The 57,671-nt window shown below is 50.0% G+C and carries 52 protein-coding genes (2 of these 52 running past the window's edge); 13 read left to right on the forward strand and 39 right to left on the reverse strand.

The window, feature by feature from the left end; all coding sequences use genetic code 11:
• Positions 1-367 carry the 3' portion of an outer membrane protein assembly factor BamD gene (locus CEK71_RS00585; protein WP_088617562.1) on the forward strand. It extends 470 nt beyond the left edge of the window, so 367 of the gene's 837 nt are visible here — the last part of the coding sequence; its start codon lies off the left edge, out of view; its stop codon occupies positions 365-367.
• Positions 368-559: 192 nt separating this feature from the next.
• Here the strand turns inward: CEK71_RS00585 and CEK71_RS00590 are convergent, their stop codons facing one another.
• On the reverse strand, positions 560-1,543 hold the full coding sequence (locus CEK71_RS00590; RefSeq protein ID WP_088617563.1) for a PstS family phosphate ABC transporter substrate-binding protein: 984 nt from the start codon (positions 1,541-1,543) through the stop codon (positions 560-562).
• Positions 1,544-1,929: 386 nt separating this feature from the next.
• On the opposite strand from CEK71_RS00590, the gene CEK71_RS00595 reads away from it, so the two are divergent.
• Positions 1,930-3,522, forward strand: coding sequence for an OprO/OprP family phosphate-selective porin (locus tag CEK71_RS00595; RefSeq protein WP_198328401.1), 1,593 nt, complete (start codon positions 1,930-1,932; stop codon positions 3,520-3,522).
• Positions 3,523-3,622: 100 nt separating this feature from the next.
• On the opposite strand, the gene phoU is transcribed toward CEK71_RS00595, so the two are convergent.
• The 5 genes from phoU to CEK71_RS00620 form a co-directional block, all read right to left on the reverse strand.
• Positions 3,623-4,336, reverse strand: a complete 714-nt coding sequence (phoU, locus tag CEK71_RS00600; RefSeq protein ID WP_088617565.1) for a phosphate signaling complex protein PhoU — start codon at positions 4,334-4,336, stop codon at positions 3,623-3,625.
• Between the two features lie 14 nt (positions 4,337-4,350).
• Positions 4,351-5,184 (reverse strand): phosphate ABC transporter ATP-binding protein PstB, encoded by an 834-nt coding sequence (pstB, locus tag CEK71_RS00605; protein ID WP_088617566.1) that lies wholly within the window; start codon positions 5,182-5,184, stop codon positions 4,351-4,353.
• Positions 5,185-5,187: 3 nt separating this feature from the next.
• A complete protein-coding gene (gene pstA / locus CEK71_RS00610; protein ID WP_088617567.1) occupies positions 5,188-6,843 on the reverse strand; it encodes a phosphate ABC transporter permease PstA in 1,656 nt (551 codons plus the stop codon).
• Positions 6,840-9,113 (reverse strand): ABC transporter permease subunit, encoded by a 2,274-nt coding sequence (locus tag CEK71_RS00615; RefSeq protein ID WP_198328403.1) that lies wholly within the window; start codon positions 9,111-9,113, stop codon positions 6,840-6,842. The genes pstA and CEK71_RS00615 overlap by 4 nt, the downstream gene beginning before the upstream one ends.
• Positions 9,114-9,318: 205 nt before the next feature.
• Positions 9,319-10,302: a PstS family phosphate ABC transporter substrate-binding protein gene (locus CEK71_RS00620; RefSeq protein WP_088617569.1), complete on the reverse strand. Its 984-nt coding sequence runs from the start codon at positions 10,300-10,302 to the stop codon at positions 9,319-9,321.
• Between the two features lie 354 nt (positions 10,303-10,656).
• Here CEK71_RS00620 and CEK71_RS00625 point away from each other — a divergent pair, with 354 nt between their 5' ends.
• The gene (locus CEK71_RS00625; protein ID WP_088621446.1) at positions 10,657-11,016 is read left to right on the forward strand and encodes an FUN14 domain-containing protein; all 360 of its coding nucleotides are present in this window, start codon (positions 10,657-10,659) and stop codon (positions 11,014-11,016) included.
• A gap of 3 nt (positions 11,017-11,019) precedes the next feature.
• Here the strand turns inward: CEK71_RS00625 and rho are convergent, their stop codons facing one another.
• Together rho and trxA are read right to left on the reverse strand one after the other, a co-directional pair.
• Complete coding sequence (rho, locus tag CEK71_RS00630) at positions 11,020-12,276, reverse strand: transcription termination factor Rho (protein WP_088617570.1); 1,257 nt, start codon at positions 12,274-12,276, stop codon at positions 11,020-11,022.
• A gap of 195 nt (positions 12,277-12,471) precedes the next feature.
• A complete protein-coding gene (gene trxA / locus CEK71_RS00635) occupies positions 12,472-12,798 on the reverse strand; it encodes a thioredoxin TrxA (protein WP_088617571.1) in 327 nt (108 codons plus the stop codon).
• 134 nt (positions 12,799-12,932) lie between these two features.
• Between trxA and CEK71_RS00640 the strand changes: the two genes are divergently transcribed.
• Positions 12,933-14,309: a DEAD/DEAH box helicase gene (locus CEK71_RS00640; protein WP_088617572.1), complete on the forward strand. Its 1,377-nt coding sequence runs from the start codon at positions 12,933-12,935 to the stop codon at positions 14,307-14,309.
• Here the strand turns inward: CEK71_RS00640 and yrfG are convergent.
• Entirely contained in the window at positions 14,272-14,928 is a 657-nt protein-coding gene (gene yrfG / locus CEK71_RS00645) for a GMP/IMP nucleotidase (RefSeq protein WP_088617573.1), read from the reverse strand. The genes CEK71_RS00640 and yrfG overlap by 38 nt on opposite strands.
• A gap of 43 nt (positions 14,929-14,971) precedes the next feature.
• Between yrfG and nudE the strand changes: the two genes are divergently transcribed.
• Together nudE and CEK71_RS22350 are read left to right on the forward strand one after the other, a co-directional pair.
• On the forward strand, positions 14,972-15,526 hold the full coding sequence (nudE, locus tag CEK71_RS00650) for an ADP compounds hydrolase NudE (RefSeq protein ID WP_088621447.1): 555 nt from the start codon (positions 14,972-14,974) through the stop codon (positions 15,524-15,526).
• A 300-nt stretch (positions 15,527-15,826) separates the two neighbouring features.
• Positions 15,827-16,003, forward strand: coding sequence for a hypothetical protein (locus CEK71_RS22350; RefSeq protein ID WP_157678895.1), 177 nt, complete (start codon positions 15,827-15,829; stop codon positions 16,001-16,003).
• A gap of 331 nt (positions 16,004-16,334) precedes the next feature.
• On the opposite strand, the gene CEK71_RS00655 is transcribed toward CEK71_RS22350, so the two are convergent.
• The 9 genes from CEK71_RS00655 to CEK71_RS00700 all read right to left on the reverse strand — a co-directional run bounded on the left by CEK71_RS00655 (position 16,335) and on the right by CEK71_RS00700 (position 27,194).
• A complete protein-coding gene (locus CEK71_RS00655; protein ID WP_088617574.1) occupies positions 16,335-17,108 on the reverse strand; it encodes a zinc ribbon domain-containing protein in 774 nt (257 codons plus the stop codon).
• A 7-nt stretch (positions 17,109-17,115) separates the two neighbouring features.
• Positions 17,116-17,850, reverse strand: a complete 735-nt coding sequence (locus CEK71_RS00660; RefSeq protein WP_088617575.1) for an OmpH family outer membrane protein — start codon at positions 17,848-17,850, stop codon at positions 17,116-17,118.
• Positions 17,851-17,951: 101 nt separating this feature from the next.
• Complete coding sequence (locus tag CEK71_RS00665; protein WP_088617576.1) at positions 17,952-18,341, reverse strand: tautomerase family protein; 390 nt, start codon at positions 18,339-18,341, stop codon at positions 17,952-17,954.
• Positions 18,342-18,537: 196 nt separating this feature from the next.
• Entirely contained in the window at positions 18,538-18,768 is a 231-nt protein-coding gene (locus CEK71_RS00670) for a hypothetical protein (RefSeq protein WP_088617577.1), read from the reverse strand.
• An 81-nt stretch (positions 18,769-18,849) separates the two neighbouring features.
• Entirely contained in the window at positions 18,850-19,176 is a 327-nt protein-coding gene (locus tag CEK71_RS00675; RefSeq protein ID WP_088617578.1) for a P-II family nitrogen regulator, read from the reverse strand.
• 9 nt (positions 19,177-19,185) lie between these two features.
• A complete protein-coding gene (locus CEK71_RS00680; protein ID WP_088617579.1) occupies positions 19,186-22,254 on the reverse strand; it encodes an efflux RND transporter permease subunit in 3,069 nt (1,022 codons plus the stop codon).
• Between the two features lie 21 nt (positions 22,255-22,275).
• Positions 22,276-23,439: an efflux RND transporter periplasmic adaptor subunit gene (locus tag CEK71_RS00685; RefSeq protein ID WP_088621448.1), complete on the reverse strand. Its 1,164-nt coding sequence runs from the start codon at positions 23,437-23,439 to the stop codon at positions 22,276-22,278.
• A gap of 55 nt (positions 23,440-23,494) precedes the next feature.
• Positions 23,495-24,835, reverse strand: coding sequence for a TolC family protein (locus CEK71_RS00690; protein WP_088617580.1), 1,341 nt, complete (start codon positions 24,833-24,835; stop codon positions 23,495-23,497).
• A gap of 1,204 nt (positions 24,836-26,039) precedes the next feature.
• Positions 26,040-27,194: a hypothetical protein gene (locus CEK71_RS00700; protein WP_088617582.1), complete on the reverse strand. Its 1,155-nt coding sequence runs from the start codon at positions 27,192-27,194 to the stop codon at positions 26,040-26,042.
• Between the two features lie 152 nt (positions 27,195-27,346).
• Here CEK71_RS00700 and CEK71_RS00705 point away from each other — a divergent pair, with 152 nt between their 5' ends.
• From CEK71_RS00705 to CEK71_RS00725, 5 genes are all read left to right on the forward strand, one after another.
• Complete coding sequence (locus CEK71_RS00705; protein ID WP_088621449.1) at positions 27,347-27,871, forward strand: glycine cleavage system protein R; 525 nt, start codon at positions 27,347-27,349, stop codon at positions 27,869-27,871.
• A 7-nt stretch (positions 27,872-27,878) separates the two neighbouring features.
• Positions 27,879-28,352, forward strand: a complete 474-nt coding sequence (locus CEK71_RS00710; RefSeq protein ID WP_088617583.1) for a peroxiredoxin — start codon at positions 27,879-27,881, stop codon at positions 28,350-28,352.
• Positions 28,353-28,448: 96 nt separating this feature from the next.
• Positions 28,449-29,867, forward strand: coding sequence for a PhoH family protein (locus CEK71_RS00715; RefSeq protein WP_088621450.1), 1,419 nt, complete (start codon positions 28,449-28,451; stop codon positions 29,865-29,867).
• Between the two features lie 121 nt (positions 29,868-29,988).
• A complete protein-coding gene (locus CEK71_RS00720; RefSeq protein ID WP_088617584.1) occupies positions 29,989-31,284 on the forward strand; it encodes a flavohemoglobin expression-modulating QEGLA motif protein in 1,296 nt (431 codons plus the stop codon).
• Between the two features lie 339 nt (positions 31,285-31,623).
• The gene (locus CEK71_RS00725; RefSeq protein WP_088617585.1) at positions 31,624-33,393 is read left to right on the forward strand and encodes a sensor domain-containing diguanylate cyclase; all 1,770 of its coding nucleotides are present in this window, start codon (positions 31,624-31,626) and stop codon (positions 33,391-33,393) included.
• A gap of 143 nt (positions 33,394-33,536) precedes the next feature.
• Here the strand turns inward: CEK71_RS00725 and CEK71_RS00730 are convergent, their stop codons facing one another.
• The 9 genes from CEK71_RS00730 to rpe form a co-directional block, all read right to left on the reverse strand.
• Positions 33,537-34,199: a class I SAM-dependent methyltransferase gene (locus CEK71_RS00730; RefSeq protein ID WP_088617586.1), complete on the reverse strand. Its 663-nt coding sequence runs from the start codon at positions 34,197-34,199 to the stop codon at positions 33,537-33,539.
• A 175-nt stretch (positions 34,200-34,374) separates the two neighbouring features.
• Complete coding sequence (locus tag CEK71_RS00735; protein WP_088617587.1) at positions 34,375-34,965, reverse strand: anthranilate synthase component II; 591 nt, start codon at positions 34,963-34,965, stop codon at positions 34,375-34,377.
• A complete protein-coding gene (gene trpE, locus CEK71_RS00740) occupies positions 34,962-36,449 on the reverse strand; it encodes an anthranilate synthase component I (RefSeq protein WP_088617588.1) in 1,488 nt (495 codons plus the stop codon). The genes CEK71_RS00735 and trpE overlap by 4 nt, the downstream gene beginning before the upstream one ends.
• Positions 36,450-36,667: 218 nt before the next feature.
• Positions 36,668-37,684, reverse strand: coding sequence for a sulfotransferase family protein (locus CEK71_RS00745; RefSeq protein WP_088617589.1), 1,017 nt, complete (start codon positions 37,682-37,684; stop codon positions 36,668-36,670).
• Positions 37,666-39,018, reverse strand: a complete 1,353-nt coding sequence (locus tag CEK71_RS00750) for a hypothetical protein (protein WP_088617590.1) — start codon at positions 39,016-39,018, stop codon at positions 37,666-37,668. Before CEK71_RS00750 ends, CEK71_RS00745 begins: the two co-directional genes overlap by 19 nt.
• 210 nt (positions 39,019-39,228) lie before the next feature.
• Positions 39,229-40,536, reverse strand: a complete 1,308-nt coding sequence (locus CEK71_RS00755) for a sulfotransferase (protein WP_088617591.1) — start codon at positions 40,534-40,536, stop codon at positions 39,229-39,231.
• Positions 40,537-40,769: 233 nt separating this feature from the next.
• Entirely contained in the window at positions 40,770-41,801 is a 1,032-nt protein-coding gene (locus CEK71_RS00760; protein WP_088617592.1) for a hypothetical protein, read from the reverse strand.
• A 12-nt stretch (positions 41,802-41,813) separates the two neighbouring features.
• Positions 41,814-44,594 (reverse strand): tetratricopeptide repeat protein, encoded by a 2,781-nt coding sequence (locus tag CEK71_RS00765; protein ID WP_088617593.1) that lies wholly within the window; start codon positions 44,592-44,594, stop codon positions 41,814-41,816.
• 383 nt (positions 44,595-44,977) lie between these two features.
• Complete coding sequence (rpe, locus tag CEK71_RS00770) at positions 44,978-45,649, reverse strand: ribulose-phosphate 3-epimerase (RefSeq protein WP_088617594.1); 672 nt, start codon at positions 45,647-45,649, stop codon at positions 44,978-44,980.
• A 296-nt stretch (positions 45,650-45,945) separates the two neighbouring features.
• Between rpe and CEK71_RS00775 the strand changes: the two genes are divergently transcribed.
• Positions 45,946-46,803: a fumarylacetoacetate hydrolase family protein gene (locus CEK71_RS00775; protein ID WP_088617595.1), complete on the forward strand. Its 858-nt coding sequence runs from the start codon at positions 45,946-45,948 to the stop codon at positions 46,801-46,803.
• A 26-nt stretch (positions 46,804-46,829) separates the two neighbouring features.
• On the opposite strand, the gene CEK71_RS00780 is transcribed toward CEK71_RS00775, so the two are convergent.
• The 5 genes from CEK71_RS00780 to CEK71_RS00800 form a co-directional block, all read right to left on the reverse strand.
• Complete coding sequence (locus CEK71_RS00780; protein WP_088617596.1) at positions 46,830-48,431, reverse strand: ATP-binding protein; 1,602 nt, start codon at positions 48,429-48,431, stop codon at positions 46,830-46,832.
• Entirely contained in the window at positions 48,428-49,096 is a 669-nt protein-coding gene (locus tag CEK71_RS00785; protein ID WP_088617597.1) for a response regulator, read from the reverse strand. Before CEK71_RS00785 ends, CEK71_RS00780 begins: the two co-directional genes overlap by 4 nt.
• A 49-nt stretch (positions 49,097-49,145) precedes the next feature.
• Positions 49,146-49,814: an RloB family protein gene (locus tag CEK71_RS00790; RefSeq protein ID WP_088617598.1), complete on the reverse strand. Its 669-nt coding sequence runs from the start codon at positions 49,812-49,814 to the stop codon at positions 49,146-49,148.
• On the reverse strand, positions 49,807-51,102 hold the full coding sequence (locus CEK71_RS00795; protein WP_088617599.1) for an AAA family ATPase: 1,296 nt from the start codon (positions 51,100-51,102) through the stop codon (positions 49,807-49,809). Before CEK71_RS00795 ends, CEK71_RS00790 begins: the two co-directional genes overlap by 8 nt.
• A 77-nt stretch (positions 51,103-51,179) precedes the next feature.
• Complete coding sequence (locus CEK71_RS00800) at positions 51,180-52,820, reverse strand: PQQ-like beta-propeller repeat protein (RefSeq protein WP_232463728.1); 1,641 nt, start codon at positions 52,818-52,820, stop codon at positions 51,180-51,182.
• 212 nt (positions 52,821-53,032) lie between these two features.
• On the opposite strand from CEK71_RS00800, the gene CEK71_RS00805 reads away from it, so the two are divergent.
• Positions 53,033-53,221, forward strand: a complete 189-nt coding sequence (locus tag CEK71_RS00805) for a DUF6726 family protein (RefSeq protein WP_088617601.1) — start codon at positions 53,033-53,035, stop codon at positions 53,219-53,221.
• A gap of 60 nt (positions 53,222-53,281) precedes the next feature.
• On the opposite strand, the gene CEK71_RS00810 is transcribed toward CEK71_RS00805, so the two are convergent.
• From CEK71_RS00810 to CEK71_RS00840, 7 genes are all read right to left on the reverse strand, one after another.
• The gene (locus CEK71_RS00810; protein WP_088617602.1) at positions 53,282-53,794 is read right to left on the reverse strand and encodes a phosphatidylglycerophosphatase A family protein; all 513 of its coding nucleotides are present in this window, start codon (positions 53,792-53,794) and stop codon (positions 53,282-53,284) included.
• Positions 53,778-54,713: a thiamine-phosphate kinase gene (gene thiL, locus CEK71_RS00815; RefSeq protein ID WP_088617603.1), complete on the reverse strand. Its 936-nt coding sequence runs from the start codon at positions 54,711-54,713 to the stop codon at positions 53,778-53,780. The genes CEK71_RS00810 and thiL overlap by 17 nt, the downstream gene beginning before the upstream one ends.
• A 15-nt stretch (positions 54,714-54,728) precedes the next feature.
• Positions 54,729-55,169, reverse strand: a complete 441-nt coding sequence (gene nusB, locus CEK71_RS00820; protein ID WP_088617604.1) for a transcription antitermination factor NusB — start codon at positions 55,167-55,169, stop codon at positions 54,729-54,731.
• On the reverse strand, positions 55,169-55,645 hold the full coding sequence (gene ribH / locus CEK71_RS00825; RefSeq protein ID WP_088617605.1) for a 6,7-dimethyl-8-ribityllumazine synthase: 477 nt from the start codon (positions 55,643-55,645) through the stop codon (positions 55,169-55,171). Before ribH ends, nusB begins: the two co-directional genes overlap by 1 nt.
• 31 nt (positions 55,646-55,676) lie before the next feature.
• Positions 55,677-56,777 (reverse strand): bifunctional 3,4-dihydroxy-2-butanone-4-phosphate synthase/GTP cyclohydrolase II, encoded by a 1,101-nt coding sequence (gene ribBA / locus CEK71_RS00830; RefSeq protein ID WP_088617606.1) that lies wholly within the window; start codon positions 56,775-56,777, stop codon positions 55,677-55,679.
• Positions 56,778-56,871: 94 nt separating this feature from the next.
• The gene (locus CEK71_RS00835; RefSeq protein ID WP_088617607.1) at positions 56,872-57,528 is read right to left on the reverse strand and encodes a riboflavin synthase; all 657 of its coding nucleotides are present in this window, start codon (positions 57,526-57,528) and stop codon (positions 56,872-56,874) included.
• Between the two features lie 102 nt (positions 57,529-57,630).
• Positions 57,631-57,671 carry the end of a DUF4062 domain-containing protein gene (locus CEK71_RS00840; protein WP_088617608.1) on the reverse strand. The gene runs 1,012 nt beyond the window's last position, so the window shows 41 of its 1,053 coding nt (coding positions 1,013-1,053); the start codon falls outside the window, past its right edge — the gene reads right to left on this strand; it ends in the stop codon at positions 57,631-57,633.

Here is a 57,671-nt window from a genome sequence, read left to right on the forward strand (position 1 = left end):
TGAAGAACTGATCCGCCGCTACCCGGGCAGCCGCTATCTGGCCGACGCGCGACTACGGATGATCGCCCTGAAAAATAATATGGCGATGCACGAAGTCCACGTTGCGCGGTATTATATGAAGCGCAAAGCTTATATAGCCGCCGCCAACCGCGCTTCCGGCGTTATTGAGAACTACCAGCGCACCCCTGCCGTCCCTTATGCTTTACTGGTGATGCAGGACGCTTATACCGAACTGGGCCAGAAAGACCAAGCCAATGATGCCAAACGTATTTATGAGCAAAACTACCCAGACGGCCCGCCCGTACCGGAATTTAAAAACATGACCTTCTCACACCGGATCTGGGATTGGATAGGTTTTGACCAATAAGCACCTTTAGGCGATGGCATTATTTTATGCGCATCCTTAAAACGGAGTGCAATGGCTTTTAGCCATTGCACAATAGCCTAACCACCTGCACCAACGCTTAGCCTGCCGTTTGCTTAACGCCGGACGCTATAACACAAAAAAAGGCGGGCAACCTCAAGGTTGCCCGCCTTTTTCCGCAAAAACAGCTATTGGCTATTTTAAAGAGGCGACAATTTTGCTGACAATTTTCGCCGGCAAAGGAATATAACCATCTTTAATGACCACATTCTGGCCTGTTTTGGACAAGACCATTTTAATAAACTCATTCTCTAAAGGCGGCAACGGCTCGTTAGGTTTTTTGTTGACGTACACAAACAAATAACGGGTTAGCGGATAACTGCCGTTAATGGCATTTTCGGGCGTGGCTTCAACAAAAGGCTGGCCGGCTTTTTTCGCCAACGGCACCATTTTGACACCGGAGGTGGTATAGCCCATACCCGAATAACCTATGCCGTTTGCGGATGAAGTGACCGACTGGACGACCGAAGCCGAACCTGGCTGCTCGTTGACGTTGCTTTTGAAATCGCCCTTACACAAAGCATGTTCCTTAAAGTAACCGTAAGTGCCGGATACCGAGTTACGGCCATAGAGCTGGATGGTTTTGCTGGCCCATGCCGCCACGCCGACATCGCCCCAATTTTCGATATCTTTTTCATAACCGCACTTATGGGTGCTGGAAAAAATGGCATCGACTTGCTCAATCGCCAAGCCTTTAATAGGGTTATCTTTATTGACCAAAACCGCCAAAGCGTCTATGGCAACCGGAATCGCGGTCGGTTTATAGCCATATTTATCTTCAAACGCTTCCAACTCGTCTTCTTTCATTTCGCGGCTCATCGGCCCCAAATTGGCGGTACCTTCGGTCAAAGCCGGGGGAGCGGTTGACGAACCCGCCGCTTGGATCTGAATGTTGACATTCGGGTAGGCACGGTTAAATTCCTCCGCCCATAAGGTCATTAAGTTTGCCAAGGTGTCGGAACCGACACTGGACAAATTGCCGGAAATGCCTGTTGCCTTTTGGTAGTCAGGCAAGGCGGCATCCACCGACTGCACCGCCCCCGCTGTGCCAGCGGTTAAAGCAAGATAACTAAGGCCCATCGCACAAATTAGTGACTTGGTTTTAAAAAATAACGTCATCGTCAATTCTCGAAAAAAAATAATTATGTGAATACAGCGCGAAGGATAGAGTTTTTATATGACAGAATTATGACAATAACAAAGACATTTTCAGCATAATATTTTCTATTTGTTTTCAATAGATTAAAGCCTATGGAAAATGAGCCAGACCTCTTTTCTTATAAGTCAATCTTTGCATATAAATCAATATTTTATCATTTTCAAATAAGGCTATCACATATCCTTATTTGCAAATAAAATATAACACTTTGTTTATAAAATAATTTTCATTAAAACAAAACCCCACCCCTTCCTATTGTCATATAACTGTAACATATTCGTCATATATTCGTCATATTAAGGCTCTATGCTTGCGCAAATTTTTGATAACAAACCCACCGCAAACTATGACCTTTTCTAAACTTACCCTCGCTGCCGTTACGGCACTAGGTGTCAGCGCATCATTTCAGGCAATGGCACTTGATCTCTACATGGACAACAAAACCAAACAGCTCTATGCCGAGCCCGGCGCTAACCGCACCAAGCTGGGTTCGTTCACTAAAGTCGAAGAACCCGCCGCCGCTCCGGCAGCAGACCCCAAAGAGTTAGAAGCGTTGCGGCGGGATTTGGAGCAAAAGACGAATGACATTGCCGTATTGAAAGAACACGTTTTTGAACAGAAAAAAGACGCGGCGGAAGTCAAACTAGGCGAAAAAGGCTTGGAATTTGAAAGCAAGGACGGTAATTTTAAAGCCGCCCTGACCGGACGCCTGCAAGTTGACTCGCAAGTGAATGTCGACGGCAACAATCCGGCAGCTAACGCCGCCACCGCCACCACCAACCAACTGGCGGACAGCACCAACATCCGCCGCGCCCGTATCGGTATCGAGGGGACATTTTTTAAAAATTACGACTATAAATTTGAATATGATTTTAGCCGTGGCAATGGCACGGCAGCCGCCGGCATTACCGATGCCTATATCAACTGGAAGTTGTTCGACCCGTTTGCGGTCAAATTTGGCCAGTTTAAAGAGCCGTTCAGCTTAGAAGAGGCCACCAGCAACCGTTATTTGACTTTCATCGAACGTAACATGGCGGTCAATTCTTTTTCGGACAACCCCAACGCCTATAAAGTCGGTTTCGGCGCCAATTACGTCCAAGAACGCTTTGCCTTAATGACAGCGGTACAAACCGAGCCGGTCGGCGGCGGCTGGGCTTACAACACCTCGGTCAACACCAACGGCAACAATAACCGTAACAATGGCAGCGGCGATACCGGCTGGGACATCACCGGACGCTTAGTGGGCCGCCCTTGGCTGCACAGCGAGAGAAAGTTTTTGCATATCGGCGCATCCGGCTCTTACCGCTCGGTCAACAACAACTATCTGGGTAACGGCACATTCAACAATGGCGGCATGACTTTTACCGCCACGCCCGACGGCAACGTCGACCGTACTGCCCTGCTGACCACAGGCAATTTGACCAGCGGCACACCCGGTGCGGCGGGCTTTAGGCAAGTCAGCGGCATCACCCGCTTTGCCGCCGAATCGGCGTTTGTCTACAAATCGTTTTCTGCACAAGCCGAATACTTACAAACCAACATCAACGGCACAGGCTACGGCAGCGGCGAAACCCTAGACGGCTACTATGGCTATGTCAGCTATTTCATGACGGGCGAGTCACGCGCTTACAAGGCGAAAACCGGCGCATGGGACCGTATTAAACCCGCCCATAACTTCGACATGAAAAACGGCTGGGGCGCATGGGAAGTGGCCTTCGGTTACGATAACCTGAACCTGACCGACAACCTCATCAAAGGCGGTTCGGCGCAAACGGCAAAAGCCGCGTTAAACTGGTATCCTAATTCCCACATGCGCATGATGGCTAACTATATCCATGTGCTGGACATGAACACCACCGGCAACACTAACGCCAGAGCCTTGGCGTTTAACGGCACAAACTTGGATATGGTCGAATTACGCGCCCAAGTGGATTGGTAAAAAGTAAACTCCCACCATTCAAAGCACCTAAAACGCACAAGGCCGCCCACCGTAAGGTGGGCGGCCTTGTGCGTTTTAGGGCCGAGACCTTAAAAAGGCCTTAGCCTTTCATTTTCTCTTCCAATTGTTCTTGGCTTAAATGCCTGACCGCTTCACCTTTAATCATAAAAATCAAATGCTCGCAAATATAACAGGCATGGTCGCCGATACGTTCCATAGCGCGGACAGTCCACAGCACATTTAACGTCCGGGTGATATTGCGCGGGTCTTCCATCATGTGGGTAATCAACTGCCTGACGATACTGTCGTATTCACGGTCGACATTTTCATCCTTACCCGTAATGGCGGTGATATCGTCGATCGACATGCGGGCAAACGCATCCAACGCCCCGTGCAGCATTTCCTTGACCAAATCGGACATGTGCTGAAGCTCATAATACTGATAATTTCTGGTGTCGGTATCCGATAATTGGATAGCCATCTTGGCGATACGTTCCGCCAAATCGCCGACAATCTCCAACTCATTGATAATTTTAATGACGGTCAGCAATAAGCGCAAATCAAAAGCGGTGGGCTGGCGTAAGGCCAAAATCTGTGTGCACTCCAAATCCACGTCCATTTCCATCGCATCAACTTGGTTATCCTGTTTGATGACCAGTTCCGCCATTTCCATATCATTGGTCGTAAAAGCCTGGATAGCCAGCTCGATTTGCTGCTCGACCAAGCCGCCCATGGTCAGGACTTTATTACGGATATCCTCAAGCTCCCGATTGAACTGACCCGATATGTGCTGCCCTATTTTACTATTATCCATCTAAATGCTCCTAGTTAACCGTAGCGGCCTGTAATATAGTCTTCGGTTTGTTTCTTTTTCGGATTAGTGAACAACTCGCTGGTCGTGCCCATTTCAATCAACTCGCCCATATACATAAAGGCGGTATAATCAGAAACCCGCGCCGCTTGCTGCATATTATGGGTGACGATAACAATAGTGTATTTTTCTTTCAGCTCATTAATCAGCTCTTCAATCTTCAAGGTTGAGATGGGATCCAACGCCGAAGCCGGCTCGTCCAACAACAGCACTTCCGGCTCAATCGCAATGGCACGCGCAATCACCAGGCGCTGTTGCTGACCGCCAGACATACCCAAGGCGTTGTCATTAAGGCGGTCTTTCATCTCATCCCAAAGCGCCGCGCCGCGCAAGGCGTTTTCGACGGTCTCTTCCAGTATCCTTTTATCGTTAATGCCTTGGATGCGCAGGCCATAAGCGACATTTTCAAAAATAGACTTAGGGAAAGGGTTAGGCTTTTGGAACACCATACCGACCCGACGGCGCAGCGCCGCAACATTAACGCTTTTGTCGTAAATATTTTCATTATCCAGCAAAATTTTGCCTTCAATGGTGACATTGTCGACCAAATCATTCATGCGGTTAATGCAGCGCAACAAGGTAGATTTGCCGCAGCCGCTAGGGCCAATATAAGCGGTGACTTTTTTCTTGGGCATTTCCATATTAATGCCATACAACGCTTGTTTTTGCCCATAAAACAGCTTCAAGTCTTCGACTTTGATACTGACCTCATTGGTGCCCTGATGTTTTGTCCGGTTGTTTAAAACAGAATTGATGTCAATTGCGTGTGTGCGTATTTCTTGTGCTGTCATTTTTTAACCTTCTAAGGCCCGATATTTTTCGCGCAGATGATTTCTTATCAGGATAGCTGATAAATTCAGCCCCAAGATCACCACGACCAGTAATAATGATGTTGCATAAACCAAAGGCCTTGCCGCTTCTACGTTGGGGCTTTGAAAGCCGACATCATAAATATGAAAGCCCAAGTGCATAAACTTTCTGTCCAAATGCAGGAAAGGGAAATTGCCGTCCAATGGCAACGTTGGAGCCATTTTTACCACCCCCACCAGCATCAGCGGCGCCACCTCACCCGCCGCCCGCGCCACCGCTAAGATCAAGCCCGTCATCATGGCCGGGCTGGCCATCGGCAACACCGTCAACCACAAGGTTTCCAGTTTGGTCGCACCCAATGCCAAGCTGCCTTCGCGGATGGCTTTAGGGATGCGTGACAAACCTTCTTCAGTGGAGACGATGACCACCGGCAGGGTCAATAAGGCCAAGGTAATCGAAGCCCATAACAGGCCGGGCGTACCGAATACTGGTGCAGGGGCGGCTTCGGGGAAAAACAATTGGTCGATATTGCCGCCCAAAATGTAAACAAAAAAGCCTAAGCCAAATACCCCGTAGACAATTGACGGCACCCCCGCCAAGTTATTGACGGCAATCCTGATGACACGGGTGATAAAGCCTTGCTTGGCATATTCGCGCAAATATACGGCGGCGATCACACCAAACGGGGTCACTATAACCGACATCATCATCACCATCAGCACCGTACCGAAAATGGCCGGAAAAATGCCGCCTTCGGTATTGGCTTCGCGCGGATCGTCGGTCAAAAATTCCACCAGCTTACTGCCATAATGGCCAATTTTGCCGAACACCCCCATCTGGTTAGGCTGATACAGCCTGACCACTTTTGCCAAGGAGATTTCCAATTCTTTGCCGTTATCGGCCTTGACCATAACGCTATGTTGCCGGACTTTTTGGTATAGGCCTTGTAACTGTGCCTGATAAGCATGGTACTGGGCATCATCGGCGGCTTTTTCGGCCGCCCAGTCGGTTTGGGCTTGGGCATCCCATTGGTTGCGCAACTGCAAACCTTTTTGCTTGAGCCGCAAACGCTCTAAGTCATAGTTGACCGCGCCGATTTCTTTTTTCTCCAGATGGGCGATGTCCTTAAACACCACCAACGTCTCGGCAAGCTTTTGCAACGCCACCGAGATAGCCGCCTCACCTGAAGCGATGACCTTGCCGCTCTCTTTAACCGCCGTCAAATGCCCATAGAAGTTACCCCATTCGCGCCGCTCCACCACGACAATGGCTTCAGGCACTGCTTGGCTTTTAATATGGCGTTCCTGTATCCAACGGAAATCGCTGCCGGTCACATCACGGTTGCCGGTTTTGATCAGATACTGTATCAACACGTCTTCATTATCCGCCATTTTTATGCCATTGGCTTTCGCCATCGCCGCTGGCGTAACGCTGCTGTCGACATGTTCGCCAATAATCGGCTGTACCGTACCGTCATCATCCTGATAACTGAATTGCAGGACTTCGGCAGGCCAAAAGTGGCTAGCCCCCCGCACTGCGACCAGCCCCAGCACGGAGATAATCATAATAAGACAGATACTGACGGCGGCGGCGTTTAGCCATACCCAAGGCGAACCTGTTTTAAACCATTCTTTTATCATAATGAACTGTATTTTTCGCGTAACCGTTGACGGATGACCTCCGCCAACGTATTAAAAATAAAGGTGAAGGCAAACAGCACCAGAGCAGTCAAAAACAACACCCGATAATGCGTACTATCCACTTCCGATTCCGGCATTTCCACCGCAATATTTGCCGCTAATGTCCGCATCCCCTGAAACACGCTAAGATCCATCACAGGCGTATTGCCGGTGGACATTAACACAATCATGGTTTCTCCGACCGCACGCCCGAAACCGATCATGACCGCCGAAAAAATGCCCGGGCTGGCGGTCAGTAACACGACTTTCGATAAGGTTTGCCAAGGGGTCGCCCCTAATGCCAAAGAGCCGACCGTCAAATGTTTAGGCACACTGAATATGGCATCTTCGGCAATCGAAAAGATGGTGGGGATGACCGCAAAACCCATCGCCACACCGACCACCAAGGCATTGCGCTGGTCGTAACCAATACCCAGCTCATTTTTAAACCAATCCCGCAAACTGCCATGAAATAGAGCGATCTCTAGCGGCGTGCTGACCGAAAAGGCAAAAAAACCTGCCAACAAAATGACCGGCACCAACAACATGGCATCGGAACCTTCAGGGATTTTTTCCAAAAAAGGTTTGGGCATAAATTGCCAACAGTAGGCAAACACCATAATAGCCATCGGCACGATCAGAAATAAGGCAAAGAACCCCGACAAATGCTCCTCAATAAAAGGCGCCAGCCACAGCCCTGCCAAAAACCCTAAAATAACCGTCGGTAACGCCCCCATCAGCTCAATGACGGGCTTGACGTACTGGCGCATGGTCGGATTCATAAAATAAGCAGTATAAATCGCCCCCATTAAAGCCAAAGGCATGGCGACTAACATGGCATAAAAAGCCGCTTTCAAGGTACCGAAAACCAGAGGCACTAAGCTGTATTTAGGCTCAAAGTCATTGTTAGAGGCTGACGACTGCCAAATATAATCCGGTTTAGGGTAGCTCTCATACCAAACTTTTTGCCATAACGCCTTTAACGACACTTCCGGGTGCTCGTTCTCAATCGTCCAAAAACGGATTTTGCCGTCCGCCGCTTCCATCAAAGCCGCATTGGCGCGGGGCGACAAGGCCACCGCCGATAATCCGTCCGCGACATGCTCGCTAATCAATTGCTTTTCGGCGGTTGAATGGTAAATGCCCAGTTCACCCGCCGCATCCAAAGTTAAAAAGCCTTTCCGGCGCTGTTCTGATTTTAGCGCAATAACGGCCTTATCAGAAACCTTAAAGGCACGGATTTTCTGCATCATTGAACGGTTAGACTCATCCCTGACCATGCTCCACTGTGCCACCAAACCGCTGGAATCACCCACCAATAACGACAAGTCGCCATTCAGGAAGGTCAGGCTAGTAATGCTTTGCTTAGCGTCGACAATGTTTTGTGCTTGCTTAAGGACAGGCGAACTTTTATCGCCAATATCATAAAAATCTAAACGGCCTTGGCTACTGAGCAAATACAAATGGCTACCGTCCTTGTCAATCAGCATGTCCTGCACACCCGACGTGGGTAAGTTCAGCATGGCATCGGTACGCGTCAGCGTCGCTTCGTCGGCAAATAAGGCCTGTTCCTTTTGAAAGCTGCTCAAATAAATGTGCTGGGCGGTTTTTGCCACCACCGTCGTCGAGCCATCGCTGATTTGGGCAGTAATTTTGTCCAAGGCCAAACCGCTTTCGGCCAAGACCAACGGCTTGTCGCCCATCGGATACTCTATCGATGGGGTAATGACTTTGGCATTATTAGCATAAGTGACTTTATACTGGTGCTTGACAATAACCGCTTGGCCATTAGATAGGCCATAAATGACCGCGCCCTCGTTTACGGGAGTGGCTTGGGCAAAACTGGTGATATGGCTAGCCGCCGGGATGGTGACGGCCGCCTTGAGTAAGGTTTTACCGCTGGCGACATCAAAAAATACGATATTGCCGGTGTCGGTAAATCGGGCGGCGACTTGGTTTTGCTCTTCCATATCCAACAACAAGGTCTTACCCAATGCTGGTTCAGGTACAGGGTATTGGCTGGCCGATTCTGCCGTGGCGGGCAAAAACAGCGGAAATACCACATACAGCAGATAAAAGAAAATCATCACCACCGCCGCAATTACGCCCATGCCGCCGGCCACCACCCCATAACGCGCGATGGTATCTTTTGCTAAACGCCATTTTTGATAAAAAGAATTTGATGATTTGTGCATAACGGAGAGGTGGGTATGGGTATTTATTTCGGACATTTAATGTCGATTATAGAAATACAATGTTACAGTGGTATAACAGCGCTTTATAAAAAAACGGCTGGTGCTTTGGCGATACAAAGCCCAGCCATCTTCGATAACAAGTCGCGGCTATCCTTTCAATAACCCTTGGCAACCCCTTTAAAGGGACTGCCAATGCTATCGGCTTTTAAAGCATCTGCCTATTATAAGCCATAGCGGACAATTATTTTAAGGTTGCCAGCACCTTTTTAATAACTTTTGCGGGTAAAGGGATGTAACCGTCTTTAATGACGATCTCTTGGCCAGTTTTAGACAACACCATTTTGATAAATTCGTTTTCCAGCGGTGCTAAGGGCTGGTTAGGTTTTTTGTTGACATAAACATACAAATAACGCGCTAAGGGATATTTACCTGCCAACGCGTTTTCAGGCGTGGCGGCAACAAAGCCTTTCGCGCCTTTTTTCGCCAACGGCACGGCTTTAATGCCCGATGTGACATAGCCTAAACCCGAATAGCCGATGCCGTTAATTGACGTGGACACCGATTGCACAACCGAAGCGGAACCAGGCTGCTCATTAACGTTACTTTTAAAGTCACCCTTACAGAGCGCGTGTTCTTTAAAATAACCATAAGTGCCGGATACTGAGTTACGTCCATATAACTGGATGCTTTTGTCCTTCCAACTCGCCACGCCAACATCACCCCACGCACTGATATCAGTGGCATAGCCGCATTTACGGGTTGAGGAAAAAATCGCATCCACCTGCTCTACAGACAAACCTTTGATGGGGTTATCTTTATTGACGAACACCGCCAAGGCATCAACCGCCACAGGAACCATTGTAGGTTTGTAACCGTATTTCGCTTCAAACGCGTGCAACTCCTCATCTTTCATTTCACGGCTCATCGGCCCCAGATTAGCCGTGCCTTCTGTCAACGCTGGCGGTGCGGTTGACGAACCCGCTGCTTGGATTTGGATGTTGACATTCGGGTAAAAGCGGTTAAAAGCTTCCGCCCATAAAGTCATTTGGTTCGCCAAGGTATCGGAGCCGACACTGGACAAATTACCGGCAACACCACTGGCTTTTTCGTATTCGGGGACACCAGACTCGACCGTTTGCACAGCTTGGCCGACCGCACTGGCCGCCAACAAAGACACAAAGCTCATTGCCAACAATAGCGGCTTAGTTTTAAAAGATAAATTCATTATCGGCTCTCAACAATAGGTAATGGATGCAATTTAGACACTAATACCTGCCCAGCATATTGATTTTATATGACAACAATATGACTATAGCATGTAGTTTCATGATTGCCTCCCATTTGCCGGATTCTTGCGAAGCCATACCGGTCAGAAAAGCCGAGGCGGGATAAGAGATAGCTTATTATTTTTCAGAAAGTTGTTTTTTGCGGCCTACCCTAGCCTAACAAGTCCGGCCACTATAAAACGCCAGGTGTTTAACTTATCGGCAACTTACTATAAGATGTGGGGTCTAAGGGTCATCCTGCCAAGGATAAGCCCAGTACATTGCCCCAACCCCCTAACCTATCCGCTTTGACCATGACGACCACCAGCACCCTTATCCCCTCCACAGGCCCAGTAACCCCAGATTTTTTCTCTTCGGCGTTTTTAATGAACAATGTCGGCGCACCGTTTGTCATCGGTATGGCAGTCGGCTATTTTGCCAAAAAAATGCTCCGCATGACCTTATTTCTGTCAGGTGCGGCTATTGTGATGTTGTTTGCTGCGGAATACTACGGGGTGGTCAATATCAGCGATACGGATTTGCAACAGGCCGCCAGCTCGGCAACCAATGCCGCCAAATCATCGGGCGATTTTTTAGTGCATCGCTTATCGAGCATCACCAGCAAAGGCGCCAGTGGCGCGGCGGGATTCTTTGCTGGCTTTAAACTGGGCTAAACCTTAACGCTTCATCGAGTCAAAAAACTCGGCATTGGTCATAAAATCCTTCAATTTGCCGATCAAAAACTCCGATGCGGCCGTTTCGTCCATAGGCTGGAGAATTTTGCGCAAAATCCAAGTTTTTTGCAAGGTGTCAGGATCAACCAAATACTCTTCGCGCCGGGTACCTGAACGGTTAATGTTAATCGCCGGATAAATGCGTTTTTCGGCGATTTTACGGTCCAGATGCAACTCCATATTACCCGTACCCTTAAACTCTTCGTAAATGACCTCGTCCATTCTGGAACCGGTATCGACCAGCGCCGTGGCGATAATGGTCAAACTGCCACCTTCCTCGATATTACGCGCCGCCCCGAAAAAGCGTTTCGGTTTTTCTAAAGCATTGGCATCGACACCGCCCGTCAAAATCTTACCCGATGACGGCACGACGGTATTGTACGCGCGGGCCAAACGGGTGATGGAGTCTAACAAAATGACCACATCGTGTTTATGCTCAACCAAACGGCGGGCTTTTTCGATAACCATTTCGGCCACCTGGACGTGGCGCACAGCAGGCTCGTCAAAGGTACTGGAAATGACTTCGCCGCGCACACAACGCTCCATTTCCGTGACCTCTTCAGGACGTTCGTCAATCAGCAGCACAATCAGGTAACATTCGGGATTCTGTTCGGCAATGGCCTGCGCCAAGCTTTGCAGGATCATGGTCTTACCCGCTTTCGGCGGCGACACAATCAGGCCACGCTGACCCTTACCAATCGGGGCGATCAGGTCGATAATACGTCCGGTCAAATCTTCGCTGGTACCGTTACCCTGCTCAAGCACAAAACGCTCTTTGGCAAACAAAGGCGTGAGGTTAGAAAAGTAAATTTTGTTCTTCGTGTTTTCGGGCGGCTCAAAATTGATTTGCTCCACCTTCAGCATGGCAAAATAACGTTCGTTATCTTTAGGGGGACGGATCTTACCGCTGATGGTATCGCCCGTCTTTAAGGAAAACCGCCGGATTTGGCTGGGGGAAACGTAAATGTCATCGGGGCCGGCAAGATAGGAGCAACCTGGAGTCCGTAAAAACCCAAAACCATCTTGTAAAATTTCCAGAACGCCGTCGCCATAAATATCGTCGCCTGCTTTTGCCTGTTTTTTAAGGATGGCAAAAATTAAATCCTGTTTGCGTGACCTGGCGACACTTTCCAGTCCCAAAGACTCGGCGATGTCTATAACTTCACTGATTTGCTTAAGCTTTAACTCGGTAAGATTCATAAAAAAAGATGACCCGAAGGGAAGCTGCCAGGACTATTGCGCCTAACTGCTTGAGTAGAATGGATTGAATGATAATTCAGGGGTGTAACTATCGGATGATGTGATTGAGTGCGCGTGACCACCGCACGGGGTAAGTATAACTGATGCACTCAGACCCGTCCAACCTTTTGTGACAGATCTGAGTCAAGAGACAAACTAGATGTTATTATCGAGAAATTTGGCCAGCTCTGATTTGCTCAAAGCACCCACTTTAGTCGCTTCCACCTCGCCTTCATTAAACAACATAAGCGTTGGGATACCACGCACACCGTAACGTTGTGGAGTCAGCGGATTTTCGTCTATATTGATTTTTACCACTGTCAACTTACCTTTGTACTCTTCGGCAATGGCATCAAGAACCGGAGCAATCATTTTGCAAGGGCCGCACCATTCCGCCCAATAATCGACCAGCACAGGGCCTGCGGCTTTAAGAACCGTATCGTTAAATTCACTATCACTTACATGAAGGACTGAGTCACTCACACTAATTCTCCAACAAATAAAAGGTAAAACTATAGGGGGCTTAGCAACGCGAGTCAATCAATTTTTAGGCAATACCTCTGACAACAGCAACGCGGTATTTTAACCTGAGCAGTTTTTAAGTTATCCTATAGCACATGAAACAGACACATCTTACCGAAACCCGCTTTAATAACCTGGAATTATCCGACAGCATTTTGCGTAGCCTCAACGAGGCCGGCTTTACATTCTGCTCGCCCATCCAAGATAAAGCCCTGCCCTTACTGCTGCGCGATAAGGACATTGCCGGCCAAGCGCAAACCGGTACCGGCAAAACCGCGACCTTTTTACTGGCGCTGTTCCAGCACCTGCTTAATGACGGGCAAGCGGAGCCTGACGATGAAGAGGACGATGACGAATATGGCGACGATGACGGCCACACCCACGCCAAAATCATCGCCCCACGCGCCAGCACGCCCCCAAAAACCAAGCAGAATCCCCGCGCCCTTGTGTTGGCACCGACCCGCGAGTTGGCGATCCAAATCCATAAAGACGCGCTCTTGCTCAGCAAGCATCTGGATTTAAAATTCGCGCTGGTCTACGGCGGCACCGACTACGAAAAGCAGCGCGAAAAGATCAAGTCCAATGTCGACATCATCATCGGCACACCCGGACGCGTCATTGATTTTTACAAACAAAAAATCTTCTCGCTCGACCATATCAAAGCCACCGTCATGGACGAGGCCGACCGGATGTTTGACTTAGGCTTCATCAAAGACATCCGCTATTTGCTCCACCGGATGCCGCCGCCCGACCAACGCCTGAACATGCTGTTTTCCGCCACCCTGTCCTATAAAGTGACCGAATTGGCTTACGAACACATGAACAATCCGGTGCTGATCCGCATCGAAAGCGAAGAAGTCACCTCCAAGGCCATCGCCCAAAGCGCGTTCTGCCCCTCTAACGAGCAAAAGCTGCCGTTGCTGATCGGCATCCTTAACCAATACCAGCCCTTGCGGAGCATTATTTTCGTCAACACCAAACGGTGCGCCGAGCAATTGGACGACACGCTTAACGCCAATGGCTACAAAACCGCCGCCTTAAGCGGTGACGTGCCGCAAGACAAACGCCAACGCCTGCTAAACGACTTCCAAGAAAACCGCATCACCCTACTGATCGCCACCGATGTCGCCGCCCGCGGCCTGCATATCGCCGACGTTTCGCACGTTTTTAATTACGACTTGCCGCAAGATGTCGAAGATTATGTCCATAGGATAGGCCGCACCGCCCGCTTTGGCGCCAGCGGCGAAGCCATCAGCTTTGTCTGCGAGCAGTACGCCTATTCCATGCCCGACATTGAAAGCTATATCGGACAAAAAATCCCCGTCAAGGCCATTACCAAAGACTTGCTGGCAGAGATTATCATCCCCCCGAAAAGGCCGCGCCCGCCCCGCCCGAACGGCGACCGGAGCAAGCGCAGTAGCAAACCGTACCCGCCTAAAGCCCCACCAACAACTCCCGAAAATCCTCAATAGCCGGAAACCCGGCAATAGCGCGTTTAGGCTGGCGGCTATCGGGCTTGGCGACCGCGACCACTTGGCCGATACCAAACTGCCGCGCCGCCGCCAACACGGCCAGATTATCGTCAACCATCAGCGCCGCCTGCTTGGCAAACGGCTGCTGTTGCTGAAACAGCGGCCAAAATTCCGGCTGCTCTTTCGCAAAGCCCAGATCATGGGAGCAGATAATGCCGTCAAAAAAAGGCCGCAAACTGGTTTGCGCCATTTTAATGTCCAACCCGTCACGGTGGGCATTGGTCACCAAAAACACCTGCTTTGCCGAACCGCGCAACACCGTCAAAAACTCCACCACATGCGGCAACACGCTAATCAGCCCTGCCAGTTCCGCTTTCAGCCCGGCAATGTCCAACTGCAAGGCCTGCGTCCAATAATCCAGACAATACCACTCCAAACGCCCTTCCATGCTTTTAAACTGCGGGATCAGCCGCTCCTTAGCTGCCGCTAACGTCAAGCCATGCCGCTCGGCATAACGTTGCGGCACAAATTCCTTCCAAAAGTGGTTATCGAAATTCAAATCCAGTAAAGTACCGTCCATATCCAAAAGAACCGTATCAATTTTATTCCAATCTATCATAAGAGTGCGTTATAGTGAGGTGACTGACTTGAAAATTATCCCGATGGCAGAAAAACCGACTATCCTAACCCAAACCACTGTTGCCAAAAGCCGCTTGTTCAGGATTGAAGCTCTGGAAATACAGTTTAGCAACGGCGAGTTACGCCATTATGAACGCCTGGCACGGGGCGGTTCTAACGGCGCGGTCTTGGTCGTGCCGATGCAAGACCCCGATACTGTGCTGCTGATCCGCGAATATTCGGCGGGCACCCACCGCTACGAGCTGGGTTTGCCGAAAGGCAAAGTCGATGCGGGCGAATCCTTTTTTGAAGCCGCCAACCGTGAACTGAAAGAAGAAATCGGCTTCGGCGCCAAACGCCTGTACCATCTAAGCACCTTTTCCCTAGCCCCGTCTTATTTGGAACATACCACCGAAATCATCCTCGCCCAAGACCTCTACCCCGAAAAACTGCTCGGCGACGAACCGGAAGAACTGGAAGTGGTGGCTTGGCAATTGGCGGATATTAACACGCTTTTGGCGACAGGCGAATGCACCGAAGCCCGCTCCATCGCCGCATTATTTATGGCACGCGAATATTTGGCAAGCCTTGCCCAATAACCCCTACCCTGCAAAATATGGCGGCGACCCCAAAGCGCTGTGCGCAAAAAGCGTCCCTAGGCTTACGCCAATCATCGCCCCTACGCGGCCCGTGCTGTTGATATGAGCCTATACCGTCGGTTTATTGCAACCAATCACCGCCCCGCCCTTTACCAAGCCCCAGCCAACAAGGCTTCAGCCCTTGATTTTACTGAGTTTGCAACTTAAAAAGCCATGGCACGAAACTCGCTTACTGTTTATCAGCTACTGCATCACTAAGTAGCCATCGGGCTTATCCCATCTCTTTATGAGGACTACATCATGATTAAACATATCCATAAATTGGCGCGTTACACCGCATTAATTTTAATTTCAGCCTCCCCCATGCCTTTTGACGATGCTTACGCAGAAACCAGCGAACAGCCAATCGCCGCCGCCGAATTGGCGTTAGACGAAACCCCGGCCAACCACAAACCCAAAAGCCAAGATAGCGAATAAGCCCTTTCCGAAGCCTGCCGCAGTCGGCCAGCTCATGACAGGCTCCGGCAAGCTGTCTGCCGCAGTGGCGGCAATACGCCGATCATAATTCCCTCTGTTTAAAAGGGCGGAAACGGTGTCCGCCCGTACACTTAGGTTCCTGATAGCATTCCCACACAGCGTATACCCGCGCACCTACAAGGAAGTAAAGGGCATAAATGGGACGAGAAACGAGATCCCTACTTTTATTTTGTTGAAATTACAGATATAAGTCCATTAAGTTAATGGCGGTAAGAGGGCGAAGCAAAGTGCCGCAAACTGGGCGGTTATCCATGTTTGCAGTATACCGCCGTCATCGCTCTTCCGTTTCCGTCACGCGGTAGTTGTCCTCCTCCTGTTGCAAGAAAGGCAAAAAGTCCAGGGTCTTATAACGGTGTATGTCATAGCCGGAGTCGCCCCCAGCCCAGCCCCAAGGGGTGGACTTATAGCTTATATTCGGTTCCACCCGCCGTTCCACTTTGGGCGGATCGATGCCATTGCCGAAAACAACCAACAGGATGAAGGTGCTGATAGGCCCTAACAGGCCGCCCAGCACCAGCGGGACGGTCAGCAGCCGCCTTAGGCCAGTCTGTTGGCAAGACGCGACCAGATAACAACAGGCAAAATAAACCAGGGGCAAGCCGATAAAATTGGCGGAAAAGCGGACAAAGCTGATGGCGTTGGCGTTGGCCAGCCCATAAACCACCGGCACCATCACCAGCAACGCCCCGTTGGCCATCAGTAATTGCCGATGCACTACCACTGCCGCTTTGCGTCGGATGAGAAAGGCCAAAGGCGGCAGCAACAGGAAGCTGGCCCAAATAAGGTGCGTGGTGTTGGCATGATCCGGCTCGTCCTGTGCGATACACACATAGCTCAATAAGATCAGCGCGGCCAAGAACGCCCCGCCACGGCCCAGCAAAGACCACGGCCTATCGGCGTTATCCTCCCCCGCCCCGTTGTCGGCCTGCCCGTCTTGCGCCGCCGTGCCGATGGCTGTCTTGTCCTGCACCGCCGCGCAGTGCGGGCAAGTGGTGGCGGTTTCGTCAACTTGGCCGCCACAGTGGCGGCAATAGAGCATCGTCATAGTGTTTTTAGGGTGGGGATGGGTTGCCGCCCGTGGCTGGCTTGTTGGCCACAGGCGGGGCGGGGGTTATCAGCGGCTGTTTGCCAATAAAGTCCAGCAGGTCGGCGGTGACATTCAAGACGATTTTATTGCGGTTGAACAGCACATTACGTTCGCCGCTCTCAATAATTAGCTGATAGCCGTGCGCTTGCGCATAAGTGTCGAGCAGTTGGGTGAGGGTACTTTCGGTGTTTTGCCGCAACGTCTGCTCGCGTTGGCTGTACTCCCGTTCCTGCTCAAAATAGTAGGTATGCTGCTTGCTTTGTAAATCGTTGAGTAGCGGGTCAGTGGTGATTTTTCGCAAACAGGCCCTATAATCGGGGTCATCGTAGTCAATGGGATTGCTTGGCGAATAATCGAGCCGGGTCGGTGGCTTGCTAGGGGGCTGGCCAGATTTGGCCGGCCCCTGTTTATGGACTTTGTCCCACGCCTCATAGCATTGGAGCCTAAGATCCAGTTCCAAGTGCTCAATTTGCTTATTGAGAAACTGCCGCTCGTTACTCATTTCTTTATACTGTTTTTTCCCCAATTCAATGGCGGGATCGGCGCGGGTCAAGGCGGCGGTGACCGCTTGAGTCAATGTGTACTTATCCGCGACCACCCATTTTATCTCGGCGGGCGCGGGGGCAGGGGGTGAGGATTGTAGTGCATCACAGCCTGCAAGCAGGATGAAGAGCAAACTGGCGGCAGTTTTTTGGGGCATAGCGGACTCCTAGGGCAGAGTGGGCTTGGCTATCTAGAGTATAGGCCGTAATTAACAAACACTATCAGGCAGAATAGGCAACGCCGCCGTCGAGCGAGCCATCAGACGTTGATGTCATAGTTAAGCGTGACTTCATCGCCGTGCAGCCCCCGAAAGCCCCAATTACAGGCCGGGCTTTCATACAGGCAAATCTCTATGTCCATAACATCAATGCCCAGTTGCGCGTTGATGCGGTCGAACAACAGGCGGATCAGACGCTTGCGCGTCGCCACGCTGCGTCCGGTTATCAGCGAGATTTCAATGATAGTATAGGCATCCGACCTGCCGCCCGGCATGAGGAAGTCTTCAGGCACTAAGGGAAAAAACCGCTGCGCCCGTTTGTCGGCGGGCATACCCAACGCGTCCATCACACAGGAATGGATTATCTCGGATAAGAGCTGTTTGATGGGATTGAGTTTTTCAGCTAGGCCATAAATTTTTACTTGTGCCATTGGGTTGCCAGTGTGGTTTGTGGGGTAAAATAAGAGAGGGTAAGCGTGGCTAGAAAGCCCCCCGGCTATCTACCTTTGTAAAAGCAGCCAATACCGTTGGGATAAGCACATTGTCGCCGTCAATAAACAATGCAGTTGAATCAAACAACCCGAACCGAATTTGCTTATCGTCATCAGAACAATCCAAATCATAAAATCATTGCGTAGGATCTTGGGCAATGCCAATCAGGCTTTCTGCTTCAATTTCAACAATATCTTCAGCGATAACATCGTCTTCGAGAGTGCAAATAGCCAAGCCATAACCGCGTACCTTAGCTACGCGCCAAATGGCTTTTGATGGGCCGTAAATGACCGCAACGATTGTCTGTAGTAACGGTAATAGAGGGAAGCGTTGGCTATCTGCCGTTACGTCGTATATAAAATACATTAGCGATTATTTTTAGCGTCAAATACTATCATAACAACTGAGGATGAGCTATAAGTGCGAATAAAAATCCAGCCCCCCCCCCTACCCCAAATCAACCCGCCTTTCCCCGCTGCTGATACGCCCACCCTCCAACGCTTCAACAATATACACCTTCCCGTCGCCATGTTGGCCGCTACACGCCACCGTCATGATGGTGGTAAAAATAAGCTCCACCAAACTGTCGGGGGCAAATATCTCCAGACGCTTTTTCGGCATAAACGGACGGTAATCTTGGACATGCTGGGTACGTTCGCGCCCAAACCCCTGGCAATCGATCACCGTCATACCCGGAAAGCCCGGAATGTCCATTAACGCCGTCGTAACGCTATTGAGCTTATTGGGCTGGATAAAGGCGCGGATCTCTTTCATAATTCCTCGTTAAGGTTCATCAGCTTCGGCGAAATAGCGGTACAGGGCAGGCAACAGCGTCAAGGTCAGCACGGTGGCGGTCAACAGGCCGCCGATAATGACCACGGCAAACGGTTTCGCCGTTTCCGAGCCGACACTGGTGGACAGCGCCGCCGGAAACAGCCCTAACATCGCCATCATGGCGGTCATGACCACCGGCCTGAGACGGCTGACCGAGCCGTTGACAATGGCATCGTGCAGCGACTGCCCTTCCCTACGCAGTTTATTCAATTGTGAGACTAAAATCACGCCATTTTGGACGGCGATACCGAATAGGGCGATAAAACCGACCGCCGCCGAAACGCTTAGGTTAATATGGGTCAGCAATAAGATCAGGATACCGCCAATCATGGCAAAAGGCACGTTCATGACAATCAGCAGGGCGTTTTTAATCGACATAAACGCCCAGAACAGCAGCACAAAAATTAAGCCCAAACTAATCGGCACAATAATCGCCAAGCGCTTCATGGCGCGTTGCTGGTTTTCAAACTGCCCGCTCCAGACAATACGGTAGCCGGGCGGCAAGTCCACTTGCGCGGCGACTTTTTGCTGGGCTTCGGCGACAAAACTGCCTTGGTCGCGGTTGATCAGATTACACTTGATGGCAATCCGGCGCATATTGTCTTCGCGGCTGATCCGTGACGCACCTTGATTGACCCTAACCGTCGCCAATTCCGATAACGGGATCAACTGGCCTGTCGGCGTCTTTACGGTCAATGCCTCCAAGCCAGCGACCGAATTACGCGCACTTTCCTCATAACGCAAGGTAATGTCAAAGCGCCGCTCGCCTTCCAAAAACTTCGAAGCCGCCCGCCCGCCCATGCCTATATCCATCACCTGCTCGACATCGGCAATATTGATGCCGTAACGGGACACTTTGGCACGGTCAATATCGACAATGACTTGCGCCAAACCCGCTTGCTGCTCGGCGGCAACATCGGTCGCGCCTTTAATGCCCGCCAAAATATGCGTGACCTGATCAGCCCTGTCCTGAAGCGTCGCCAAATCCGCGCCGAATATCTTAATGGCAATTTCCCCCTTTACCCCAGAAATGGCCTCTTCGACATTATCTTGGATCACTTGGGAAAAATTGGTCAAGATGCCGGGGAAAATCTCCAGTTCTTTATTCATGGCTTGGACTAATTGGTCTTTGCTCTTATACCGCCAAGTGTCTTTAGGCTTAAGATCAATCAGCACTTCCAAATTATTAAAGCCCTTAGGATCAGTACCGTCTTCTGGGCGGCCTAGCTGGGTCAGCACAGTTTTAGCTTCGGAAAATGCCGCCAATTTTGCGCGGATTTCTTCCTCAAAACGTTTGGAAGCCGCCAGCGAAACCGGTGTGGGCAACGTCACTGTCAACCAAACATTGCCCTCGTCCAATTTGGGCATAAATTCAGTACCGATATAGCGTACCGACATAAAACTCAGCACTAAGGCTGCTACCGCCGAGAAAAATACCAGCCGTGAATGCCTAAGCACCCCTTCAAGGATACGCCGATAATGGCGTTCCATCACCGCCACCAACGGATTATGGGTTTCCGCGAGTTTAGGGCCCAGCAAATAGGTCAGCATGGCGGGGACAAAGGTCAAACTAAACAGCATTGACGCGACCAACGCAAAACTGAGTGTATAGGCCATCGGCGAGAAAATTTTCGCCTCCACTTGCTGGAAGGTAAAAATCGGTAAAAAAGCGATGATAATAATAGCCTTGGAAAACAAAATGGGGCGGCCCATTTCGGTCGCCGTATTTAACAAGGTTTGCCGCAAATGGCGGATGTCGGCCTTACGGTGCAAATCCAGCGTCACCTGCACCATCACCGCTTCGACCAAGACCACGGCACTATCGACGATAATCCCGAAGTCGATAGCACCCAGCGAAATCAGGTTGGCGGAAATGCCGCCCAAATCCACCAGAATGAACGCAAACAGCAAGGAGATGGGGATAATCAAGGTGACTAAGAAAGCCGCCAGAAAGCGCCGCAGGAACACCAATAAGATAATCAGAATCAGTGCCGCACCTTCAAGCATATTGTGCATGACCGTATGCACGGTATGGCCGACCAGTTCGGTGCGGTCATAGATGGGCGTGATTTTAACCCCCGGCGGCAAGCCAAAGGTGTTCAGTTCGTTAATCTTCTCCTTCACCCCCGCCAACACATTAACGGCATCACGCCCTTTTATCAGCAACACAGTGCCTTCCACCACATCGTCACGCTGGTTCATGCCGACAATACCCGTCCTAGGTTGCGGGCCGACGCTGATGTCGGCAACATCCTTAATGCGGACTGGCACACCGTCATTGGTGACAATGACAATTTCGCCAATTTCCTCTGCCGACTTTAACAGCCCTGTACCGCGCACCACTAAGGCCTCGTCGCCGTGTTCGATATACCCGCCGCCAGTATTGGTGTTATTGGCGGCAATGGCGGCAAAGACCTGCCCTAATTCGATGCGGTAATTTTTCAAACGTTCAGGTTTGGCGGCAACCTTATATTCCTTAACGCCGCCGCCATAAGAGACCACATCGGCCACCCCTTGCACAGTGCGTATTCGGGGTTCTATCACCCAATCCTGAAGCGCCCGCTGCTCGACTAACGGCAAATGCTTGGCATCAATGACATAGCGGTAGATTTCGCCGACCCCCGTCGATAACGGCCCTAACTGCGGGCTGGTGCTGTCGGGTATGTCGGCGTTTTGTAACTTCTCTAAGACCTGTTGTCTGGAAAAATAATCTTCGGCCTTATCGTCAAAGGTCAACGTCACGACCGACAAGCCAAAAATGGATACCGAACGCATATTCATCAAATGCGGCAGACCGTTCATGACCCGCTCAATCGGCAAGGACACTTGCTTTTCGACCTCCTCCGGGGCTTGTCCGGGATATTGGGTCACTACTTGGACAAAAACGTTTTGCACATCAGGAAATGCCTGTACGGGCAAATTTTCAAAGGCGATAATCCCTGAGATAATAATCGCTATGGTCGTGCCGATCACCATCAAACGCTGCTGTAAGCAAAACGCGATAATATGTTCAATCATGTGGCTCTATCCTTTGGGCTGCTATGGGTTGGCGCTATCGGTTTCCAGCTCTTCTTCCGCACTGAGCATCAGTGCGCCTTCCGTCACCAGCAGTTCATCAGGCTGTAAACCTTGGCTAATGACGGCCTTATCTTTTAAGTGCAGACCCATTTTAATAGCCCGTTGTTGATAATGCTCGGCATCCAAGGCAATAAACACATAATCGGTGTCGCCTTCCGTAAACACCGCCGTCAGCGGAATCACCACGGCAAGGTCGTCCGGGCCACTACCGACTTCAATATTGGTATACATGCCCGGCAACAAACGCCCGTCAGGATTGGGCAAATCGCAACGCACCTGGATGCTGCGCGTATCTTCATCCAGCACTTGCCCGATATATTGCACAGTGGCAGGAAACCGCTCACCCGGATAAGCCGGCACCGACACAGATAACTTTTGGCCTAATTTGATTTTGCTCAGATTGACTTCAAAGACCTCCATTAACACGGTCAGTTTTTTAATATCGGAAATCACAAACAGCGGCTTTTCCAAATCAGGCCGCACTTCAGTACCCGGATTAACGTTTTTTTCGACCACAATGCCGGGTACGGGCGAACGCAAGGCAAAATGGCCGTCGGTTTGCTGCTCGTTGATATGCAGGTTTTTCAAACGCTCTTGGGCGCGGCGGGCTTCACTGCTGGCACGGCTTAACTCATCTTGGCTCTGCTCTAATTCTTTGCGGGACACAGCCTTACCTGCATACAGCTCTTGCTGGCGGTTGAAGGCATGGGTTGCGAGCATCAAATCGGCCTGCGCCTTGGCAAAATCTGCCTCGGCATCGGCTACATCAGGGCTGTTCAATTCTAACAACACCGAACCGGCCTGCACCGTCGTCCCCAAGGCCACCGGCGTACCGATAACCCGACCCGCCACCGAAGAGCTGATTCTGGAGGTCAAACTTTCATTGTAGCTAATCTTACCTACCAGCGGCTCCAATAAGGGATGCTCCGACAAGCTTAAGCGGGCGGTTTTGATATAGGCTTTTTTCGGTGAATCCGACGGCAAATAAACTTGCCCCGCGACTTTAGGCCGCTGCGGTGCGGGCGGCGCCTGATCGGCGGGGCCGGAACACCCCACTAACAGCAACCAGCCTAGCAACACCATTAAAACCGCTATTTTTCTGTGCAAATACATTTGATTCATCATATCCATTACTGATATAAACTACGCTGCGAGTGCGGGGCCAAATAACCCCCTGCGATTATTGCTGTCCTAAGGCCGCCTTCTGTCCGCTGGCCTTGTCGTTAGTCGGCTCAACCCCTATGGCTTTCGCCAAATCATAGTAGGCATTGGCGCGGTTAATCAGCGCCGAATAATAATCACGCATCACATTTTTGTAACTGCGCTGGGCTTCGATAAAATCCAGTACGCTGGTCGCCCCCCGGCTATAGGCCAGCTCGGCGCTATTACGCACCACCACCGCATCATTGAGCAATCCGTCTTGAAAGCGGCGGACTATCTTATCGGTACTGTGCCAAGTGGCTAAGGCACCGACCACATCCTGACGGATGCCCAACTCGGTTTGCTCCACTGCCAAACGGCTTTGGCTGAACTGAACAGCGGCCTTATCGGCTTCGCCTTTATATTGATAAAACAAGGGTAACGGCACACTGACCCCGACAAAACCCGAATTTAAGGCATTGTTACTGGGGTCACGCGCATAACCGGCGGTGACGGTCACATCAGGGTACTTTAACCGCCGCGCCAACTCCATTTCTTTATCGGCTTGTTCGGCCCGTAATTTATCCGCTTGCAAATCAGGGCGTTGCTCCAAGGCCTTGGTGATCAGTTGCTCCCTGCTAAGGCTTTGCCCCAAGTCTTTAACGGTCGGCCACTGCTCTTTCGCCTCGAACGACAAACTTTGCTCAGGCCAGCGCAACAGCATGGCTAACTTGGCCTTAGCCTGCTCAACCGCCGTTTGGGCGTTATCCAAATCCGACTCGGCGCGTACCGATTCCATTTTGACCCGCAAAAAATCCGACTCCGAAATATCTCCGCTGTGCAGGCGCAACTGGTTGGCCTTGGCAATGACTTGGTAATGGTCAACAATTTCTTGCGCTAACCAGCGGTTTTTCTGGGTTTGTAATAATTCGTAATACGCATCCCTGACCATATTAGAAAATATCCGCACGGCATCCTGCAAATCACTGGCGGCGGCTTGCGTGGCAAAACCGCTGCTTTGGATGCGCAAGCCCCGTTTACCCGCGACCTCAATTAATTGGCTGAAAGAGAAATACTCGGCAGGCCCGCAAGAAACGCCGGGATTATGGCTGCACCCTGTGGCACTGGCACCATTATTCAGATTACCGCTAAGCTCAGAAAGCTGAAAACTGAAATTAGGGTTGGGAATAGCCGAAGCAATGACGGCATCGGCTTGGGACTGGTCGATATTATATTGCGCGGCAATCAAATCGAGATTGCGTTGGTAGAAAATGGCCAGCACTTCATCTACCGATAGCTCCTTATTTTGCCCATAGGCATCAAAAGCCATAAGGCCATTCAATAACAGCAACAATGCCGTTCTTTTAAAAAAAGTCTTCATAAATCCTAAACCCTGCCAAAACCCTTAACGCCTTAGGTTTCGGGGTAATACACCATCAAATAGGGAATAACTTGGCGAATGGGTAAACAATGCCTTTTAAAGCCTGACACCCTCAGAAGGTATGCCAGCTTCAAAGGCCTTACCCTGCTAATTTATCACATGCCCATCCCTAAGCTCAGTTATCGCCAACCCCGATGCCATCCCATTCCTGGATGATACCAACCCCAACCATAAGTGGGGTGTTGCCGCCAAAGATAACCAGGTCCCGGTATCGGATAAGCCGGTCTCACTACGGCGGCCGGGCGTATCCCGACACCTACAGGCTGTACGGCACATCCCGCCAAAAAAACACTTAAGCCAATGGCTGTTAATAATAATTTCATAAAAGACCTTCCTTAAAAATAAGCAATAAACGCCTAATCTACTCCGGTAAAAACGCCATCAACTATCGCCACCCCCTATGCCAACCCAATCGGGGATGGTACCACCCCCAACCATAACGCGGATGCTGCCGCCAAAGGTAACCGGGGGCGGGAATCGCGTAGGTAGGCCGTACCACAATCACCGGACGAGGGCTAATCACCACTCGGCTATCCGCCCTCAACTGGCTAAGCGCCCTTTGACAACCAGGAGAAAGCTGGGCAAACGGATAAGTGTGCAAACACCGCAACAAACCGTCCCCAACAACTGCCCGGCCACAATGCGCCAGCCTCGCTTCTTCAGCGCAAGCCATCGCCACAACCTGCCTGTCTGCCACGTTACCTGCACGCGCAGACACGGCATAGACCGACGCAACAACCATTAATGCCATTAATAATTTCATACGCACACCCTCACTATTTTGCGAAAACACCATCTAACAAACGCTATAAGCCGACATTATCAAACCGATCAAATAGAGTTGCCGCCGCCAAACTGTTTTCAGCAAAATAGTGTTGATACCGCTATTTTGTCAGGCGCACACAACCCTTTACCCCAATGGCTACACACTGCCCACAGCAATATATAGACCAAAAAAACAATAACTAGAAATCAATTGCTTAAAATTCAAATCAGCCCTTTACGGTTGATATGAACAAAATACCAACCGTTTTGTTGTTCATATCAACAGCCCCATCCATCTGAAAACCATAGCGTCTTGTTTAACGGAAGTTCGCAGGCATAACCCAAAAGCCCCTATCCCTCTAGCTAAATCCACTTGCCTCTACTCGGCGGGCGGTTCGTCGCGCTTGATCTGAATATCCTCTTTCATAATCTCGACCATTTCATTAAGCTTAAGCACATCATTTTTCATATCCATCAGTAAAAAGTACAACACCAACGCCGATAAAGACGCAACAATACTCAAAATCAGCGTAATCGTATTAATCCGTGCCTGCTCCGTTTTATACTCGCAACGCTCGGTGCCAGAGGTAGCGGCGGGCGGACTTACCACCACAACGGACGGGTCGGAATGTGGTAGCCCATCATCAGAAACTAACGGCTTGGCAGCGTCATCAAGTGCGGACATCATCACCCCCGTTTCGGCGGCAACCTCCAGTCCCGGCGGCGTGTCCGCTTCTTCTATCGGCACTGGCTCAAAAATCGGTTCAACACGCAGCGGCGAATCGGCCATGCCCGCCGCCCACAAATCCGGTGCGGTTGCCATAGGCCGGTCGACTGCCAATCCTAACGGATTGGCAAGCTCATCGTCAATGAGGGGGACAGGCATCGCCACTCCCGTTTCGGCAGCAACCTCCACCATTGTCGGCGTATCGGCCTCTTCTATCGACGCCGTCTCAAAAATTGGTTCAACACGCAGTGGTGAATCGGCCATGCCCGCCGCCCACAAATCCGGCGCGGTTGCCATAGGCCGGTCTTCAACAGGCGACACCAAGGTTTGCCCGCCCGGCTCAGGCTTAGGTTCGGTGACCGAGAAAAAAAACGCTTGCGTTTCGACAACGCCATCGGCATCATGGCTAGCAACTTTTAACGTCACACCGGACAACTCAGGCTCTGCCTCTGCCTCACTTGGCGGTTGCGTAGCTGCCAACGGCACCACCCTATAAGCCGCCGCCTGAGCCCTATCCGCAGCGGCATCAGGCAGAACCTCGATCTGTTCGGCGCTGGTACGGCTGGTCATATCTTCAACCTGAACTATACTGGTAATGGGTTTTTCAACACCGCTGACAACCAAAAGGCGGTCTATGGCATCTTCATCGTCAGGCAAATTATCCAATGGCGTTACCGTAAACACCGGGTCGTCACGGGTCGCGCGTAGCTCTGCCAACACCAGCATTTCATCGGCGGCACTGCCCGGCCCGTTGAGCCTGCTGAAACTACGGTCTTTAGAAATGCTTCTCTTACGGGTCTTTTTCATGGCTTGATCGGGTAGGTAATGTAAAATCGGGGAATGCCGTTATCTTTCTTAATCAGCGACAACGGCAACTTTTAGCGGCACACTCAGCAATGTGCATAAAGTTTCGCTCATTTGATGCTAAACTTCCAAAAAAATATTCAAAAAAACTCATTATGCAACTCGCCATTACTGCCTTAGGTAACAACAAAATCAATTTTATTGCGGAACTATTGCCCGCTATCCGCGATTGCAAATGCAATATCGTGGAAATCCGCGCCTCGCGGCTGGCACAATCCACCGCCACTTACTTGCTGGTACAAGGCAATTGGAATCAAATAGCCAAATTAGAAAGCACCTTAGATGTCATCCAGCGGCGCATTGACATCAAAATCCAGACCCTACGCCCAGAAAGCCGGGACAAAGGCAAAGACTGTATGCCTTATTTACTGGAAACCCTCTCACTCAACCACGACAGCATCGTCGAGTCGGTCAGTTCGTTCCTGATTGACCGCGATATTGACATTGAAGACATCACCGGCAGTTGTTATCCTGCCCCCTATATCCAAAATCCCGTCTTTGCCAGTAAATTTATTATCCTGATCCCCCCGCAACTGCATTTGCTGTCGCTGCGCGAAGAATTCATGGAATTTTGCGACCAGCTTAACATCGATGCCATTCTTGAACCCATAAAACGTTAGGTAGCTTATGACCTCACCCAGTATTGGCACCGTCGTGCCGGATATGGAACTGGCCTCAACAGGCGCGAAAACTGTCAAACTCAGTGACTATCGCGGCCAGTATCTGTTGCTCTACTTTTACCCTAAAGACAACACGCCTGGCTGTACCCTAGAAGGCCAAGCGTTCCGTGACGCTATCGCCGATTATACCGCGCTCAATACCGTCATCATCGGCATATCACGCGATTCGGTCAAAGTCCATGAAGGCTTTAAAAGCAAACAGGCATTCCCGTTCGACCTGCTGTCAGACAGCGACGAACAGCTATGCAGCCTGTTTGAGGTCATCAAACTCAAAAATATGTACGGCAAACAAGTACGCGGTATTGAACGCAGCACCTTTCTGATCGGCCCTGACGGGACGCTGATCCATGCCTGGCGTAAAGTCAAAGCCCAAGGCCACAGCGACGAAGTCTTGGCGCTGTTGCGGACACTAGCGGCGTAACACCCGGCATAACTCCCAACCGCACCTGGCGGCATACCCATGCCCCAGACCCACGGCGGCCTTCGCCTTCCTCCCGCCCAACCCAATGGTACCGACATGAATATTCAGACCATGCCTGATAACAAGCTGTTTGTTTTAGATACCAATGTGCTGATGCACGACCCTGCGGCGATTTTCCGTTTTCAGGAGCATGACATTTTTATCCCGATGGTGGTTCTGGAAGAACTAGACCACGGTAAAAAAGGCCTGACCGATGTCGCGCGTAACGTCCGCCAAGCCAGCCGCTTTCTTGACGGGCTGATCCGCGACACCAGCCAGCAGACTCTTAACGACGGCCTGCCCTTATCGCGTATTGAGCACAGCCCCAATGGCGACAACCTGAACAGCTCAGGCCGCCTGTATTTCCAAACCAGCGCCATGACCGCGCTCTTGCCTGACAGTATGCCCGGCAACCTTGCCGACAACTCCATCCTCAGCGTCGTGCTGGCGCTCACCAGCAAATTCCCGCACATCAAAGTCATCTTAGTATCGAAAGATATTAACATGCGCATCAAAGCCGCTACCCTAGCCTTAACCGCCGAGGACTACCACAACGACCAGACTTTAGAAGATATTGACCTGCTCTACAGCGGCGCGACCGCCTTAGAGGATGATTTTTGGGAAAACCACGGCACACAAATGGACTCCTGGCAGGAAAAAGACCGGACATTTTACCGCCTTGAAGACCCTTTAGTCAGCGAATGGTATCCTAACCAATACTTGTACATGGACAATGACAGTAATTTTGAGGCCATCGTCCGCCGTTGCGACGGCGAAACGGCTATCTTGGAGCTGGCGCGGGATTACCGCTCCAAACACAATAGCGTCTGGGGCATTTATGCGAAAAACCGCGAGCAAAACTTTGCCCTCAACGTCCTGCTCGATCCCGAAATTGATTTTGTCACCCTCTTAGGCACGGCGGGCACTGGCAAAACCCTGATTGCCTTGGCGGCAGGCCTCACCATGACCCTAGAGAAAAAAATCTACAACGAAATCATCATGACCCGTGAAACCGTACCTATTGGCGAAGACATCGGGTTTTTACCGGGCACAGAAGAAGAAAAAATGGCCCCATGGATGGGTGCGTTGATGGATAACTTAGAATTGCTGGGCAGCCGTTCCGGGCAAAACGAATGGGAACAGGGCGCGACCAAAAATATCTTAATGAACCGCGTCAAAATCCGCTCGTTAAATTTCATGCGCGGACGCACCTTTCTGAACCGTTTTCTGATTATTGACGAGGCACAAAACCTCACTTCGAAACAAATGAAAACCCTGATTACCCGCGCCGGCCCCGGCACTAAAATCATTTGTATCGGCAACCTGTCGCAAATCGACACCCCTTACCTGACCGCCACCACCTCAGGCTTGACCTACGTCGTCGACCGCTTCAAGCATTGGCCGTACGGTGCGCATATCACCCTCCGGCGCGGCGAACGCTCCCGCCTCGCCGATTACGCCTCGGAAAATCTGTAACGTTTATCGGCAAAATACCTTACAATCAGAAACATGGCATTACTATTGCTTTTTGTTTACAAATCCGTCTGAAACATTACCTGATGAGTGCCGACCACGCTGCTTACTGAGAGACCATGCTATGAGCAATATAAAAGTCCTAAAACCGTCCACCTATCTGACCGAAGTGAAGGCCTTATCCGACCGTATCGTTAAGGCGCAACAGCCCATCCGCATCCTCGACGCGATCAAATGGGATGACAGCATCAAACAGGCATTTTTACAAAGTGGCTGTAAATCCCTGCCCGCTATTGATGCCGATTATTACAAGCAACGCCCCTTAGGCTTTGACCCTAGCGACAAAAAAGAAGAATTCCATCAAATAGAACGCGATTTAGTGCGCAAACTCGGCCAACTTAACCCGCTGAGCGTCATCATGCGCCGCATGTGCCGCGAATACCAAGATGTCGTCTACATGCTCGAAGCGCGTGGCACCTCGACGTTTTCTAATATCTCCCAAGAACTGTACGGCTCATCGCAAGACGTGTTCCATGTCGGCGACCCGACCATTGCCGACTTGGGCAGCATGATGGAATCGACCTTGGAGCAACTGCTGCAACTGGACTTTTTGAACGAAGACCCGAAAACCATCACCGCCAAAGAAGCCGTCGACATCCTTAACCAACGCATAGAAGAAGTGCTGCCGGGCGAAGGCCTACGCGCCATGCTCAGCGACGGTATCGTTTCGGATGCCGCCGCCGGTACCGATTACGTTAAGCTCCGCGCCGACGCGCTGTTTAATATGCGCGACTTACGGGTACTGGAAGTGCATGAAATCTGGGTACACCTCGGTACGACCCTCAACGGTATGGAACAGCCATACTGCACCTTCCTCGGCAAAGGCCCCCCTTCGGCCACCGTCACCCAAGAAGGCTTGGCGGTGCTGATGGAAATATTAACCTTCAGTTCCACGCCCAACCGCCTGATGCGCCTGATTAACCGCGTCCGCGCCATTACCTTAGCCGAAGAAGGCGCTGATTTTCTGGACATTTTCGCGTTTTTCCGTGCCAAAGGCCTGGATGAGGAAGACAGCTACACCTTAAGCAGCCGTGTGTTCCGAGGCAGCAGTTCTAACGGGATGCCCTTCACCAAAGACCTGACCTACATCAAAGGCTTTGTGCTGACCTATAACTTTATGCGCCTAGCGGTCAATAAAGGCAAACCTGACCGCATCCCTTTGCTGTTCTGCGGCAAGACCACCATTGAAGACATGAAAATACTGGTGGATTTGGTCGAAGAAGGCACGGTCAGCCCACCCCGCTTCCTGCCGCCGCAATTTCGTGACCTCAACGGCCTTTCCGCTTGGATGAGCTTTAGCCGCTTTATGACCTCGCTGAACTTCCGGCAGCTAGAACAGGATTATGCCAACATTTTGTAAGCATACCCAAACCCCATCTGCACTGTAGAGACGTTGCACTGCAACGTCTCTAGCCACCTTGGATTGGCATAAACGTTAAGCCCGGTCAAAACAATACCCCAGCCCTTTTACCTAAATGCGGTAATTTTTCACTTTTCTTTGTAAGCAGGCAATAGCATTTACTGCAAAAACATGTTATTTTGCAAGGCTATTACGTTCGTCTAAACATGACATATAGACATCTCTTGCATCTCCCATATCCCCTGAAATAATCCGCCCCAGCAACCCAAACCTATGGGTTGGACAAAACGGCATCCCGCACACTGACGAAAGGCCACTGGCCAAAATAAGAATGACCTGATGAAGCACATCACCGCCGCCTTTACAGCAGCCGAACAATTTGCCCCTTTTTTTTCCAGCGCAGCCGTACAAACCGCCGCCAAATCCGCCCACAGCGTCCTGATACAACTTTTTGTCGGCCAATGCAATGACGCTTGGATTCTCAACCTCGTCAACACCGCCCAACACGCCTTACCCCAAGCCGTTATCGTCGGATCCACATCAGCGGGCGAAATTTGTGCCGGACGGGTGAGCCTGGAATCGACTGTCGTCTCCGTCAGCATATTCAGCTCGGCCAGTTTGCACCCTATCGCCTGCGCCAGCCACCAAGGCGGCGAATATACGGCAGGACAAGCCATTGCCGAAGCCTTACAACCTATCCCCCACCTGCAAGGCATTCTGCTCTTAGCCACACCAACACGCATCAATTGTGCAAACGTGCTGAAAGGCATAGAAGACCGCCTACCGACCGTACCCGTATTTGGCGGCGGGGCGGCCGAAACCTTAAATTGCCAACAACCGCGCGTCTTTCTGCACACAGCCCTGCTTGCCGAGGGCTGTGTCGCCGTAGGCTTGGCGGGGGCGCAATTGCGCATCGAAACCCACATTACTTTTGGCTGGCAAGCCCTCGGCCCACAAATGGCCTTAACGGCGGTTGATGGCTTTAACATCCAGTGCATCGACGATAAACCGGCACTGGATGTCTACCGCAAGTATCTGGGTATCCATCCCGATGATGAAGACATGTATTTGGTCGAGTTTCCGCTCCTGATGGAGCGGTACGGCACACAAATCGCCAGAAACCCAGTCTCCGCCAACCAAGACGGCAGCGTCACCTTAGTCGCCGACGTTTACCAAGATGAAACCGTGCGCTTAGGTTATCTTAACGTCGATTTGGCCCTAGAGAACACCCATGCGGTGGTAGCCGAATTGGCGGCCTTTGCACCGGAAGCTATCTATCTGTATTCGTGCATTTGCCGCCGCTTTACCCTACAGCAAGATGTCGAACTGGAAACCTATCCGTTTCAGGCACTGGCCCCCGTGGCGGGCTTCTTTACCAGCGGCGAATTCTGCCGACACGGCAACCACTTACAGCAACTCAATTCCAGCCAAATCGTGGTAGCTATGCGCGAAACCGAAGCCGCCGAACCCGCTCATTGGACAGACACGGGAGCCGATACCGCAAAAGACCGCTACCGTTTCCGTCACGCGCGGATTACTAGCCACTTACTGCATTTCATCGCCACCCTAAGCGACGAACTGGAGATGGCGAACAGCAAACTACAGCACTTAGCCGAACATGACCCACTAACCGGGGCATTGAACCGCCGTACTTTAGATAACGCGCTGGACACCGAACTCGCCATCGCCGACCGCTATAACCGCTACTGTTCTTTAGTCATGTTCGATCTGGACCACTTCAAACAGTTTAACGACAATTACGGCCATAGCGCGGGCGACATCGTCCTAAGCAGTATCGCCCAAACCGTCCGCCAGACCATACGCCGCAGCGATATGTTGTTTCGCTTTGGTGGTGAAGAATTTTTGCTGTTGCTACCTGAAACGGCCACCGAAGGGGCATGGGAAATTGCCGAAAAAATCCGTCTGGCGATTGCCCGGCTGACCTTAGCTTACACAGAAATATTGTTGCCCAAGATAACAGCTTCTTTTGGGGTCGCCAGCTACCCGGCACACGGCGAAGAGGCCTTGGCATTAATCAATGCCGCCGATGCCGCCTTATATCAGGCCAAAGCACAAGGCCGGAATAGGGTTTTGGCGTTTGCGGAATGAATTGGGGGAGGTTTCTAAGCTACTCGCTAGAATCGGCTGGGCTTAAGGTTTCCCACCAGGCTAGGCCTTTATGGCCTCTGTGTTTGGCGATAGGGTAAGAATTGCTCATGAAAAAGCCTATTGTAGGACGCTGCACAGCAATACTAGCTTGCCAAGCATTGGGCAAACGTCAGCAAACGCCCCTTATACGGGTCGCCGTTTTCGATAAGGCGGTCGGCGGTTTTACTGGTGAAGCCATAGCCCAAATCCGCCATGGCCCGACAGAAACCGACGCGGTTGCCCCGGTTGGGGTCAACAATAATAATCTCGGCGGCGGGGGCGGCATGGCGGTGGATAAAGGCGGCGAGTTGGCCCGGCTGTTGGCGTTCGTATAACACATCACTACCAATAATCAAATCAAACTGCCCCAGCCCCGGATTCTTCCCCGCCCAGTTGCCGGCGTGGTATTTCAGTACCGACAGTTGGTTCAGGCGGGTATTTTCGTTTAAAAACGTTTGGCTTAAAGGATGCCAATCGCTCACCGTCATATCCCCCGCCCGCCGATGGATGACCAAACTGGCGAGGGCCAGTCCTGCGCCAATCTCAAGAATGCGCTGTCCGGTCAATTCCAAGCTGTGCATGGCTTGGGCGAGAATCCGCGCCGACGGCCATAAATGCCCAAACAGCGGCCAACTGGCCGGGGAAATGCCCGCCAATTCGGCTTCTTGCAAGGGATCGTAATATTGCTGGAGGTCAGCAAGCGAGCGGATTTGATACGCAAAACCGCCGACAGTGACGGTTTCAAATTTGACATGGTAGCCAGGCATAACGAGTGTTCCCTAAAGGGTTGTGCATCAGGAAGGTTCTGATCGAAAGGCACAAGACTTCGTGAGAAATGCTATACAGGCCGACAAGGCGCTTAAGAAAACCCACCCCCCATTAGGGAGCAGGCAAAAGGCTGGCGCAGGCACCGCCCGCGCCAGCAATAGAACAGTAAGCCGTTTACCGCCGCAAAAAATTCGCCAGCAATTCGTGGCCGTATTCGGTGAGGATGGATTCGGGGTGGAACTGCACACCCTCTATGTCCAAGGTCTTATGGCGTACGCCCATAATTTCATCTTGGTTGCCATCGGCATCTTGCGTCCATGCGGTCACTTCCAAACAATCGGGCAAGCTGGCTTGGGCAATCACCAAGGAATGGTAGCGGGTGGCGGTAAAGGGGTTGCTAAGGCCTTGGAACACACCGTTATTATGATGGTAAACCAGCGAGGTCTTACCGTGCATAATGCTTTTGGCATGGACGATGTCGCCACCGAAGGCATAACCGATACTCTGATGCCCCAAACACACCCCTAATATCGGGATTTCGCCCGCCAATTCGGTAATGGTGGCGACCGACACCCCGGCCTCTTTCGGCGAACAAGGGCCGGGGGAAATGACAATTTTATCGGGTGACAAGCGGCGGATGTCCTCCACCGTCACTTGGTCATTACGGACTACCGTCACTTTCGCGCCCAGTTCGCCAAAATACTGCACCAGATTGTAAGTAAACGAGTCGTAATTATCGACCATCACCAGATTAATCGCGCTCATACCCTTGCTCCTGCCAAACCGGCCTCTGCCATTGCCACGGCGCGGAAAATTGCCCGGCCTTTATTCATTGTTTCTTCCCATTCGCTCGTCGGCACCGAATCATAGACGATACCCGCCCCCGCTTGTATGTATAACATGTTATCTTTGATGACGGCGGTGCGGATGGCAATCGCCGTGTCTAAATTGCCCGACCAGGACACATAACCGACCGCGCCGGAATAGATGCCGCGCTTAACCGGCTCCAATTCGTTGATAATCTCCATCGCGCGGATTTTTGGTGCCCCACTGACCGTGCCCGCCGGAAACGTCGCCGCCAAGACATCAAAGGCGGTTTGGCCAGATTTAAGCGTGCCGGTGACATTGGAAACAATGTGCATAACATGCGAATAACGTTCGACAATCATTTTATCGGTCAGTTGCACCGTGCCGATTTCCGCCACCCGTCCGGTGTCGTTACGGCCTAAATCAATCAGCATCAGATGCTCGGCCAGCTCTTTCGGGTCCGCCAACAATTCTTTTTCCAGTGCCAAATCCTGCTCGGCAGTCGCGCCCCGGCGGCGGGTGCCGGCTATCGGGCGCACCGTCACCGTATCGTCTTCCAATCTGACCAGAATTTCCGGCGAAGAGCCGACGATATGGAAACCATCCAGATTCAGGTAGAACATATACGGCGAGGGGTTCAGACACCGCAAAGCCCGGTACAGCGTCAACGGCGAGGCCGTATAAGGGATGGACATGCGTTGCGACAAGACCACCTGCATGATGTCGCCATCGGTGATGTACTCTTTAGCTTTGCGTACCGCGTCTTCGTAACCTTGTTGGGTAAAGCCGGAGACAAAATCCGCTTCATCGACACTTTTCGGCTGGTGGCCAGTATCGGTTTTAATCTGCACCGTGCGCAATTTAATGGCCAGCGCGTCCAAACGGGCGACCGCTTGTGTATAGGCATCGGCCTCGGCAGGGTCGGCATGGGTCAATAAGAGCATTTTACCGGACAGGTTATCAAACACCAGTATCTCTTCCGATACCATCAGGATAATATCAGGACAGCCCAGCACATCAGGCTTGGCCATCCGGCAAGCCTTAGGCTCGATATAGGCGATGGTCTCATAACCAAAATAGCCCACCAAACCGCCGCTAAAACGCGGCAAGCCGTCAACATCCGGCACTTTATAGCGGGCTTTGAATTGTTCTATCCACACCAGCGGGTTACTGTCGGTAACAGCTTCGAGCAACTCGCCATTTTTTTCTAAGCGGATGTCGTAACCGCTAACTTTCAGCACCGTCTGGCAAGGTAAGCCCAGAATCGAATAACGTCCCCACTGCTCACCACCATGCACCGATTCAAACAGATAAGAATAAGCGCCATCAGCTAATTTCAGATACGCACTTAAAGGCGTATCCAAATCGGCGAGGATCTCACGGCAAACCGGAATACGGTTATAGCCTTGTTGGGCATAAAGGGCGAATTGTTCAGGGGTCATGATGGTTGGCACAAGATGTTATGGCAAAACCCAAGCGTGGCAAGGTACGGTTAAATGTTCGATTATAACCGAAAATAGCGGATTTGGGTGGCAGCAATTGGGAGGGAATGCAATACGGGGGCATTTTAGCGGGGTCGCCACCGCAAAAACAGCCTATTTAGCTTAATAAATGGGCAGTATAGGCATTGCTGGCGCCTTGTCGGGAATGGCTTAAAGCATTATTCGGACGGCTCACCGTCACTATTATAGGCATCGAACAAATACTGGATGTCATTGTTTTTATCGATAATAATCGCCTGATAAAGCTTATCGGCTTGGCATAAACATTCACTAATGGCATCTAGCTGTGCCAAGGCTTGCTTGTTATCGCTGCGCAGCCTTAACTTGCCGACAGCACGGTAAGCACGGGGAATCAATTCTGAAAAGCCTGCAAAAACCGCATCGGTCGCTGGCATACGTTGATGGTAATAGGTCGGTTCTATTGCCGCTAAGGCAGCGGCCATAACCTCAGGCGAGCTATTTGGCCAAGCAATCGCGCACTGCTTAGAAATACGCGCCATGGTTTGTCCAGGTTCCTGTAACAAATCACCATAATTGACAAAACAGCGTTTTAAGCCGCGCGTATGGAATTCAGCCGCCAAAATATGCCGCAACCACACCAAAAAGGTTTTTTCCCATAAAAACAAATCCCTTTTTTCCAACGACTTCGCCACTTCAACAGGATGCCTGTAAGGGATGACCACCTTAACCTGCACCTTTAGCGTTTTCAAAACATCCAGCCATAAAGGGATGAATCGGCACATACGCGGGTCTTTAATGGCAAAACACGGCGAATAGCTAAACTGCTTGAGCAAATAAGCACCCAGAATCGCCTTATAGTCGTTACCGATAGGCGAGGCTAACCAACTTTCATCAATCGGTAACAGATCATCCCAAGCCGAACCCAACAAGGCGAACAAATCGTCATGGATTTGTGCCAACTCAAACGACTCCCAATAGCCCGCCTCGTTATCCCAATTAGGTGTCATTAAATGGTCGGCTAAATCGACCCCCAATAAGTTGATGACCCGCGTCAGTACCGAAGTGCCGCTACGGTGCATCCCAAGAATCAAAATAGCCTGTTGGTTACGGCATGGCGCACCCAAATCGCGGGCAGGTGCGCCAGTCGGCTCAGATAAAGCGTCGTCAGCGGCTAGCTTAACGATTTTATCTAAGGCTATTTTTTTTTTACACAAAACGCCTTGTCAAATGCGTCTAAATCGATCAATTGCGCCAAATAAGGTGTCGCTGAGGCATTGGCTTTGGCAATGTCCCGATGGTTGACAACCCATTCCGGTTGCTCAGGATAATCTGCCAGCAATTGCCCAAACAAGACCGTCGCCTGTGCCCAGAAATCTGCCGCTGCGGCATCATTTTGGGCTTTTTTATCGGTAGCCACGCGATGACAAGCAACACTGCCTTCCAATAATTGTTTGGCATGGGCATTCAGCACCCATTCCTGATCGTTACCATACAGCTTCAAATACCGGCCCAGCAATAAGGCCCCTTTTGTCCAATAATCAGCGGCCTTAACATCGTCAACACCTTTGCTGGCGGCGGCGACACGGTCACAAGCCAACGCACCTTCCAGCAATTGTTTTTTATGGGAGTTAACAACCCATTCAGGGGCATCAGCCATCGTTTTCAAATACTGCCACAATAACGCCGAGCCTTTTATCCAGTTATCCGCGGCTGCGGTATCATCTGCGCCTTTATTGGCACTCGCGGCACGGTCACCCGCTACCCCACCTTCTAAAAATTGCTTTTCAAATAACCGCACCACCCACTCAGGTTGCTCAGGATACTGCGCCACCAAGCGCCCCAATAATAGGACACCATTCACCCAATAATCGGCGGCCTTACCATCATCACTATTTTTAGCGGTATCCGCCAAGCGGTCATAAATCATGCCGCCTTCCAGTAACTGCTTGGTATACATAGGAGTAAGCCACTCAGGGGCATTGGGGTAAAGCTTGATATACTCACCCAATAACGCCGAACCTTTTAACCAATTGCCAGCGGTTTTAAGGTCGTCAGTGCCTTTGGTGGCCTGCGCTACACGATCAAAGGCCGCACCACCTTCCAACAAATGCTTCTGATGATAAGTTACCACCCACTCCGGTTGGCTCGGATAGAGAGACAACACTTGGCTAAACAATAAACTACCTTCTAACCAATAACCCGCTGCTATATCATCATCGCTTTTATTGGCAACCGCCAAAGCGTCACAAGCTAAGGCGCTACCAATAAGTTGCTTGGCGTGGAGAGTAGCGGCCCATTCAGGCACTTGCTGGGTTTTCTTCATCCAAATCTCAACCATCTCAGCAATACGCGCACGCTGTTCCAGCACTTGCTCAGGCTGTGTGTCGTCAACAGCTTTGTTTAAAAGGTTCGCTTCTTCAATAAGTTGGGTCGTCGTTAACGAATTCAAATCAACGGTCATAAATTGCTCCAGTTGGCTATTGATGCGGATATTTTTGTTGATCAATTTTGGCTTTTTCTTCGCCTGATTCTTTCTTGCTTTTTTCATGCTGATACCTTGTTATTTTCACAATTTCCAATTAAATTTGACTTGCCATCCACTTAAAAACCCACCTTAAACAAAAAAATTAACCACTATAGCTCATTATTGTTAGCCAGATAGAAAATTACAACTAGCATTGCAGGGGAAATTTTAAACATTGACCGCTTTAGCAACTACAGCGCACAACCTAATACTTCGAACCTTAAGTTAAGCAAACTATTCTACAGGCAACCCAAGAACGCCAAATTTGGCAGAAAACTTATCAATAATCCGCCCCACTAAATCTTTTTCGGCAGAATCGAGCTGTTCATCTTGGGTAACGTGCTGTTCAAAAACGGTATCCCGCTCTAAAATGACCGATGAAATGCTTTTTAATATGTCAGGATTATTCTCAAGACCAACAAAATCTAAAATTCTGCCTATCACCAACTCGTCACCAGAAACCAAGTCTTCGAACCTAATAACTAAAGCACAGTTACCACGAGATTTTATGGATCTGACAAAATTGGCGATCCTAAGCGCGTATAATTCGATTTCATTCTCTAATGAATCTGTCTGATGAATTTTTTTCAGGAACTTAATCCTAGAACTAAGATAATCGCTAAAATTCCTAATCAGAATAATTTCCTTAAAGCCCTCAATCATCAAATGCCCTAGATAAATGCCGATAGGATCCCAAGACTTTTCCACCAAATGGGTCGGTGCAGGCTTATCTTCACTGGTATAGCAAGCTTCAAAATAATTGGCCAAGAGTCTAAACTGACCTTCTTGGTAAACCTTGGGATAAGTATGGCAAATATAGCCTTTCAATCGGCTATCCTCCGCCTTTTTAAATAGGCTAGGTGCTAAGAACGGTGGCCGCTCCAAATATTCCAAGCTGCTGTAAAGGCTACCTTTATTTAGATCGGTGCTAGGACACTGTCCGGTCTGGATAAGGCAGTTCATTAAGAAATGCTCAATAAAGCGCATTTCCCCAGGATTATCTAAAACATTAGACACCGCTGCGGCAGGATGCCGGGTCAATGCCCTGCACAATATCGTACTACCGCTCCGTCCCGTGCTAGTAACCACGACAGGAGTAAAATCCAACTTACCTATCAATTCCTTGCGAGAACTGTTAAAGATCAGTTTACATAAGTCTATCGAATACTCCTCAACACCATCTGAAACGACAGCCATCAATAGCAAAGGCGATTGTTCATTTGTAAGGTAAGCAGGAACTGAAGCCAAAAAACCACAAGTCAGTTCGACAACTTTATCTTCGGTAGCATGAATAGCTTTCCTCACATCAGGGCGTGGAAAAAACTCAGTGACCTCATAAAACCCCCGGTCGCCAATGATAAATACTAGACTTTTGACAGAAAAACCTTCATGCAAGCTAACAACCCAGCCAGCTATTTCAACCATGTGATTTGAAAAAAGTTCGCCATTCCTTGGAGTGTCGATAGAAAATGCAACAGAATCAACATTATAATCTTCAATTTTAATGTTTGTTTGATATTCCAAAAGCCAAAAGTTGCTCATTGATTAATCCGGTAAATAAATAAGCCGATGATTGTGCAGATGCAGCCATTATCGGCGAAGGCTAACAAAACCCGCTATTAGGGCAAACGCATACCAATAAACCAATAAACCAATAAACCAATAAACCAATAAATAAATCAAATCTTACTGAATTAAATTTGCTTAACTGGAATGTAAAATGGCTTTAGCTTTAGCCAACGGCCAGCTTACCAGCATAGCATCTGAGGATAAAGTTATGCATTCACCAAAAACCACTGATAATATCCGCCGTCTTTTTCGGTAGAATAAGGGTCGGTAAAATAATTTTGTAAATCTTTTCTATGGCGATAGAGGATACGAGCCTCGTTGGTCACTTTCTCGCCATTCGCATAGTAGCCGTAATACCACGTTTTGGGCAACCGCTCATCTTTAAACTCGATAACCTTGCGCTTATACCAGGCCCACAACTCATAGACCTCGACATTATCCTTCGCATAGCGCTCCGTCATTATGTCACCAATTGGCCCTAATTTGGTAAAATGATAAAACTTCAGCGTATCATTCTTAACTAAAATAGTACCCTCATCGGTGATTTTAATTTTTCTATGGCCTAAGTTCCAACTGGCGACATTACAGCCATAATCCCGCAGAATATACAGTTCGCTGAAATAACAGGGAGCTAGGTCGCACAATTTTTGGTCAACAAAAATCCCCTTGTCTTTCTCGTCGAAACAAAACGCTTGTAGGCGGTCACTCCACCACGTCGCAAATTGGTTGCCTTGCTTGTTATTTTTAACGGCCACAAAGCCCAAGTTAAAAACGCCATGCAACGATGAACACAACTCGTTATCTTGGATGGCAAACACCTCATGTTTGCTTTCCGGTTCCAACTGGTGCGGAGTCAGGACAATGCTGTAAGTATCGAGCAACCTTTCGATAGAACCAAGGCTATCAAAAACAGCGATGTCAGGGTCTAAATAAATGACTTTTTCGCAGCCTTGGGCCAGCAAATATTCTAAAAACGGCCCCTTTACCGCCGTACACAACTCCACCACATCATGCTTAAACATCCATTGGTTAACGTTTTGTACCGGCAGGTCGGTACTCCAAAACACCTTATCAAACGGCTCGGCACTCCAATCGTGGCTATAGACTTCATCAGGATAATCGGTTAGCAGCAACCAAAACGTATAATCGGGATTATGCCTTTTTAAGCTGGTCGCCAGCACTTTGGCACGATCAAGATAATAATAGTTGCAACTGGTATAGACATGGACATCGCTCACTGGGCACCTCAATCAATTAACGTTTTCAAGAACACACGCTGACATAACGCCAGGCTTTAAGGTATAGGTATAGGCTTTGGAGGCCTCAAGCAACTGGTCGACAGCCCCACCCGAAAACATAGCCACCAATTGCTGGATATTGTCGTATATCTGGCCGCACTCATATTGCTGAATCAACGCCACCACATTGCCGCTATCTTTGTGCGCGACCAACGCCGCCCCTGAAACCAACGCTTCGTGGGCAGTAAAACAAAACGTTTCCGGCCACTTTGAACCCAACACCACCACATCTATCGCATTATCTTTTAATGCCGTAATCATGGCATCCGGGTCGGTGTTAGAGACATGGACACTGAGATGGGTGATATGCTTTACCTCAGGATTATTAACCCCAAATACATAAAATTTATATTTGCCGCTAGCGCCAAACGTTTCGGCTAATTTTTCAAACTCAAACCAGCCTTTATGACCGACTAATTGCCCCAAATAAGCCACCCTAATTTCTGGATGTTTTTTCGCTTTTGGAACCGGCAACAGCGTTTTCTCCAAATACCGATGCGGGGAAACGACCACATTTTTATAAGGCAAAGTCGTCTTATCGACAAAAATTTGCGCGGCGACCGCTGAAGGGGCAATCAATGAGAAAGGGATTGTGCCAAATAAGGTTTCAAACTGCGCCAAATGCTTGACCCTATCGTCATGGTAAACGCATATTTCACAGCCAGCCTTATCAATTTTAGGCGCATTACAATAAGTAATGTCGTTTCTCAATAAAGTATATTGCGGGCAGATCATAAAATAATCATGCAGCCACAGATAGGCTTGGTTAAATTTAAAGGCGCTGTGCAAGGCCAATAACGAATCGACATTACAGCCCAATAAAGAATGGATCAGCATCAGCCACTCTTTGTCACCCGAATAGTTAGCGCTATAGTCAGAAAACACCTCAACCAAGCAGTCGCTGCTGACAAAGCCCACCCAAGTGCCATTCAGGCTCATGCCATAATAGAATGTCCGCGCCGTCTCAGCAAAATCCAGAATCGGCAGGGGTTGCTTTGGGTATAAATGGATATACAAATAGCCCTCGGCATTAAAAAGCTCCAGTTCTTGCTGAATCGCCAATTGAATGCCGCCCACACCCGACATGGCATTGTCATGGCTGACCGACAAAACAATGCTGGTGCTGTCGGTCAAGAACTTATCCAACAAAAGGCTAAGGATAGACTTGCCGACTAAAGGGTTCCGGTCACGGGTCAGCCAATGCTTGGCACGGCTCTCTAATGTTTGCAACGTGCCGAGAGTTTTTCTTTCAGCCGCAGCGTACGGCTTATAAGGCCGCCCCTCGTAACGCCCTGAAACCGTATAATGATAAAACGGATTGACACCGCTATCCTTAACATCATGATTGTTATCCAAATAATATTTGGACTCAAACTCCAAATTCGGATCAAAACCTTTTGCTGCCCCGACAGTAAGATAATGGGCAATCGGATCAACTTGCTCCTTTCTGACTTCGGGATACTTAGTCAGATAATAAGAGATGTCAAAACCGTCCTTGATCTTTTCGTATTGATATTTCAGGCCATCATCCAATTCGATGATCTTGGTGACGACATAATCTGCTATCAACCCAGCCACTGGCTCAACAACCGCCTCATCTTCCTCACCTTCTGCGGTATCGGTAACGGCAGTGCTTTCGTAGCGGTCAGAAATATGCCCGCTCATATCAATAAAACCGTACTTGCTCCATTCCTCCAACAACTCAAGGGTAACGGGGTCGGCCATCACCAACAAATACTGGTCAGTACCGGAAACTTGGCAGGTCAGCAGGTGTTTGATGGTTTTATCATGGAAATCAAATTGTCCGTCCAGACAGACATCACTCCATTTTAAGCTGAATTCGCAGCGCACGGGTACGCCATAGATAGCCGACACATAGGTATCCACCGTATCGGTGACAACCGTGCCCAATTTTTTATTATCCAAGAAAATATCCAAGGCAACGGGTGCGTCTGGTTCCGCGGCCATATCGAAAAACCAGCCACGGATGCCTTCCTCATTCACAGAGCGGATACAGCCGTATTGCCCCTCACGGGTCGATTGGGTAATCCCCGGATGGATTATTTGCGGATTTTCCACCCCATAATCAGCGAGTAAACTCTCATATAACTCCGCCACTTTTTGGTAAAAATAAGCCGCTTCCGTCGTTTCACAAATGCCGGCATACAAAAGGGCGATTAATTTAGTGATGTCAAATAACTGCCCGTCATCCAAATGATCAGAAATAAGTTTCTTATATTCATCTATCACAATCAGGGTATTGAGCTGTTTTAGGCGGATTTTTTCCAATCGCGCCAGCAACGCATCTGAGCGGTTCGGGTTTAAATCAACCGCCCGTTGAAAATACAAGGCGGCAACATTAAACTCGCCCTTCATCTCTAAAGCGTTACCTAAACCTATATAGCCCCAAACCACAGGCTCGCGGCTTAATATTTCTTGATAATAGCTTATCGCCAGATCAAGCTTGCCTTCCATGAAGCACCGCTCTGCCAAGCGGCCAATATACTCAATCCGATGGGAATCCAACTCATAAGCCCGACTCAGATAACCAAGAATTTGGTCATTATTAATGCCTTTTTGGCGGTAAATTTCCGCGCATAAATAATGCCCTTCCGCTTCATCAGGAAATAACTGTAATGCCAATTCCGCCATCTCTAATGCGTCATCAAGCTTATTATCATGAAACAAGGCCTTAATATCACCAAATACTTGGATAGCTGTTTTTTCATTCATATTTTGAATTTCCAATAAATTTATAGAGGAGGGATAACCTCTCAAAGAACGGCTTAAAAATATCTTATCTACAGTAGTTTTATTGCTACACGCGGATTAACTTAAAATGAGCATTTTTGAAAGAAGAAACATTTTTGCACGATGGCAATGATAGGGGTATAGGCAGTAACCCACTAATTTATGACGATTAAAACGCTTGGCATGTCTGTCGGCTGAGTTGTCGGCCATTACAGGCCTTTAGCGACAATAGGGTGATACCCTATGCAAACTGGGATAAAGCTAGAAAACTTTTCCAAAGAAACACCGCCACAACCGATATTGAGGTTGCGGCGGCATTTTCAGAATCTGACAGCCTGCCGTATCCTTGCCGGATACCCGTCAGCTTACTCGGCCAACGCTAATTCCACCCGCATATCATCAATCACTTTTTTATAATCCGGTTGGTTAAAAATCGCCGAACCGGCCACAAAAGTATCGGCGCCCGCCGCCTTAATGGCACGGATGTTATCGGCTTTGACTCCACCGTCGATTTCTAAACGAATGTCTAAGCCGCTGTCATCGATGATTTTTCTGACTTGGCGCAATTTGTCCAATGCGGAAGGGATAAACGATTGGCCGCCGAAACCTGGATTGACCGACATCAATAAGATGATGTCCAGCTTATCCATAACGTAATCCAGATAATGCAAAGGAGTACCCGGATTAAATACCAAACCCGCTTTGCAACCGTTGTCATGGATCAATTGCAATGTCCGGTCAATATGTATAGACGCTTCAGGATGAAACGTAATAATGCTCGCACCTGCTTTGGCAAAATCAGGGATAATGCGGTCAACAGGTTCTACCATTAAATGCACGTCAATCGGTGCAGTGACACCGTGCTTTCTTAATGCTTCACACACTAAAGGCCCGATGGTCAAATTAGGGACGAAATGGTTGTCCATCACGTCAAAATGGACAATATCGGCCCCAGCAGCCAACACGTTATCGACTTCTTCGCCTAATTTGGCGAAATTGGCGGATAAAATAGAAGGGGCAATCCAATTTGGTTTCATTTCTCGTATTCCTCGTTATTAAAAAAACCCGTCAGCAATTGTTTCACTGGGGGTACTTACGTTATAGTTTATTGTTATATTGTCTCCACCGCCGCCTATCGGCAGAGCCGCCACGCCCTGTGCTTGTAGAGTTTAGCAAACGATAACATTGCCGACACAATACCGTCAATTGTAAATAAGTCACAGAGTGGCCGAGCTTTGCCCATCAAAACGCATCAAGACCTAAAAATATCAACCAGTTACCCTATTTACCCATAGCCGCACTTTACTAAAAACTTTGCTACTAGGAACCCATCATGAAACTCGTCACCTTTACGCACCAAAATAGCACCCGAATGGGTGCAGTCGTCGGCAACTATGTCATTGATAGTGATGGTAGCCCCGACCTGCCCGCACAAATGTTGGACTTTCTCGCGGCAGGCACTACTGCAATGGCCGCGATGCAACAATGGCTTATCAGCGGTCAGGGTAGGCGCATCCCTTTAAACGAAGTTATCCCAGCATCACCTGTGCCAAGACCAGGAAAATATCTGGCCATCAGCCTTAACTATGCCGACCATATTGCCGAGACAGGCCGTGAACGCCCCGAATATCCCAGTTTTTTCACCAAACAAAGCACTTGTGTCATCGGACACGGCACGGCCATCCAGCAACCGAAAGTATCCGATAAGCTCGATTACGAGGGTGAACTGGCCTTTGTCATCGGTCAACGCTGCCGCCATGTCCCCGTAGACAAAGCCCGCGAAGTCATTGCCGGTTTTACCGTCGCCAACGATGTCTCCGTGCGGGATTGGCAAATGCACGCCCCGACCATGATGGTCGGCAAATCGTTCGACACTTGCGGGCCATTAGGGCCGTGGCTAGTCACCGCCGACGAAATCCCCGACCCGCATAATCTGACAATTAAAACGTGGGTGGACGACGAGTTGCGGCAAAACGCCAATACCGGACAAATGCTGTTTAACTGCTATGAAATGGTCGCCTATTTATCGCAGGCCATGACCCTAGAGCCCGGCGATGTGATCGCTACCGGCACACCAGCGGGGGTTGGGGTAAAAATGAAACCGCGCGGCTATTTAAAGCCGGGGCAAACCGTGCGCGTAGAGATTGAAGGTATCGGCACTTTAGCAAATCCGGTCATTGCCGAACGGTAAAGTATTTATCTTAAGTGCTCTGCGGCCTATTCCGCCAAGCTTTTGAAAAAACTCAGCTTGCGTTGCCACGATTGGTTGCTGTCGGCTTTTTGCAAAGGGAAGCCGATAGTCACTTTCAGGCCGCCCAACTGCGACACACCCAGTATCAAATCGGCATTGTGGATGGCGGCAATACGCTCGACAATCGAGAACCCCAAGCCCGTACCCGGCGCGGTATGCGCCGTTTCCGTACAACGGTGGAAGCGTTGCAGGGATTTTTCATACTGGTCAGGGGCAATGCCCGGCCCCGAATCTTCCACCGATAACAGCAACTGACCGTCTTTCTCTACCAAGCTAATCAGGATCGAACCTTTGGCAGGGGTATACTTAATGGCGTTATCAATGATGTTACGGATTAAAATCGCCATCAGCGGCGGATTCACCTGCACAGGCGGCGGGTTATCCTCGACAAATTCCATAAAAATGCCTTTTTTATACGCTTCCGGCTCCAATTCGGCGACGATCTGCACCACCTCACGCCCTAAAGGTGTCGGCTCTTGGGTCAAAAATTCCGCGCTGGATTCAATCCGCGAAAAGGTCAACAATTGTTGCACCATATAGGTCATCCGATTGACCGCCTGCTCGATGCGCTTTAAGGCCTGCTTGCGGACATCATCATCATGGGTACGCAAAGCCACTTGGGCTTGGGTCAATAAACCCGCCAACGGTGTCCGCAACTCATGCGCGGCATCCGAGGTAAAACGCCGCTCATGCTCAAACGCCTGCTCAAGCTGGGCGAACAGGTTGTTAATTTCGTAGACCACGGGCAAAATCTCATTGGGCAGTTTGCGCGTGGACAAAGGCTTAAGATAACTGGCCTCACGCTTGGACAATGACCGCTCTAGCCTATCCAAAGGCTTTAAACAATGCCCGACAATAAACCAAATCACCAAGCCCAAAAACGGCAGGCCTATCAACAACTGCAACGCTGTATGCGCGGAAATTTCATCGGTCAATTCGGCGCGGATCTCTTCCTTCTGCCCGACATGCACCACATATTGGCCTGTCGCATCGGAAATACTAAAGACATGCCATAACTGCCCGTCAATATTGGCTTGGCTGAAACCGTCATCCTCTTTAGAAAAAGCGAATTTAGGCGCGCTTTCCGAGCGCAGCAACAGGCCATCTTTTTTCGACCAGAGCTGGAAAGCGATTTTGCGCTCATAATCCCGGCCTAAGGCATTGGCTTGCAGGACATCATCAAACACATACCATAACTGGCTGTCGATACGCCCCTTATCAAAACCCTGCACAGAAAAATTTGGCTTGTCGTTAGACTGGGCAAAAAAATCGGTATTCCATGCCCATAACTGCACACCGTTTTTGCGCTTAAACTTATGCTTTAAAGCATAATCATGGAGATTTTTATCCAACTGCCCTTGGCTCCATAAACTCGACAACGAGCCTTCACGCAACAAGCTTTCGACAAAGGCATGTAACACCCGTGCCGATTGCGACAGCTCGGCATCGAACAGATTGGCGACTTCGGTGCGGGTCTGCTTGTAACTGACATAGGCGGCAATGCCCCAAATCAGCATCGCCGCCGACAGCAAACTGACCAGCAATAACTGGCGTAAGGAATAATTCATTGTCCGGTGTCGCTGTCAATAATGTAACCGACCCCGCGCACCGTGCGGATCAGGCTGGCATCAAGCTTTTTGCGCAAATGGTGGATATGCACCTCCACCGTATTGCTTTCGATGTCGGCATTCCACGAATACAAACTCTCTTCCAACCGGGCGCGGGAAATCACCCGCCCGATATTGCCCATTAAAAAATTAAGTATCTCGAATTCTTTTTGCGACAACTCAACTTTTTCATTGTTGAATGTCACCTGATGCGCCGCCGGGTCCAGCACCACACCTTTGTATTCAATCGTCGGCACACTCCGGCCTTCATTGCGCCGCGCCAACGCGCGGAGCCGGGCACAGACTTCGTCCAGATCAAACGGCTTAATGACAAAATCATCGGCGCCGCTGTCCAGCCCCAACACGCGGTCCGGCACGGTATCCCTGGCCGTCAGCACCATGACAGGCGTTTCGTCCTTACGCGAGCGCAGGGCGCGTAGAATCGATAATCCATCCATATCCGGCAGATTTAAATCCAATACAATCAGCTCATAGCTGTTCAGCTTCAGTGCCTCGTCCGCTAACTTACCGTTGGTCAGCCAATCCACCGCATAGCCTTCCATCGTCAAACCAGCGACCAAACCGTCACCGAGTATCTCGTCATCTTCTACTAGCAAAAGTCGCATAGGCTTATATTTTTCCCACAGGGGTTAAATTAGGTTCAGAAAACCATTTTCAGGTAGTTTTATGCCCATCCCCAGAGCTAGGCACAATGCCATTTTGTATAATTTTATCCAATAACCGATAGAGCGTGGTTGACGGGTTCCCATACGGATCGCCCGTAGCCTCATGCCCGGCCAATTGCCGTTCTGCGCGGGTTCTGGCTACCGTAAACCTATCTTTAATGGCTTCAAAGTCAATTATTTTACTGCCGTCCGACTGATAGCTTGGCATGTGTTCCGCCAATTCCCGTTGCAACTTATGCCTGTGAATAGGGGCTTGATGGTCTGCAAAATGCAATAACGGCCAGATTTCTATGCAGGGATTGGATATGGCTATCTGCACGTTATTGGCTTTGGCCATATCAAGCGCTTGGGGGATATTGGGATGCTCATCCCTATCGAATACCGCCCAGACTTCAAACAGCTTATCAAAACTATCGGTTTTCTTCCGCCCGTCACGCGCCTTTTTTCGGGCGACAGCGGTCTGCACAATCGTTAAGGGCGCACCGGCCGGGGCTACCGTCTCAACCTCCACCAAGCCGTTACCATAATGCCTGGCAAAACTTTTCAAATATGCCGGTTCCGTGTTTTTGCCTTCGCAGACCGCGATAATTAAAAACTTAGGGGACTTATTGGCTGGTTTCCGGCTTGTCGACCTGGAGGACGGAATTTTTCTAGCCATTGGAAGAGCTTTCGCTTTGGAAAAGCTGTTGCATATCCCCCAAGAACGGAATGGCACCAAACCGCCCTTCTAAATAACCTTTTTGGATATTGTCCGTTGCGCGTAATTGGTAATCCGTTAAAGGGGCGATGACGGTCACGCCATCCGGCGCTTTTTCAGAAAACCAAATTTGGTCACGCCTTAAGATATTGCTGCACAAAATATGGGTTTCATGCGTGGTGAAGAGCAACTGCGCCCCTTTGGGGTTGGTTTCTTTACGGTTAAACAGCTTGATTATTTGAATCGTTAGGAGTACATGCAGGCTAGATTCAATTTCATCGACAATAAAAACACCGCCCTGATTTAAGACTTTAAATGCAGGGGCTAATAACGCGACCATCGCTTTAGTGCCAAGGCTTTCCTCTTCTAGCTCAAACGGTACGAAATCGCCATTTTGACCTTGATGAACCAATTCAATTGCGTCATCATCTTTAAAAAAACTTTCCCAATCTAAGGAATGCCCCGGCGATAACTCCTTCCGATCATTTAAGAAATTAAGCTCCGTATTATCAGACTCTTTTATTTCTAACCTAATCGCCTTTATTCCAGCCCCAGCGTTTTTGATAAATTCACTAACTTGCTCCAGTGTGCCGTAAAACTGAAGCAATTGGACAATGGTTGCCGAGGACAATGCAGATTCAAATTTAAAGAAGAAATCGGAACTAAAATAACTATAAATTGCCGCTAAAAGTTCGTGATTATTTTGGGCCGCCGTACTCAAATATAAGCTGTTCGCCCTAGTAAGCTTGGCAATAAGCCTATTTTCACCTTTTAAATGGCTGCTGAATTTATAGACATTCTCTTCGGCTATACTTCTATGAAATAAGACCTTCCTAGATTTACGCTTATCATAAGCATAAGCAAACAACCATTCTTCTGTCACCGCCTCATCATTAATTTTAAATCCATAATGATAATGCCTATTGGCAAGAATAAAATCTATGTCGAACTCGCTTACTTCAACTTTGGCATTGGAATTTAGCTTAAAGATAGGCCGCTTAATGCCATTTGGCTTAGCTTGCGTATAAGAATCATTAATAAAACCCACTAAAAACGCCAAGGCCTCAATCATATTCGTCTTCCCTGACGCATTCGCCCCATAAATGCCAATACTGGGCAAAATAGGCTCAGGGATGCCGACGTTTTTCAGCACATCAGCCTGCGGGTCTTTCAAGCTAGAGGCAGTGAACAGCAATTCTTGATAGCCATAAATGGATTTGTAGTTGGCGCATCCGAAACGAATCAGCATTGGCGTAATAAAGGATTTAACGTGACGTATAAGCTCGATTTTTGCATTATTTTGGTAAAAAGTCTAATTAGACACACCTAACCGCCAATCCGATAGGCCTCGATCATCGCCTTACCCGTATCGGGCATTTTGGACGACAGATAAATCATATCCCCGACAATCAACGGCATGGACAATTGCCTGCCAGTACCTTGCAGGGTCTGTTTAACGACCACCGCCCCGTCTTGGGCGCGGATACCGTACAGCGTACCGTGGGTGCCGATGTCGACAATCCAGATAATCGCCTCGCCGTTAGTGCCCAAATGGGTGGTGAGGGCCGGAAAAGAGGGGTGGCTTCTGAACATCTGTAAGGCCTCGGCCTGCCCTGCCTTAGGAAACGTCCAAAAGGGCTTGAGTTTGGGCTGGCCATCGACTAAAACCACTTTTAAAGCAACCACGCCCGATGAATGGGTCTGGTCGGCATTGAAGGCCGGGATAACCACAACCGGATCACCGCCCACAGCCGTTTGCACAGGCTGGGTCACAATCATCCCCGCCCAGCTCAGCTTACATAAATCGGTTGCCGAACCGCACACAGGGGCGATTTGCAAGCGGTCATATTGTTTGCCCAACTGCTCGGCATCAATCAAATAAGCCGCCCCATCCTTACCCGCTTGCACCAACACGGTCTGCCCGTTCGGCAGGCTGACTTTTATCGGCGTGTTGCCGCCTAAATCATAATCCATCCACGCCAAACACTCCCAAAAATCCTTATCGTCACATTCATGGTAAGGCGGTTTTAACGGTGCATTATGCGCCGCCAAACGGGGAATAAACAGATTTTTACAAGACTCCAAACAAGCGGTGCTGGGTTGCTTCGGGTTAAAGGCCTCGCACAACTGGGCATCACACGCGGCGTCAAACTGCAAGCCGGGTTTAACCCGCAGCAAAGCATTGGCATAATCATGCCGCACCAAATCGACTTGGCCATTACCTGTGGGGATAAACAAATCGACATCACCTTGATTATCGACCACCAGCGGCCCGGTCGGCACCCACACGCCGCCGCCACAAATCATTTCCTGCGTGCCGTATTCCATTTTCACCGGGCAATCGGCTTCGGGCGTGGTCAATAAGACATTTTTAACCGCTCCCGCCACGCCCTGCCGCCGCCAAGCATCCATATCGATTTCAAAAACCCAGCCATGATAAGGCTGCACATCACCCGCATTGCCAAACGCGGCATAGACCAAGCCGTATTGGCTATCGACCCTATCAATATGTTTTAGCTCGGCATGGGAAAAAACGGTCGGCGGATTAAATTTGACCATACCCTTACCGTCGGAACTGGGCTGTTCGGCGGTAAAGGTCAAGCTCGGAAAACTGTCGTCAATGCGCTGACGCTTAAGGTCGACCACCACCAATTGGTGGCGGGTGCGCACCCCCTGCCGCAAACATTGATAAGAAACCACCAATTTATCGCCTATCATCACAGGCGTAGAAATCAGTTGGATTTGCTCGCCAGGATCGGCGGGCATTTGCAACCGCCACAATAACGTGCCCGTTTCCGCATCCAATATCGCCACGACCCCATCGGATGCAGGCACAATCAGGCGCGGCTTACCGTGAGCGGTATCCAGCAAGGGCGAGGCAATAATACTGGCCGCGAATGCCGATGACGGTAAATTGACGGTAGGGAAGATTTTTGCCAACGGTAAAAGGCCATTCTGCACAGACATTGCAGGATCAAAAGAGCTACACGCGGATAATATAATACTGGCAACTAAAAAGCCGCAACGGCTCAATGCAGATTTCATGAAGGCCTAGAACAGAAAAATAAAGGGCTTAAGAAGAAGGGTTAAGGGGAAAAGTTCAACACAGTTGCTGTTTCAGACGGAGCAGGTTATTGTACGTTTTCGATTAGCTGTTTTATGACACTTAGGAGTTCAACATGAAAGTAAAAAATGCGCTGTTATTGGTCGCTCTGGCCAGCCTGTTACAAGGCTGCTTGTTTACCAAACTTGTCAGCGTCCCGATGCGGGTCGGCGGCGCGGTCGTTTCTATCGTACCTACAGTAGGCAATACCGCACATGATGCGATTGATGAAGCGGCAGAAAAGGTTGACGACCTGCCGATTTAAGCGATTCCTACAAAAAAAACCAGGCGAACTATGAGCTGTTGGGGGCATCCCCCAACAGCCTTAACTTAACCAGCCCTGCCCCGCCATCAGCCATAATAAGACACCCGCAAATACCCCGGCCAACACATCGTCGAGCATAATACCCAAACCGCCGTGGACATGGCGGTCTATCCAACGGATAGGCCAGGGTTTAGCAATATCAAAAATACGGAACAGCACAAAGCCCCAAAACACCGCCGCCCAACTGAATGGCACCAACCATAAGGTGATCAGGTATCCGGCAATCTCGTCCCAGACAATACCGCCAAAATCATGCTCTCCCAGCTTGTCGGCAGCTACCCCACACAACCAGACCCCTACCCCCGTCACCAGCAGAGTCAAAATACTGTACAACAGCAATTCTGTTTGTGCAAACATACAATACAAGGGAATGGCGGCAACAGTACCAAAGGTGCCGGGGGCTTTTCTGGCCAGCCCTGAACCGAAACCAAATGCCAAAAATAGCACGGGGTCGGTTAATATCTGCTTGGGAGTGAGTTTATTGGTGCCGACCGTCTCAAGAAAAATGCTCATAACCTTTGGTGTCTATAGAATGGAGAAGCCCGTCTTTACGCAAGCGCAAACCTGCGCCCGCGTCGATCACACCAATCTTCCGGCATTCGGCGGGTACTTGTGCCGCCAACTGCGGCGGTACGGTAAAACATAACTCATAATCATCGCCTGCAACCAAAGGCATCCGCCAATCGCCCGTAGCCTGACAATACCCCTGCACCGCCGCCGATAAAGGCAAGGCCGCCCAATCCACACACGCCCCGACCCGGCTCAGCCTGAGAATATGCCCTAAATCTCCCGCCAGACCGTCAGAAAGGTCGATACAAGCCGTCGCAATAGGCCGGATAGCCAAACCGGTGGCGACCCTAGGCACAGGGCAGTGAAAGCGATTTAAAGCCGCTTGCGGTTCAGAACACGCATGGCCTTGGAGGATTTTTAGGCCGAGCCCGGCATCGCCTAACGCCCCGCTCAAATAAATATCATCGCCGACTTGAGCGCCAGAGCGCAACAACGCCTGTCCGCGCGGCACTAAGCCCATAGCTTGCACCGTTAAGGTCAGCGGCCCTGACGTGGTGTCGCCGCCGATCAAATCTACCCCAAACTGCCCCGCCAAAGCCAAAAAACCTTGGGCGAACGCCGCCAGCCAAGCCTCGTCAACACGCGGCAAGGTTAACGCCAAAGTCACCGACAAGGGCTGTGCGCCCATACTGGCAAGGTCACTCAGATTCACCGCCAATAGCTTATGGCCTAAGCGATAAGGGTCTGTCCCAGCAAAAAAATGCACGTTTTCGACCATGGTATCGGCAGTGACCGCCAATTGGTAGCCGTCGGGTATGTCCAACAACGCGCAGTCATCACCTATACCCAAGGCCGTAGAACGGTGGGTAACCGTCTGACGGGTAAAAAACTGCTGGATCAAACCAAATTCGGATAAGGCCATGAACCGGTTAACGCGTTATTGCGCGGCTTGTTGCTGGGCTTGCATTTCGACCACCCGCTTTTGCCGGGCAATCTTATCCAAAATGCCATTCACATACTTATGGCTGCCGTCCGCGCCGAAACATTTTGCCAAATTGATGCTTTCGTTCAGCACCACCTTATAGGGCATATTCAGACGGAACAGCAATTCATAAGTGCCGATGCGCAAAATCGCCCGCTCCACCGGATCAATCAAATCCACTTCACGGTCGACAAATTCCGCCAAAGCCTGGTCTATGGTGTCAAGATGTTCGGGCACACCGTGGAACAGTTCCTTAAAATAACTTTTCTGCACATCTTTCAGCCAATCTTCTTCGCCAAACTGCCGCTCGATCAAGCTCAGATTTTGTCCGGTCATTTGCCATTGGTACAAGGCTTGTACCGCTGCCTTACGCGCGTTGGTGCGGGCCTGACTCATTAAAGTTCCATATTTTTAAACAAACTGACCATCTCGATAGCAGACAACGCCGCTTCCGCACCTTTATTGCCCGCTTTGGTTCCGGCACGTTCTATCGCTTGCTCAATGGTATCAACCGTTAACACACCAAAACTGACTGGGATATTATATTGCAAAGACACCTGCGCCAAACCCTTCACACACTCGCCCGCCACATACTCAAAATGCGGAGTGCCGCCGCGTATCACCGCGCCCACGGCAATAATCGCATCGTATTTTTTGCTGGCGGCAACACGCTGCACTACCATCGGCAATTCAAACGCCCCAGGGGCTTTGACTAAATGGATATCGTCTTTATCCGCACCATGACGCACCAACGCGTCAACCGCCCCCGCTTCGAGTTGCTCAACAATAAAGCTGTTAAAGCGTGAAGCGACAATACAAAATTTTCCGCCTTGTGCGGAAAAAATCCCTTCATAGGTTTTTATTTTTGACATGATATTCTCTACTGACCTTACTTAATAAACTTCAACCGACATGCTCGGCGACTTCCAAATCAAACCCCGATAGGGCGATATATTTTTTCTGGGTTCCCAGCACCTTCAACTTATGCACCCCCAAATCCGCCAAAATCCGCGCCCCTGTGCCTGTGGTGCGCCAATCGGGATCAACGGCCTGCCCGGCATGGGCAATGCCATTATCTTCTAATTGGTAACTGTGGATCAGCTCCGCTAAGGCCTTATTATTTTCGCTTTGGCGGATAATCACCAACACGCCACGGCCTTCTTCGGCAATCTTTTGCATAGCCAAACGGACAGGCATATTACAGTCGCTACGTTTGGACGAAAACACGTCATCCAACAGATTCCGGGCATGAACCCGCACCAGCACCGGCTCGTCACCCGACACCTGCCCCATCACCAAAGCCAAATGCACATTATCGTCATTACAGTCTTGATAGGCATACAGACGGAACTCGCCAAACTCAGTAGGATAAGCGCATTCGCTAATCCGCTCCAACGTGTTTTCATGTTGGATACGGTAATGGATCAAATCGGCGATAGTGCCGATTTTCAGCCCATGCTGCTGGGCGAACGCCTGCAAATCCGGCAATCGCGCCATAGAACCGTCTTCATTCAAAATCTCGACAATCACCGCCGCCGCTTCCACCCCCGCCAACCGCGCCAGATCACAACCCGCCTCGGTATGTCCGGCACGGTTGAGCACACCGCCGGATTTCGCCATCAGCGGAAAAATATGCCCCGGCTGCACCAAATCATCCGGTTTGGCACTATGGGCGACCGCACACTGGATAGTCCGCGCCCGGTCGGCGGCGGAAATACCCGTCGTCACCCCCGTGGCCGCTTCTATCGACACGGTGAAATTAGTCGAATGCGGGGTTTTATTTTCATTGACCATCAACGGCAAGCGCAATTGCTGGCAACGCTCAGGCGTTAAGGTCAGGCAAATCAGCCCACGCCCATAACGGGCCATAAAATTGACATCTTCCGGGCGGGTAAAGGCAGCCGCCATCACCAAATCGCCTTCATTCTCGCGGTCTTCATCATCCATGATAATGACCATTTTACCCTGCCGTAAATCGGCGATAATTTCTTCGATAGTGTTCATTGTTGCCTAATTGAGAGTGAGACCTGCTAGGTCTAAGAGCGGAACCTCCGCTACCGTGCCATAAAGCCCCGACGGCAAACCGTACCCGCCAAGGTCAACCGAAAAAGCCGCTTTTTTTCAATAAATCTTCGGTAACGCCGCCGTACGGCTGCGCCGCCGCCTCGCCACGCATCAGCCGCTCCATATACCGCGCCAGAATATCCACTTCCAGATTCACTGCCGTCCCCACCACCGCGGTCTCCAGCGTGGTTTCCTGCAAGGTATGCGGGACGATATTAACCCCAAACAACGCACCGTTGACTTCGTTGACCGTCAAACTGATGCCGTTGATGCAAATGGAACCTTTTTCGGCGATATACTTCGCCAAGCCATCAGGCACTTGCACGGTAAAACGCTGCGAACGCCCATCCTGCCGCCTGCCAACCACCTTGCCGATGCCGTCCACATGGCCGCTGACAATATGCCCGCCCATGCGCGTGGATGGTGTTAACGCCAATTCCAAATTAACCGCCGTACCTACCGCCGCTTGGCTCAGCGTCGTCCGCTCCCAAGTTTCGTTAGAAACATCGGCACAAAAATGCCGCGCCCCCAACTCCACCGCCGTCAGGCACACGCCGTTAACGGCAATACTATCACCCAACTGCACGTCTTGAAGCGGCAGCTTACCCGTATCGATTTGCAAACGGAAATCGCCCGCCTTACGTTGGATAGCGGAAATTTTGCCTATGGCTAGAATGATGCCTGTGAACATTGTTTGTTTTAGAAAAGTAGATTATACGGGAATAACCGTTAATAGAATTATAAGCTATCGTTAATATATTAATTTATAAAACACCTTTTAACGACCCATGAACTATGAATCATTGCTTATAATATCAATATGTTTTGATATAT

The organism is Methylovulum psychrotolerans (genome assembly GCF_002209385.1).
GTDB lineage: Bacteria > Pseudomonadota > Gammaproteobacteria > Methylococcales > Methylomonadaceae > Methylovulum > Methylovulum psychrotolerans.

Bases quoted from the DNA above. Each gene is read 5' to 3' on its own strand.
- CEK71_RS00665 (WP_088617576.1), bottom strand. From the start codon at position 18,341: ATGGCACAAGTAAAAATTTATGGCCTAGCTGAAAAACTCAATCCCATC.
- phoU (WP_088617565.1), bottom strand. From the start codon at position 4,336: ATGGATAATAGTAAAATAGGGCAGCACATATCGGGTCAGTTCAATCGG.
- CEK71_RS00735 (WP_088617587.1), bottom strand. From the start codon at position 34,965: ATGAGCGCGATTAATCTGGTGATGGTCGATAATTACGACTCGTTTACT.
- CEK71_RS00790 (WP_088617598.1), bottom strand. From the start codon at position 49,814: ATGGCTAGAAAAATTCCGTCCTCCAGGTCGACAAGCCGGAAACCAGCC.
- CEK71_RS00700 (WP_088617582.1), bottom strand. From the start codon at position 27,194: ATGAAAAAGACCCGTAAGAGAAGCATTTCTAAAGACCGTAGTTTCAGC.
- ribBA (WP_088617606.1), bottom strand. From the start codon at position 56,777: ATGAACACTATCGAAGAAATTATCGCCGATTTACGGCAGGGTAAAATG.
- CEK71_RS00590 (WP_088617563.1), bottom strand. From the start codon at position 1,543: ATGACGTTATTTTTTAAAACCAAGTCACTAATTTGTGCGATGGGCCTT.
- CEK71_RS00710 (WP_088617583.1), top strand. From the start codon at position 27,879: ATGACCTCACCCAGTATTGGCACCGTCGTGCCGGATATGGAACTGGCC.
- CEK71_RS00660 (WP_088617575.1), bottom strand. From the start codon at position 17,850: ATGCCCCAAAAAACTGCCGCCAGTTTGCTCTTCATCCTGCTTGCAGGC.
- CEK71_RS00655 (WP_088617574.1), bottom strand. From the start codon at position 17,108: ATGACGATGCTCTATTGCCGCCACTGTGGCGGCCAAGTTGACGAAACC.
- CEK71_RS00775 (WP_088617595.1), top strand. From the start codon at position 45,946: ATGAAACTCGTCACCTTTACGCACCAAAATAGCACCCGAATGGGTGCA.
- pstB (WP_088617566.1), bottom strand. From the start codon at position 5,184: ATGACAGCACAAGAAATACGCACACACGCAATTGACATCAATTCTGTT.
- CEK71_RS00715 (WP_088621450.1), top strand. From the start codon at position 28,449: ATGAATATTCAGACCATGCCTGATAACAAGCTGTTTGTTTTAGATACC.
- CEK71_RS00785 (WP_088617597.1), bottom strand. From the start codon at position 49,096: ATGCGACTTTTGCTAGTAGAAGATGACGAGATACTCGGTGACGGTTTG.
- trpE (WP_088617588.1), bottom strand. From the start codon at position 36,449: ATGACCCCTGAACAATTCGCCCTTTATGCCCAACAAGGCTATAACCGT.
- CEK71_RS00690 (WP_088617580.1), bottom strand. From the start codon at position 24,835: ATGAAGACTTTTTTTAAAAGAACGGCATTGTTGCTGTTATTGAATGGC.
- CEK71_RS00810 (WP_088617602.1), bottom strand. From the start codon at position 53,794: ATGAGCATTTTTCTTGAGACGGTCGGCACCAATAAACTCACTCCCAAG.
- CEK71_RS00780 (WP_088617596.1), bottom strand. From the start codon at position 48,431: ATGAATTATTCCTTACGCCAGTTATTGCTGGTCAGTTTGCTGTCGGCG.
- CEK71_RS00720 (WP_088617584.1), top strand. From the start codon at position 29,989: ATGAGCAATATAAAAGTCCTAAAACCGTCCACCTATCTGACCGAAGTG.
- CEK71_RS00705 (WP_088621449.1), top strand. From the start codon at position 27,347: ATGCAACTCGCCATTACTGCCTTAGGTAACAACAAAATCAATTTTATT.
- CEK71_RS00750 (WP_088617590.1), bottom strand. From the start codon at position 39,018: ATGAAAAAAGCAAGAAAGAATCAGGCGAAGAAAAAGCCAAAATTGATC.
- CEK71_RS00765 (WP_088617593.1), bottom strand. From the start codon at position 44,594: ATGAATGAAAAAACAGCTATCCAAGTATTTGGTGATATTAAGGCCTTG.
- pstA (WP_088617567.1), bottom strand. From the start codon at position 6,843: ATGATAAAAGAATGGTTTAAAACAGGTTCGCCTTGGGTATGGCTAAAC.
- CEK71_RS22350 (WP_157678895.1), top strand. From the start codon at position 15,827: ATGATTAAACATATCCATAAATTGGCGCGTTACACCGCATTAATTTTA.
- CEK71_RS00595 (WP_198328401.1), top strand. From the start codon at position 1,930: ATGACCTTTTCTAAACTTACCCTCGCTGCCGTTACGGCACTAGGTGTC.
- CEK71_RS00620 (WP_088617569.1), bottom strand. From the start codon at position 10,302: ATGAATTTATCTTTTAAAACTAAGCCGCTATTGTTGGCAATGAGCTTT.
- CEK71_RS00615 (WP_198328403.1), bottom strand. From the start codon at position 9,113: ATGTCCGAAATAAATACCCATACCCACCTCTCCGTTATGCACAAATCA.
- ribH (WP_088617605.1), bottom strand. From the start codon at position 55,645: ATGTCAAAAATAAAAACCTATGAAGGGATTTTTTCCGCACAAGGCGGA.
- CEK71_RS00730 (WP_088617586.1), bottom strand. From the start codon at position 34,199: ATGCCTGGCTACCATGTCAAATTTGAAACCGTCACTGTCGGCGGTTTT.
- rpe (WP_088617594.1), bottom strand. From the start codon at position 45,649: ATGAAACCAAATTGGATTGCCCCTTCTATTTTATCCGCCAATTTCGCC.
- CEK71_RS00625 (WP_088621446.1), top strand. From the start codon at position 10,657: ATGACGACCACCAGCACCCTTATCCCCTCCACAGGCCCAGTAACCCCA.
- CEK71_RS00800 (WP_232463728.1), bottom strand. From the start codon at position 52,820: ATGTCTGTGCAGAATGGCCTTTTACCGTTGGCAAAAATCTTCCCTACC.
- CEK71_RS00725 (WP_088617585.1), top strand. From the start codon at position 31,624: ATGAAGCACATCACCGCCGCCTTTACAGCAGCCGAACAATTTGCCCCT.
- nudE (WP_088621447.1), top strand. From the start codon at position 14,972: ATGGCAGAAAAACCGACTATCCTAACCCAAACCACTGTTGCCAAAAGC.
- CEK71_RS00675 (WP_088617578.1), bottom strand. From the start codon at position 19,176: ATGAAAGAGATCCGCGCCTTTATCCAGCCCAATAAGCTCAATAGCGTT.
- CEK71_RS00670 (WP_088617577.1), bottom strand. From the start codon at position 18,768: ATGTATTTTATATACGACGTAACGGCAGATAGCCAACGCTTCCCTCTA.
- CEK71_RS00805 (WP_088617601.1), top strand. From the start codon at position 53,033: ATGAAAGTAAAAAATGCGCTGTTATTGGTCGCTCTGGCCAGCCTGTTA.
- CEK71_RS00685 (WP_088621448.1), bottom strand. From the start codon at position 23,439: ATGATGAATCAAATGTATTTGCACAGAAAAATAGCGGTTTTAATGGTG.
- thiL (WP_088617603.1), bottom strand. From the start codon at position 54,713: ATGGCCTTATCCGAATTTGGTTTGATCCAGCAGTTTTTTACCCGTCAG.
- rho (WP_088617570.1), bottom strand. From the start codon at position 12,276: ATGAATCTTACCGAGTTAAAGCTTAAGCAAATCAGTGAAGTTATAGAC.
- CEK71_RS00795 (WP_088617599.1), bottom strand. From the start codon at position 51,102: ATGCTGATTCGTTTCGGATGCGCCAACTACAAATCCATTTATGGCTAT.
- CEK71_RS00680 (WP_088617579.1), bottom strand. From the start codon at position 22,254: ATGATTGAACATATTATCGCGTTTTGCTTACAGCAGCGTTTGATGGTG.
- yrfG (WP_088617573.1), bottom strand. From the start codon at position 14,928: ATGATAGATTGGAATAAAATTGATACGGTTCTTTTGGATATGGACGGT.
- CEK71_RS00755 (WP_088617591.1), bottom strand. From the start codon at position 40,536: ATGAGCAACTTTTGGCTTTTGGAATATCAAACAAACATTAAAATTGAA.
- nusB (WP_088617604.1), bottom strand. From the start codon at position 55,169: ATGAGTCAGGCCCGCACCAACGCGCGTAAGGCAGCGGTACAAGCCTTG.
- CEK71_RS00640 (WP_088617572.1), top strand. From the start codon at position 12,933: ATGAAACAGACACATCTTACCGAAACCCGCTTTAATAACCTGGAATTA.
- CEK71_RS00835 (WP_088617607.1), bottom strand. From the start codon at position 57,528: ATGTTCACAGGCATCATTCTAGCCATAGGCAAAATTTCCGCTATCCAA.